At 66.8% G+C, this 49,659-nt stretch carries 44 protein-coding genes and 12 pseudogenes (1 of these 56 running past the window's edge); 36 read left to right on the forward strand and 20 right to left on the reverse strand.

Going from position 1 to position 49,659, the window contains the following annotated elements:
* The 12 genes from IAI58_RS17725 to IAI58_RS17775 all read left to right on the forward strand — a co-directional run.
* On the forward strand, positions 1-311 hold the end of the coding sequence (locus tag IAI58_RS17725) for a fumarate hydratase C-terminal domain-containing protein (RefSeq protein ID WP_207450305.1). Its footprint begins 325 nt before the window's first position; only the last 311 of its 636 coding nucleotides appear in the window; its start codon lies off the left edge, out of view; the stop codon is at positions 309-311.
* Entirely contained in the window at positions 308-1,222 is a 915-nt protein-coding gene (locus IAI58_RS17730) for a 2-hydroxyacid dehydrogenase (protein WP_207450308.1), read from the forward strand. The genes IAI58_RS17725 and IAI58_RS17730 overlap by 4 nt, the downstream gene beginning before the upstream one ends.
* An 83-nt stretch (positions 1,223-1,305) precedes the next feature.
* Entirely contained in the window at positions 1,306-1,938 is a 633-nt protein-coding gene (locus IAI58_RS17735) for a glutathione S-transferase family protein (RefSeq protein WP_207450310.1), read from the forward strand.
* Complete coding sequence (locus tag IAI58_RS17740) at positions 1,931-3,172, forward strand: CaiB/BaiF CoA transferase family protein (RefSeq protein ID WP_207450312.1); 1,242 nt, start codon at positions 1,931-1,933, stop codon at positions 3,170-3,172. The genes IAI58_RS17735 and IAI58_RS17740 overlap by 8 nt, the downstream gene beginning before the upstream one ends.
* A 17-nt stretch (positions 3,173-3,189) precedes the next feature.
* Positions 3,190-3,798, forward strand: a complete 609-nt coding sequence (locus tag IAI58_RS17745; RefSeq protein WP_207450314.1) for a carboxymuconolactone decarboxylase family protein — start codon at positions 3,190-3,192, stop codon at positions 3,796-3,798.
* The gene (locus IAI58_RS23400; protein ID WP_336512707.1) at positions 3,795-4,100 is read left to right on the forward strand and encodes a hypothetical protein; all 306 of its coding nucleotides are present in this window, start codon (positions 3,795-3,797) and stop codon (positions 4,098-4,100) included. Before IAI58_RS17745 ends, IAI58_RS23400 begins: the two co-directional genes overlap by 4 nt.
* Positions 4,034-4,594 (forward strand): enoyl-CoA hydratase-related protein, encoded by a 561-nt coding sequence (locus IAI58_RS17750; protein ID WP_336512710.1) that lies wholly within the window; start codon positions 4,034-4,036, stop codon positions 4,592-4,594. The genes IAI58_RS23400 and IAI58_RS17750 overlap by 67 nt, the downstream gene beginning before the upstream one ends.
* Positions 4,595-4,597: 3 nt before the next feature.
* On the forward strand, positions 4,598-5,761 hold the full coding sequence (locus IAI58_RS17755) for an acyl-CoA dehydrogenase family protein (protein ID WP_207450324.1): 1,164 nt from the start codon (positions 4,598-4,600) through the stop codon (positions 5,759-5,761).
* Entirely contained in the window at positions 5,758-6,957 is a 1,200-nt protein-coding gene (locus IAI58_RS17760; protein ID WP_207450326.1) for a CaiB/BaiF CoA transferase family protein, read from the forward strand. The genes IAI58_RS17755 and IAI58_RS17760 overlap by 4 nt, the downstream gene beginning before the upstream one ends.
* On the forward strand, positions 6,954-9,116 hold the full coding sequence (locus IAI58_RS17765; RefSeq protein ID WP_207450328.1) for an acetate--CoA ligase family protein: 2,163 nt from the start codon (positions 6,954-6,956) through the stop codon (positions 9,114-9,116). Before IAI58_RS17760 ends, IAI58_RS17765 begins: the two co-directional genes overlap by 4 nt.
* A gap of 71 nt (positions 9,117-9,187) precedes the next feature.
* A complete protein-coding gene (locus IAI58_RS17770) occupies positions 9,188-10,171 on the forward strand; it encodes a Bug family tripartite tricarboxylate transporter substrate binding protein (protein WP_207450330.1) in 984 nt (327 codons plus the stop codon).
* A 13-nt stretch (positions 10,172-10,184) separates the two neighbouring features.
* Positions 10,185-11,258 (forward strand): acyl-CoA dehydrogenase family protein, encoded by a 1,074-nt coding sequence (locus tag IAI58_RS17775; RefSeq protein ID WP_207450331.1) that lies wholly within the window; start codon positions 10,185-10,187, stop codon positions 11,256-11,258.
* A gap of 143 nt (positions 11,259-11,401) precedes the next feature.
* Here IAI58_RS17775 and IAI58_RS17780 read toward each other — a convergent pair whose 3' ends face one another.
* Positions 11,402-11,626: a type 2 periplasmic-binding domain-containing protein gene (locus tag IAI58_RS17780; protein WP_207450333.1), complete on the reverse strand. Its 225-nt coding sequence runs from the start codon at positions 11,624-11,626 to the stop codon at positions 11,402-11,404.
* 389 nt (positions 11,627-12,015) lie between these two features.
* Entirely contained in the window at positions 12,016-13,617 is a 1,602-nt protein-coding gene (locus IAI58_RS17785) for an ABC transporter substrate-binding protein (RefSeq protein WP_207450335.1), read from the reverse strand.
* A gap of 409 nt (positions 13,618-14,026) precedes the next feature.
* On the opposite strand from IAI58_RS17785, the pseudogene IAI58_RS17790 reads away from it, so the two are divergent.
* The 4 genes and pseudogenes from IAI58_RS17790 to tnpC form a co-directional block, all read left to right on the forward strand.
* Positions 14,027-15,064 (forward strand): annotated as a pseudogene (locus IAI58_RS17790) (IS701 family transposase); the annotation flags it as partial.
* Between the two features lie 332 nt (positions 15,065-15,396).
* Positions 15,397-15,798, forward strand: a complete 402-nt coding sequence (gene tnpA / locus IAI58_RS17795; RefSeq protein ID WP_207451415.1) for an IS66-like element accessory protein TnpA — start codon at positions 15,397-15,399, stop codon at positions 15,796-15,798.
* Complete coding sequence (gene tnpB / locus IAI58_RS17800) at positions 15,795-16,139, forward strand: IS66 family insertion sequence element accessory protein TnpB (protein WP_207451417.1); 345 nt, start codon at positions 15,795-15,797, stop codon at positions 16,137-16,139. The genes tnpA and tnpB overlap by 4 nt, the downstream gene beginning before the upstream one ends.
* A 46-nt stretch (positions 16,140-16,185) precedes the next feature.
* On the forward strand, positions 16,186-17,718 hold the full coding sequence (gene tnpC / locus IAI58_RS17805; RefSeq protein ID WP_408906225.1) for an IS66 family transposase: 1,533 nt from the start codon (positions 16,186-16,188) through the stop codon (positions 17,716-17,718).
* A 3-nt stretch (positions 17,719-17,721) separates the two neighbouring features.
* On the opposite strand, the gene IAI58_RS17810 is transcribed toward tnpC, so the two are convergent.
* Positions 17,722-17,991: a hypothetical protein gene (locus IAI58_RS17810; protein ID WP_207451419.1), complete on the reverse strand. Its 270-nt coding sequence runs from the start codon at positions 17,989-17,991 to the stop codon at positions 17,722-17,724.
* Between the two features lie 99 nt (positions 17,992-18,090).
* Here IAI58_RS17810 and IAI58_RS17815 point away from each other — a divergent pair, with 99 nt between their 5' ends.
* Entirely contained in the window at positions 18,091-19,311 is a 1,221-nt protein-coding gene (locus tag IAI58_RS17815) for an IS256 family transposase (RefSeq protein WP_207451421.1), read from the forward strand.
* On the opposite strand, the gene IAI58_RS17820 is transcribed toward IAI58_RS17815, so the two are convergent.
* A complete protein-coding gene (locus IAI58_RS17820) occupies positions 19,292-19,489 on the reverse strand; it encodes a hypothetical protein (protein WP_208776009.1) in 198 nt (65 codons plus the stop codon). The two genes, IAI58_RS17815 and IAI58_RS17820, sit on opposite strands and share 20 nt — an antisense overlap.
* Positions 19,490-19,590: 101 nt before the next feature.
* Between IAI58_RS17820 and IAI58_RS23135 the strand changes: the two are divergent.
* Positions 19,591-19,893: pseudogene (locus tag IAI58_RS23135) on the forward strand (IS701 family transposase); the annotation flags it as partial.
* Positions 19,894-19,911: 18 nt separating this feature from the next.
* Here IAI58_RS23135 and IAI58_RS17830 read toward each other — a convergent pair.
* Positions 19,912-20,346 (reverse strand): annotated as a pseudogene (locus IAI58_RS17830) (IS3 family transposase); the annotation flags it as partial.
* 59 nt (positions 20,347-20,405) lie between these two features.
* Between IAI58_RS17830 and IAI58_RS17835 the strand changes: the two are divergent.
* The 6 genes and pseudogenes from IAI58_RS17835 to IAI58_RS17860 form a co-directional block, all read left to right on the forward strand.
* Positions 20,406-20,648, forward strand: a pseudogene (locus IAI58_RS17835) (IS30 family transposase); the annotation flags it as partial.
* 62 nt (positions 20,649-20,710) lie between these two features.
* Complete coding sequence (locus IAI58_RS17840; protein ID WP_208776134.1) at positions 20,711-21,640, forward strand: IS1595 family transposase; 930 nt, start codon at positions 20,711-20,713, stop codon at positions 21,638-21,640.
* On the forward strand, positions 21,637-22,437 hold the full coding sequence (locus IAI58_RS17845) for a hypothetical protein (RefSeq protein ID WP_208776136.1): 801 nt from the start codon (positions 21,637-21,639) through the stop codon (positions 22,435-22,437). The genes IAI58_RS17840 and IAI58_RS17845 overlap by 4 nt, the downstream gene beginning before the upstream one ends.
* Positions 22,438-22,439: 2 nt before the next feature.
* A complete protein-coding gene (locus IAI58_RS17850) occupies positions 22,440-23,015 on the forward strand; it encodes a type II toxin-antitoxin system VapC family toxin (protein ID WP_208776142.1) in 576 nt (191 codons plus the stop codon).
* Positions 23,005-23,190, forward strand: a complete 186-nt coding sequence (locus IAI58_RS17855; protein ID WP_208776144.1) for a hypothetical protein — start codon at positions 23,005-23,007, stop codon at positions 23,188-23,190. The genes IAI58_RS17850 and IAI58_RS17855 overlap by 11 nt, the downstream gene beginning before the upstream one ends.
* Positions 23,191-23,254: 64 nt before the next feature.
* Positions 23,255-24,178 (forward strand): annotated as a pseudogene (locus IAI58_RS17860) (IS30 family transposase); the annotation flags it as partial.
* 9 nt (positions 24,179-24,187) lie between these two features.
* Here IAI58_RS17860 and IAI58_RS23140 read toward each other — a convergent pair.
* Both IAI58_RS23140 and IAI58_RS17865 read right to left on the reverse strand, forming a co-directional pair.
* A pseudogene (locus IAI58_RS23140) lies at positions 24,188-24,492 on the reverse strand (transposase); the annotation flags it as partial.
* Positions 24,493-24,792: 300 nt separating this feature from the next.
* Positions 24,793-25,749, reverse strand: coding sequence for a fumarylacetoacetate hydrolase family protein (locus IAI58_RS17865; protein WP_208776148.1), 957 nt, complete (start codon positions 25,747-25,749; stop codon positions 24,793-24,795).
* Positions 25,750-26,056: 307 nt separating this feature from the next.
* On the opposite strand from IAI58_RS17865, the gene IAI58_RS17870 reads away from it, so the two are divergent.
* The 4 genes and pseudogenes from IAI58_RS17870 to IAI58_RS23620 form a co-directional block, all read left to right on the forward strand.
* Entirely contained in the window at positions 26,057-27,100 is a 1,044-nt protein-coding gene (locus IAI58_RS17870; RefSeq protein WP_208776150.1) for an ABC transporter substrate-binding protein, read from the forward strand.
* Positions 27,097-27,918 carry an ABC transporter ATP-binding protein gene (locus IAI58_RS17875; RefSeq protein WP_208776152.1) on the forward strand — a complete coding sequence of 274 codons (822 nt, stop codon included), beginning with the start codon at positions 27,097-27,099 and terminating at the stop codon, positions 27,916-27,918. Before IAI58_RS17870 ends, IAI58_RS17875 begins: the two co-directional genes overlap by 4 nt.
* Positions 27,906-28,772: an ABC transporter permease gene (locus IAI58_RS17880; protein ID WP_419555860.1), complete on the forward strand. Its 867-nt coding sequence runs from the start codon at positions 27,906-27,908 to the stop codon at positions 28,770-28,772. The genes IAI58_RS17875 and IAI58_RS17880 overlap by 13 nt, the downstream gene beginning before the upstream one ends.
* A gap of 179 nt (positions 28,773-28,951) precedes the next feature.
* Positions 28,952-29,356: pseudogene (locus tag IAI58_RS23620) on the forward strand (transposase family protein); the annotation flags it as partial.
* Between the two features lie 238 nt (positions 29,357-29,594).
* Here the strand turns inward: IAI58_RS23620 and IAI58_RS23405 are convergent.
* Together IAI58_RS23405 and IAI58_RS17890 are read right to left on the reverse strand one after the other, a co-directional pair.
* The gene (locus IAI58_RS23405) at positions 29,595-29,822 is read right to left on the reverse strand and encodes a DUF6726 family protein (RefSeq protein ID WP_336512708.1); all 228 of its coding nucleotides are present in this window, start codon (positions 29,820-29,822) and stop codon (positions 29,595-29,597) included.
* Positions 29,823-29,926: 104 nt separating this feature from the next.
* The gene (locus IAI58_RS17890) at positions 29,927-30,733 is read right to left on the reverse strand and encodes an IS5 family transposase (RefSeq protein ID WP_208775912.1); all 807 of its coding nucleotides are present in this window, start codon (positions 30,731-30,733) and stop codon (positions 29,927-29,929) included.
* 117 nt (positions 30,734-30,850) lie between these two features.
* On the opposite strand from IAI58_RS17890, the pseudogene IAI58_RS17895 reads away from it, so the two are divergent.
* Positions 30,851-32,183: pseudogene (locus IAI58_RS17895) on the forward strand (IS701 family transposase).
* Positions 32,184-32,206: 23 nt separating this feature from the next.
* On the opposite strand, the gene IAI58_RS17900 reads toward IAI58_RS17895, so the two are convergent.
* Positions 32,207-32,981, reverse strand: a protein-coding gene (locus IAI58_RS17900) for an IS5 family transposase (protein WP_408906224.1) whose coding sequence is annotated in 2 segments (ribosomal slippage) — positions 32,207-32,683 and positions 32,685-32,981 — 774 coding nt in all. Because the reading frame shifts where the segments join, the coding sequence is not laid out codon by codon here.
* A gap of 495 nt (positions 32,982-33,476) precedes the next feature.
* Between IAI58_RS17900 and IAI58_RS17905 the strand changes: the two genes are divergently transcribed.
* Both IAI58_RS17905 and IAI58_RS17910 read left to right on the forward strand, forming a co-directional pair.
* Positions 33,477-34,529, forward strand: coding sequence for a catalase family peroxidase (locus IAI58_RS17905; protein ID WP_208776175.1), 1,053 nt, complete (start codon positions 33,477-33,479; stop codon positions 34,527-34,529).
* Positions 34,526-35,113 carry a cytochrome b gene (locus tag IAI58_RS17910; RefSeq protein ID WP_207451379.1) on the forward strand — a complete coding sequence of 196 codons (588 nt, stop codon included), beginning with the start codon at positions 34,526-34,528 and terminating at the stop codon, positions 35,111-35,113. The genes IAI58_RS17905 and IAI58_RS17910 overlap by 4 nt, the downstream gene beginning before the upstream one ends.
* Before the next feature lie 907 nt (positions 35,114-36,020).
* Here IAI58_RS17910 and IAI58_RS17920 read toward each other — a convergent pair.
* The 3 genes and pseudogenes from IAI58_RS17920 to IAI58_RS17930 form a co-directional block, all read right to left on the reverse strand.
* Positions 36,021-36,335 carry a hypothetical protein gene (locus tag IAI58_RS17920; RefSeq protein ID WP_207451377.1) on the reverse strand — a complete coding sequence of 105 codons (315 nt, stop codon included), beginning with the start codon at positions 36,333-36,335 and terminating at the stop codon, positions 36,021-36,023.
* A gap of 134 nt (positions 36,336-36,469) precedes the next feature.
* Positions 36,470-37,198 carry an IS21-like element helper ATPase IstB gene (gene istB, locus IAI58_RS17925; protein WP_207451375.1) on the reverse strand — a complete coding sequence of 243 codons (729 nt, stop codon included), beginning with the start codon at positions 37,196-37,198 and terminating at the stop codon, positions 36,470-36,472.
* Positions 37,198-37,881 (reverse strand): annotated as a pseudogene (locus IAI58_RS17930) (Mu transposase domain-containing protein); the annotation flags it as partial. The gene istB (IAI58_RS17925) and the pseudogene IAI58_RS17930, both read right to left, overlap by 1 nt.
* Here IAI58_RS17930 and istA (IAI58_RS17935) point away from each other — a divergent pair.
* Together istA (IAI58_RS17935) and istB (IAI58_RS17940) are read left to right on the forward strand one after the other, a co-directional pair.
* Positions 37,879-38,910 (forward strand): IS21 family transposase, encoded by a 1,032-nt coding sequence (istA, locus tag IAI58_RS17935; RefSeq protein WP_207451385.1) that lies wholly within the window; start codon positions 37,879-37,881, stop codon positions 38,908-38,910. The pseudogene IAI58_RS17930 and the gene istA (IAI58_RS17935) sit on opposite strands and share 3 nt — an antisense overlap.
* On the forward strand, positions 38,907-39,707 hold the full coding sequence (gene istB / locus IAI58_RS17940) for an IS21-like element helper ATPase IstB (protein ID WP_237182719.1): 801 nt from the start codon (positions 38,907-38,909) through the stop codon (positions 39,705-39,707). Before istA (IAI58_RS17935) ends, istB (IAI58_RS17940) begins: the two co-directional genes overlap by 4 nt.
* Here the strand turns inward: istB (IAI58_RS17940) and IAI58_RS17945 are convergent.
* Both IAI58_RS17945 and istA (IAI58_RS17950) read right to left on the reverse strand, forming a co-directional pair.
* Positions 39,688-40,906: pseudogene (locus tag IAI58_RS17945) on the reverse strand (IS256 family transposase). The gene istB (IAI58_RS17940) and the pseudogene IAI58_RS17945 overlap by 20 nt on opposite strands.
* A 218-nt stretch (positions 40,907-41,124) precedes the next feature.
* Positions 41,125-42,033, reverse strand: a pseudogene (istA, locus tag IAI58_RS17950) (IS21 family transposase); the annotation flags it as partial.
* A 235-nt stretch (positions 42,034-42,268) separates the two neighbouring features.
* Between istA (IAI58_RS17950) and IAI58_RS17955 the strand changes: the two are divergent.
* Entirely contained in the window at positions 42,269-42,931 is a 663-nt protein-coding gene (locus IAI58_RS17955; RefSeq protein WP_207451533.1) for a calcium-binding protein, read from the forward strand.
* A 169-nt stretch (positions 42,932-43,100) separates the two neighbouring features.
* On the opposite strand, the gene IAI58_RS17960 is transcribed toward IAI58_RS17955, so the two are convergent.
* Both IAI58_RS17960 and IAI58_RS17965 read right to left on the reverse strand, forming a co-directional pair.
* Complete coding sequence (locus IAI58_RS17960) at positions 43,101-44,201, reverse strand: IS630 family transposase (RefSeq protein WP_208775999.1); 1,101 nt, start codon at positions 44,199-44,201, stop codon at positions 43,101-43,103.
* A gap of 182 nt (positions 44,202-44,383) precedes the next feature.
* Positions 44,384-44,776, reverse strand: a complete 393-nt coding sequence (locus tag IAI58_RS17965) for a Spy/CpxP family protein refolding chaperone (RefSeq protein ID WP_207451513.1) — start codon at positions 44,774-44,776, stop codon at positions 44,384-44,386.
* A gap of 232 nt (positions 44,777-45,008) precedes the next feature.
* Here IAI58_RS17965 and IAI58_RS17970 point away from each other — a divergent pair, with 232 nt between their 5' ends.
* Together IAI58_RS17970 and IAI58_RS17975 are read left to right on the forward strand one after the other, a co-directional pair.
* Positions 45,009-45,608 carry a Crp/Fnr family transcriptional regulator gene (locus tag IAI58_RS17970; protein ID WP_207451515.1) on the forward strand — a complete coding sequence of 200 codons (600 nt, stop codon included), beginning with the start codon at positions 45,009-45,011 and terminating at the stop codon, positions 45,606-45,608.
* Positions 45,605-46,549 (forward strand): putative sulfate/molybdate transporter, encoded by a 945-nt coding sequence (locus IAI58_RS17975; RefSeq protein WP_207451517.1) that lies wholly within the window; start codon positions 45,605-45,607, stop codon positions 46,547-46,549. Before IAI58_RS17970 ends, IAI58_RS17975 begins: the two co-directional genes overlap by 4 nt.
* Positions 46,550-46,656: 107 nt before the next feature.
* On the opposite strand, the gene IAI58_RS17980 is transcribed toward IAI58_RS17975, so the two are convergent.
* The 3 genes and pseudogenes from IAI58_RS17980 to IAI58_RS17990 form a co-directional block, all read right to left on the reverse strand.
* On the reverse strand, positions 46,657-47,235 hold the full coding sequence (locus tag IAI58_RS17980; protein ID WP_207451519.1) for a DNA-3-methyladenine glycosylase: 579 nt from the start codon (positions 47,233-47,235) through the stop codon (positions 46,657-46,659).
* A 117-nt stretch (positions 47,236-47,352) separates the two neighbouring features.
* Positions 47,353-48,683, reverse strand: a pseudogene (locus IAI58_RS17985) (IS701 family transposase).
* A 335-nt stretch (positions 48,684-49,018) separates the two neighbouring features.
* Positions 49,019-49,387 carry a hypothetical protein gene (locus tag IAI58_RS17990; RefSeq protein ID WP_207451504.1) on the reverse strand — a complete coding sequence of 123 codons (369 nt, stop codon included), beginning with the start codon at positions 49,385-49,387 and terminating at the stop codon, positions 49,019-49,021.
* Between the last annotated feature and the right edge of the window lie 272 nt (positions 49,388-49,659).

The raw sequence follows: 49,659 nt of genomic DNA on the forward strand, positions 1-49,659 counted from the left end.
AGGGTGGCCTGGATGCCGGCTGCGTCGCGGCGATGCAGGAAGCCGGCTGCGTCTATCTTTCCTTCGTCGGCGGCGGCGCGCCGCTGCTCTCGGACGCGATCCGGGAGGTGGTGTCGGTTCACTGGAACGACCTCGTCTCCCACTACCGTCTGGTGACGCTGCGGGTGGAGGCGCTGGGGCCGCTGACCGTGGGCATCGATGCCCATGGCAACAGCCTCTACGGCGACCTCAACGCGGCGGCCACGGCGCGGCTGCCCGCCATCATGGCGGAACTGGCGCGTGAGCGGGACAATTCAGGAGAAGCTGCGTGACACAAGAGACCATCCTCCTCCTGGCCCCCTTACCCAAGGACCTTCAGGATGCGCTGGCGGCCGAATACGCCCTGGTGGAGCGCGATGACGCCGCGGCCAGCGAGGCGCGGATCGCCGTCACCACGGGCATGGCGGGGGCGGATGCCGCGACGATGGACAGCTTTCCGGGCCTGCGGCTGATCGCCTCGCAGGGCGTGGGGCTGGACCGGATCGACCTGGCTGCGGCGGCGCGGCGCGGCATCGCCGTCTGCCACACGCCCGATGAACTGACGGCGGATGTGGCCGATTTCGCCGTCGGGCTGCTCTACGCCACCATGCGCCGCATCGTGGAAGCGGACCGCTTCGTCCGCGCCGGCCGCTGGTCCCGGGAGAGAATGGGACTGGGCACGGGGATACAGGGCAAGCGCGCCGGCATCGTCGGTCTCGGAAAGATCGGCTCGGCCATCGCCTCGCGCGCCGCCGGGATCGGCATGCAGGTGGCCTGGCACGGCCCGCGTCCGAAGCCCGAGGCCCCCTGGCCCTATGTGGAGGACCTGACGGAGCTGGCCCGCGGGTCGGACGTGCTGATCCTCGCGGCGCCGGGCGGCGCTTCCTCTCACCACATGGTGGATGCCGGCGTGCTTGCGGCACTCGGCCCCCGCGGCTTCCTGATCAACATCGCGCGCGGTTCGGTGGTGGATGAGGCGGCACTGCTGCAGGCATTGGAGACGCGCAGCATCGGCGGCGCGGGCCTCGATGTCTTCGCCAGCGAACCCGGGCTCGACCCGCGCTTCCTGCCGCTGGAGAATGTTGTGCTGGCGCCGCACTACGCCTCCCTGACGGGAGAGACGCGGCAGGCCATCATCGGCCGGCTACTGGCCGATATCGGTCATTTCCGCGCCGGCCGTCCCTTCTTGAACGTGGTCGCCTGAAGGCCGCCACATCGGGCCGGTAGCGCGTCCGGCCCAAAAGAACTATACATATGAACTAATGGATATTTGGAGGACCTGGCCTGATGTCAGCCCAACCGCGTCCAACCCTGCACTGGTCCCCACGCTCGCCCTTCGTCCGCAAGGTGATGATCGCGGCGCATGAACTGGGCCTGGTGGAGCAGATCGCACTGGTCCGCACGGTGGTCCGCATGGGCCAGCCCAACCATGACCTGCTGCCCGACAATCCGCTGAGCAAGATTCCAACGCTGGTGCTTCCGGATGGTTCGACGATCTTCGACTCCCTCACCATCTGCGAGTATCTCGACGCCCAGGCCGGCGGTGGCCGCCTGCTGCCGCCCGCCGGGCCGGCGCGCTGGGTGGCGCTGACGCGCCACGCGCTCGGCAATGGCTATCTCGACCTGCTGATCCTCTGGCGCAACGAGCGTGACAAACCGGCCGAGCGGCAGACGCAGGAATGGCTGGACAGTTTTGCCACGAAGTCGCAGGCCACCCTGGCGCGGCTGGAGCGCGACGCGCCGGACCTCGGCGCCACGCCCTTCGATCTGGGCCACATCGCGCTGGGTTGCGCGCTGTCCTATCTGGATTTCCGCTTCGCCGACCTGGACTGGCGCGCCGGGCGCCCGGCCCTGGCGGCCTGGCATGAGGGCTTCGCCGCGCGGCCGTCCGTGCTCGCCACGGGGATCGTCGATGACTGACGGCCTGCCGCCGCGCACCGGCCCGCTCTCGCATGTGAGGGTGCTGGACCTCAGCCGCATCATGGCCGCGCCCTGGGCCACGCAGATCCTGGCCGATCTCGGCGCCGACGTGATCAAGGTCGAACGTCCCGGCGCCGGCGACGACACCCGCTCCTGGGGCCCGCCCTTCCTGAAGAACGCGGAAGGGAATGCGACGCGGGAGGCCGGCTACTTCCTGGCCGTCAACCGCGGCAAGCGCAGCGTCACGGTGGATATGGCGAAGCCCGAGGGGCAGGCCATCATCCGCGAGCTGGCGAAGACCGCCGACATCGTGCTGGAGAACTTCAAGACGGGCGCGCTGGCCAGATACGGGCTGGACGCGGCCTCCCTGCGCGCGGTCAATCCACGGCTCATCTACTGCTCCGTCACCGGCTTCGGCCAGGACGGGCCCCGCGCGGACCAGGCGGCCTATGACTTCGCCATCCAGGCCATGGGCGGGCTGATGAGCGTGACAGGCGAGCGGGACGACATGCCCGGCGGCGGCCCGCAGAAGGTCGGCGTGCCCATCGTGGACCTGATGACCGGCATGTATGCCGCCGTCTCCGTGCTCGCTGCCCTGGCGCGCAGGGGCGAGAGCGGGGAGGGGGAGTTCATCGACCTCGCGATGCTCGACGTACAGTCGGCCTTCCTGGCCAACCAGGCCATGAACTGGCTGGTTTCCGGCCGCACGCCGAAGCGCGGTGGCAACCGCCATCCCAATATCCAGCCGCAGGATGTCTTCGCCTGCGCGGATGGCTATTTCGTCCTGGCGGTCGGTAACGACGGTCAGTTCGCGAAGCTGTGCGAGGCGCTGGGGCGGCCAGAATGGGCCACCGATCCGCGCTTCGTGAAGAACCCGGACCGCGTCAGGAACAACGCCGAACTGACGCCGCTGCTGACCGCGCGCTTCGGCGAGATGCCGCGCGCCGGGCTGATGGCGGCGCTGGATGCCGCCGGCGTGCCCTGCGCGCCGATCAACGACATCCCGCAGGTCTTCGATGATCCGCAGATAAAGCATCGGGAAATGTTGCGCCACCTGCCGCATCCATTGGCCGGCACCGTGCCGCAGGTGGTCAGCCCTATGCGCTTCACCACCAACCCGCTGCGCTTCGACCGCGCCCCGCCGCTGCTGGGACAACATACCGACGAGATCCTGCGCGAGCTGGGCATGGATGATGCCGCGCGCCAGGACCTTGCATCCCGCGGCATCGTCTGAGGCTGAGGAGACACCCCATGCCCCGCATTCCCTTGCCCGCTCCGGCGGATATGTCGCCCGAGCAGAAGCGCGTGCACGACGCCGTGGTGGCCGGCCCGCGCGGCCAGGTCATCGGCCCGCTGCGCGCCGTGATCCATAGCCCGGACCTGGCCGAGCGCTGGTCCCGCCTGGGCGAGTTCCTGCGCTACGGAACCTGCCTGCCGCCACGGCTGAATGAGCTGGCCATCATCGTGACCGGCCGGCGCTGGAGCAGCCAGGTCGAATGGTGGGTGCATGCCCGCGTCGCGGCCGAGGCCGGCCTGCCGGCGGATGTCATCGAGGCGATCCGCACCGGCGAGCCGCCTGTCTTCACCGATGCCGATGATGCCGCCATCTACGAATACACCAGGCAGATGCAGTTGAACGGACAGGTGGATGAAGCGGCCTACCACGCCGTGGAGCGCCGCTGGGGCGCGCGCGGCGTGGTCGAGCTGACCGGGGTCATCGGCTATTACACCATGGTCTCCATGACGCTGAACGCGCATGAGATCCCGCTGCCGGACGGCGTCGCACCACCGGTCGCACCGCCGGCGGAAGGGCTCTTTCCGCTGCCGCCCGCCCGCAGCCACGCGGATGCCGCCGAATGAGCGGCGCGCCCATACCGGGCCTGGAGGGCCTGGAGCGCTTCGTCGTGACGCTGGATAACCACGTCGCCACCGTGACCATGAACGCGCCGCCGGTGAACGCGCAGGACCGCGTCTTCCGCGACGAGCTGCCGCGCATCTTCGATGTGCTGCACGACAGGCCAGAGGTGCGCGCGGTGGTGCTGACCGGGAGGGGCGCGCCTTCTCCGCCGGGGCCGACCTGCGGGAGAGGCCGAACCTGGCCGGGGAGGCCGGCGCCTATCCCGGCCACAACCGCCGGGTGCGCGCGGCCTTCGACGCCGTGATGGAATGCGGCAAGCCCGTCATCGCCGCCGTCAACGGCCCGGCCATCGGCGCGGGCTGCGTGCTGGCGCTGTGCTGCGACATCGTGCTGGTGGCGGAGGAAGCCTTCTTCGCGATGACGGAGGTGGATGTTGGCCTCGCCGGCGGCGTGCGGCACATCCTGCGCTTCTTCTCGCAATCCGATGCTCGGCTGCTGATCTACACCGCCCGCCGCATCCCCGGGCCGGAGCTGCTGCGGATGAACGTCGCCTCCGCCTGCCTGCCGAAGGAGAAGCTGCTGGAGGAGGCCCAGGCCATCGCGAGGCAGATCGCGGCCAAGAGCCCGCTGGCGGTGCAGGCGGCCAAGCGCTCCTTCTTCCTGACGGAGGAGATGCCGCTGCGCGACGGCTACCGCTACGAGCAGACGCAGACCGCCGCGCTCTCCACCGCCGAGGACACCAAGGAAGCCCAGTGCGCCTTCATCGAGAAGCGCCCGGCCGTCTTCAAGGGACGCTGACGCATGGACCAGGATACCCTGCCGCCCGAGGCGCTGGACCAGCTGGACGACAGCGCTTTCCGCCAGCATGTCCGCCAGTGGATCGAGGCCAACTACCCGCCGCAGATGCGCTTCCCCCAGCGGCGCCTGCACTGGCACGAGAACAAGCCCTGGTACATGGCGCTCTCCCGCCAGGGCTGGCTGGCGCCGAACTGGCCGCGCGAATATGGCGGCATGGGGCTCGGCGCCACCAAGCAGCTCATCATGATCGAGGAGCTGGAGCGCCACGGCTGCGCGCGCGTCAGCGATATGGGGCTGATCATGCTCGGTCCGCTGCTGATCAAGCACGGCACGGAGGAGCAGAAGCGGCGCTTCCTGCCGCGCATCCTCTCGGGCGAGGATATCTGGTGCCAGGGCTATTCCGAGCCAAATGCCGGTTCCGACCTCGCGGCGCTGCGGCTGGATGCGGCGGATGCCGGGGACCACTGGGTGCTGAACGGGCAGAAGACCTGGATCACGCTGGCGAACGACGCCAACTGGATCTTCGTCCTCGCCCGCACGGACAAGTCCGGCAAGAAGCAGCAGGGCATTTCCTTCCTGCTGCTGCCGATGGATGCGCCGGGCGTCTCGGTGCGGCCCATCATCAACCTGGACCTGCATGACGAGTTCTGCGAGGTCTTCTTCGACAATGTCCGCGTGCCCAAGGACATGGTGGTGGGAGAGGTCAACCAGGGCTGGACCTATGCCAAGGCGCTGCTGGGCTTCGAGCGCATCGCCATCGGTTCGCCCAAGCTGTCCTCCAACGGACTGGCTCGGCTGAAGGCCCTGGCGGTGGCCATGGGCCGCGACCAGGACCCCGCCTTCCTGGAGCAGTATGCCCGCTTCAGCATGGAGCTGGCGGACCTGAAGGCCCTGTACGAATCCTTCGTGACGAAGTTGAAGCGTGGCGAGACGCTGGGCCCCGATGTCTCCATCCTGAAGATCGTGCAGACCGAGCTGTTCCAGCGGATCACCGACGCCATGCTGGAGATCGCGGGGGAGAATGCCGGCCTGCTGGAACCCATGCCGGGAGAGGGCCTGCATCCCGCCGGGCAGTTCCTGCTGGCGCGGCCCTCCACCATCTTCGGCGGCTCCTCCGAGATCCTGCGCAACATCCTGGCCCGCAACGTGCTGGATCTGCCGGCATGAGCGGCCCCCTGCCGCGCATCCGCGTGCTGGACATGACGCGCATCTTCGCCGGCCCCTGGGCGGCGCAGATCCTGGCCGATTTCGGCGCGGAGGTGGTGAAGGTCGAGCATCCGCGCGGCGGCGACGACGTGCGGCGGATGGGCTTCCCGCAGAAGGACGCGGAAGGCCAGGAGACCGGTGACACCTCCTCCTTCCTCGCCATGAACCGCGGCAAGCGCTCCGTGGCGCTGGATATCGCCACGCCGGAAGGGCAGGCCGCGCTGCGGGCCCTGGCCAGTAAGGCGGATGTCTTCATCGAGAACTTCAAGGCGGGCGGCCTCGCGCGCTACGGGCTGGATTACGCCTCGCTCTCCGCGCTGAACCCGCGCCTGGTTTATTGTTCCATCACCGGCTTCGGGCAGGACGGGCCCTATGCCGCGCTGCCCGGCTACGACCCGATCTTCCAGGCCATGAGCGGCCTGCTCAGCGTCACCGGCAACCCGGATGGCACGCCAGGGGCCGGGCCGGCGCTGGTGGGCTACAGCGTCTCCGACATCAATGCCGGGTTCTATGCCACCATCGCCATCCTGGCGGCGCTGCACCACCGCGATACCATCTCCGGCCAGGGCCAGCATATCGACCTCGCGCTGCTGGACTCGCAGGTGGCGTCGCATTCTCACATCGCCATGAACTACCTGGTCTCCGGCAAGATGCCGGTGCGGGCCGGCACGGCCTCGCAGATCAACACGCCCTGGCAAAGCTTCGACACCGCGGACCGCCCGCTGATGGTGGCGGTGGGCAATGACCGGCAATTCGCGCAGTTCTGCGCCGTGCTGGGCCTGCCGGATGTGCCCGCGGACCCGCGTTTTGCCACCAACCGCCAGCGCATGGCCCACAAGCCGGAACTGCTGCCGCTGCTGCAGGGGGCGCTGCTCCAACGCACCGCCGGGGAATGGGTGGCCCTGCTGAACGAAGCCGGGATTTCCTCCGGCCCGCTCAACGACTTCGGCGCGGCGCTGGAGGATCCGCAGCTGCGTCATCGCGGCATGTGGGGAGAGATGCCGCATCCCCGCGCCGGCACCATGCCATTCGTTGCCAATCCCGTGCGTTTTTCCGGCACGCCGGTCGTCTATGACCGCGCGCCGCCGCAACTGGGCGAGCATACGGAGGAAGTGCTGGCGGAATGGCTGGGCACGGAATCCGCCACGCAGCCATGACCCAACCGTCGCCGCCCCATGCCACGCTCCACCGCCTGCTGCACCCCGCCAGTATCGCGGTGGTCGGCGCCAGTATGCGGGAAGGGGCTTTTGGCGCGCGGGTGCTGGAGAACCTCACAGGTTACGGCGGCTCGATCTGGCCGGTGAACCCGCGCTACGCCGAGCTTGGCGGACGCCGCTGCTACCCCTCGCTGGCGGATCTGCCGGGGGCACCGGATTGCGTGGCCATCGCCACGCCGCGCGAGGGCGTGGCGGCGGTGCTGCGGGATTGCGTCGCGGCCGGGGCGGGCGGTGCCGTGGTCTTCGCCGCCGGCTATTCCGAAACCGGCCTGCCGGACCGCGTGGCGGAACAGGCGGAGCTGGCGGCGTGGGCTGCACGGCTGCCGCTGCTCGGCCCCAATTGCCTGGGCTTCGGCAATTTCCTGCTGGGCGCGGGTGTCACCTTCTCGGCGGGGCCGAAGCCGGTCGTGCCGCAGGGGGCGGCAGTCGGCATCGTCAGCCAGTCCGGCGCGCTGGGCTTCGCGCTGGCGCAGGCGGTGGAGCGGGGCATCGCCATCAGTCATGTGCTGACCTCCGGCAATGCGGCCGGGCTGGATACCGCCGACCTCGCCGCCTTCCTGGCGGAGGAGCCGGGCTGCGCCGCCATCGCCTGCGTGCTGGAAGGGCTGGCGGAGCCGCGCCGGCTGCTGGCCGCAGCAGCGCTGGCCGCGCGGGCGGGCAAGCCGCTGCTGGTGCACAAGATGGCCTCGGGGCAAGAGGGGGCGGCGGCCGCGCTCTCACACACCGGGGCCATCGCAGGCAGCCACGCCGTCTGGCGCGCCGCGCTGGCCGAGGCCGGCGCCGTGCTGGTGGAGGATTTCTCGGCACTGATGGAGATGGCCGCCTTCTTCGCCAAGGCACCGGCCGCGCCTCGCGCGCCGGGCGTGGCGGTGGTTTCCACCTCCGGCGGCGCGGGCATCCTGGCGGCCGATGCGGCGGAGCGGCATGGCGTGCCCCTGCCGCAGCCCGGCGCCGTGGCCGCCGCCGTGCTGGCCGCGCGCATCCCGGAATACGGCTCCGCCCGCAATCCCTGCGACCTGACGGCCCAGGTGCTGAACGATGCCGGGGCGCTGGTGGCCTGCACCGATGCTCTGGCGGCGGACCCCGGCTTTGGCGCGCTGCTCTATCCCAACACCCATGCCTATCCCTTCTCCGCCAACCGCATCCCGGTGATGGCAGAGATCGCGGCGCGGCATGGCGGCTTCCTCTGCGTGCCCTGGCTGGCGGAGGCGCGGGAAGGGGAGGTGGCGCGCATGGCCCAGGCCGTGTCCGGCGCGGCCATCTTCTCCTCCACCGACCGCTGCTTCGCTGCCCTGTCGGCTTGGCAGCGGCGTGCCGCCCGGGCCGCCCGGCCAGCCGAGCAGCCCAGCCGCTTCCTGGACAAGGCCGCGCTGGACCATGCGCGCCGGCTGCTGGATGCGGCCCCCGGGCCGGTGATGACGGAATCCGCCGCCACGGCGGTCCTGGCGGCCTGCGGCCTGTCCGTGGCGGGCGGGCGGCTAGTTCAGGATCTCGACGCCGCGCTCGCCGCTGCGGAGGCCCTGGACTACCCCGTGGTGCTGAAGGCGGAAAGCCCCGACCTGCCGCACAAGACCGAGGCCGGCGCCGTGCGGCTGGACCTGCGCGACGCAGCCGCGCTGCGGCAGGCTCATGCCGCGATGCTCGATGCCCTGGCCGCGCTGCCGTCGCCGCCCAGGCTTTCCGGCCTGCTGGTGCAGCCCATGCTGCCGCGCGGGGTGGAGGTGATGGTCGGCGCGCGGCAGGACCCTGTCTTCGGACCCGTGGTGGCGGTGGGGCTGGGCGGCGTGCTGGTGGAACTGCTGTCCGACATGGCCGTGGCGCCGGCGCCCGTCAGCCTGCCGCAGGCCCGGCGCATGCTGTACGGCCTGCGCGGCTTCCCGCTGCTGACGGGCTTCCGGGGCATGCCGGCGGCGGACCTGGACGAGCTGGCGGAGACGATCTGCCGGGTAGCGGAGCTGGCCGCGGCCCTGCCGGGACGCATCGCCGAGCTGGACATCAACCCGCTGGTCTGCGCGGGCAAGCGGATTGTCGCGGTGGATGCGCTGATCGCGCTGGAACCGGCGGCGAAAGCCATGGACGAGGCCGCCGTCATCTCCTAAAAAGCCAATAACCTAGTTTAATAAATAATTGCGCTCCGGCAGCCGGCCGGGGATGCTGAGGAGGAACGAACATGCTGACCCGACGCCACAGCCTTGCCCTTCTGGCCGCGGGTTGCGCCGCGCCGCTCTGGTCCTCGGCTGCCCGGGCGCAGGGCAGCTTCCCGGACCAGCCGGTGAAAATGATCGTCCCCTTCGCCCCCGGCGGCCCCGCCGACATCATCGCCCGCATCATCGGGCAGGTCATGGGGACCAAGCTGGGCCAGCCCGTGGTGGTGGACAGCCGATCCGGCGCCGGCGGCGCGGTGGGGGTGGAGGCCGCGGCGCGCAGCAGGCCGGACGGCCTGACCACCGTGCTGGCCTCCACCGGCGCGCTGGTGGTACTGCCGCACCTGATGCCGCGCATGGCCTATGACGCGCAGAAGGACCTGGCGCCGATCACCCATGTGCTGTCGGTGCCGCAGATCCTGGTGGTGAAGAAGGGACGCGGCATGGCATCGGTCGCCGATGTGGTGGCGCAGGCCAGGCAGCAGCCGGGCAAGCTGACCTTCGGTTCCGCCGGAAACGGAAGCTCGCTGCATCTGGCAGGAGAGTTGTTCAAGCTGAAGGCCGGCATCGACATCACGCATGTGCCCTATCGCGGCGCCGCGCCGGCGGTGACGGACCTGCTGGCCGGCACCATCGACATGATCCTGGCCGATGTGCCCGTGGTGCTGCCGCATATCCGCAGCGGGGAGGTGCTGGCGCTGGGCGTCACGGCCGAGCAGCGCGCGCCGATCCTGCCGGAAGTGCCGACCATGGCCGAGGCCGGTGCGCCCGGCGTGGTCTCTCAGACCTGGTACGCGCTTTTCGCGCCGGCCGGCACGCCGGCAGACCGCATCGCGAAGCTGCATGATGCTGCTGCGGCGGCGCTGCAGGACAATGACGTGCGCCGCAGTCTCGCGGATCAGGGCGGCCAGGTCGTCGGCAGCGCGCCGGAGCAGCTCGCCGCCTTCATGGTATCCGAGAACAAGAAGTGGGGCGAGCTGGTGAAGCTGGCCAATGTGACGCTGAACTGAGGAGGCTCCGCCCATGTCCGCCAGCCTGACCGACGACCGCGCTGAATCCCTGCGCATGATCCGCGACAGCGCCGCCGCCGTGGTACCGGCGGATGGCGATCTCGGACGGGTGCGGCGCCTGCGCTTCACCATGCCGGGCTTCGATCCATCGGTCTGGGCCGAGATGGGGGAGCTGGGCTGGATCGGCCTGCGGCTGCCGGAGGATGCGGGCGGCATCGGCCTCGGCATGTCCGAGGCCTGTGCATTGTATGAGGAACTTGGCCGCGCGCTGGTACCGGAACCGCTGCTGGCCGGCGCCCTCTCCGCGCGGCTGCTGGCGGCGGTGGGGGAGGCGGAGTGGCTGCCCCTCCTGCTGGCCGGAAAGAAGCTGGTGCTGACGGCCTGGCAGGAAGCCCCCGACACGCTGGATGCGCCGGGCAACCCTGATGCGCCGCGTTGCTTCCTGCCCATGGCCGCCGGGGCCGATGCCTTCCTGCTGCCGTTGCGGCAGGACGGTGGGCTGGCGCTGTACCTGCTCGAGACCGGCTCCGCCGCGCTCGAGACCCTGCAGACCCAGGATGGCGGCCATTACGGGACATTGAGGCCCGGCATCCCCGCGGGACGGCCGCTGGGCGGAGAGGCGGCCGGGGCCCTGGCCCTGGCGCTGGACGAGGCTGCGCTGGGTACCGCCGCCTACCTGCTGGGGGTGATGGAGCGCGCCTTCGCCATGACGCTGGACTATCTCCGCGCCCGCCATCAGTTCGGCAAGCCGCTGGGCAGCTTCCAGGCGTTGCAGCATCGCGCGGCGGATCTGAAGATCCAGCTGGCCCTCACCCGCGCCAGCGTGGAGGATGCCGCCGCGAAACTCGACGACGGCGTCGCGGGCGGCGCACGGCAGGCCGTCGTCTCCCGCGCCAAGGCCCGCACCGCCGAGGCCGCGCTGCGCGTGACGCGGGAAGCGGTGCAGATGCACGGCGCCATCGGCTATACCGACGAATACGATGTCGGCCTGTACCTGCGGAAGGCGATGGTGCTGGCCAACCAATTCGGCTCGGCCGCCTTCCACCGCGCAAGTTTCATGCGACACCAGACGGCGGCTGGGGACTGAACCTCGGCCTTCCCCTCATGGCACGACAGAAGTCGTCGGAAACACCCAGCCTGCCAGGCAAAGGCACGTTCATCCGTCGGGGCGGTCCATTGACGAGGCCGCGAGCCTTTGCCGCCCGCCCGGAGCGATCGGGGGGGCCAAGCCTACTCGATACGCATGCCCGTTTCCTGAACGAAGCGGGCGAAGCGTTCCGTCTCGACCGGCATGTAGCTGGCAAATTCCTGGGGGAGGAGGGTCGCGGCTCCAGCTCGTTGCGGGCGCACCATCCCGCCACGAGGGTCGGCCATCACGGCCCGGAGGTCGGTGTTCAACTGCGCCTGTTCCGCTTTCGGCAGCCCGGCTGGTGCCAGCAGGCCTAGCCAGATCACGAAGACATAGCCTGATCTTCCCCCATCCGGGTGGGCACCTCTGGGGCATGACTGCTATCGGTCGAATCCGGCGCTATCCGCCGATGCATCCGATCGGCGCGCCGTCCCGGCGCGCAAAGGCCTGCAGATGCCCACAGGCGTGACTTCGGCAATGCATTACGGTACGCCAAAGGCGTTCGCTGCGGCTTGGGCGGAGCCGATCATGCGCTGCTCAGCCGAGTCATTGAGAGCCCAGCATGTGCTGGGCGCCGGGATCGCATTCGCCGACCCCGGCGCAGACCGTTCAGAGAGATGAATCCTCCGCACCAAGCAGAAATCCTCCAGACGCGTAAGTTTCTGGAACTCATGCCTGGAGAAGGCACTCTCCCTCCTCGTTCTTCCCGGAGCAGTCAGGCCCGTTCCAGGTTCCACATGATCGCGAAACCTGACACACGCCCCTTCAGGTTCTTGTTGATCGCCGTCATGGATTTGTATGCCCCAACAGGAATGTAGGGCAGTTCATCCATGACGATGCGCTGCATCTCCTCGGTGATCTTCTTCTGCGCGGCGAGGTCCGGGGCCACAAACCATTCGTCACGCAATGTCTCCAGCTGTGGCATGTTCGGCCAGCCGACCCAGGCGTCAGCTCCATTGCCGCGCAGCGGGAAATGCGCGGAGGGATCGACGAAGTCGAAGGACGAGAAGGAGGTCAGCAACATGCTCCAGCCGCCTTTATCCACCGGTTCGCGCGAGGTGCGGCGCTGCACGACCGTGCCCCAGTCGCTGAGCGCGATATCCGCGTTGAACTCCAGCCTGCGGACGAGATCAGCGGCAACCTGCGTCATGGCGGAGGGAGCCAGGATGTCGGTCGGGCCGATCAGGCGCATCAGCTCGTTGTTGTAGCCGGCTTCCTTCAGCAGCGCCTTGGCCTTGTCCACGCTGCGGGGGCCCATCAGCGGCTCCAGCCCCGCCTGCGTCGCCAGCGGCGTGCCAGGGGTGAAGACTCCGACATTGTCCATGTAGATCTCGGGCTCCGGCCCGACGATGGCGCTCATGAAATCTGTCTGATTGATGGCGGGCAGCAGCGCCTGGCGGATCTTCTTGTTGTTGAAGGGTCCGTGCAGGTGGTTGAAGCGCAGCACTCCCACCAGCGGCAGCGGGTCGATTTCCTCGATGGAGATCTGCCGGTTGCGCTTCAGCAGAAGCTGGATCTCGGGTGGCGGCTGTTCGAACCAGTCGATCTCACCCGTCTGCAGAGCGGCGGCGGCGGTGGAAGCATCGGTGATGATATGCCACTCGACACGGTCGAATTTCGGCAGCTTCGGGCCGGCCGTCAGGCTGGGCGTACCGGTCGGCGTGGGACTGTAGGCGTCATTGCGCTCATAGACCACCATGCTGCCGGAGTTGAATTCGTCCTCCTTGAAGCGGAAGGGGCCGCAGCCGGTGGTATCACGGATCTGGGTGAAGGCATCCGTGGTGGCCAGCCGCTCCGGGACGATGAAGGGGGGGCTGTTGCTCACCTGCGCCAAGGCATTCAGCAGCAGCGGGAAGCGGCGCTTCATGCGGAAGCGAAGGCGCCGGTCGTCCACCACCGCCAGCTCATCCACGAACATGGCCAGCTTCTGACCCATCGGGCTGCGCTTCATCCAGCGCTTCAGACTGGCGACGGCGTCCTGGGCGCGCACCTTCTCGCCATCGTGGAAGCGGGGGCCGTTGCGCAGGGTGATGGTGACGGTGCGGCCTTCATCCTCCTCGACCGCGCCTTCCGCCAGCTGCGGACGCGGCATGAAATTCGCGTCCATGCCGTACAGCATGTCGTGGATCATGTAGGCGTGGTTGCGGGTGATGTTCGCCGTGGTCCATACCGGGTCCAGGCTGGTCAGGTTGGCCTGTGGCACCAGCTTCAGGACGCGCTGGCGGGCCGGCTGGGCGATAGCGAAATGGGATGGTGCCGTCATGGCAAGACCAGCGACGGCGCCCGCCCCGGTGAGCAGTGAACGTCTTTGAATCATGAAAGCTTCTCCCGTTTTGCTGCAACATGGAACGGGAGGTTGGGCGAAAGCGCAACCCTTCTGACGGCCTGAACGGGAAGCGCGCAGGCAGGAATCAGCGAACCTGGCAGGGCAATTACGGCGTAGCCGCAGCGTGAGGTCCTGCTCCGAGGTCTGGCCTTCGCCCGTGAACTCAGCCCATGTGGAGTGAGAGACTTGGTATCAGGGCTGTAAGGACGGGAGGTAGAGCAGGCCGGCTCCGATCGCTTCCATCACAGCCCTGACGTCACGACGATGTCGCTGAGCCTCAGTTCCGGCACCGGCACCTAGTTGATGTAGGTCTGGAAGGCAATGAACGCTATCACTACCTGGGCATTTTGTTTGCGTATGATCTGATGGTGTGCGACGCCTCCTGCTGGAGGCGACGATGATGACGAGCATCCTTGGTGGTGGAGCAGATCTGGATCGCTGGCTAGCGCCGTTCCTGGAGGTTCTGGGGCGCAAGACCCGCCGCACCTGGGCACCGCTCTACCTGCGGGGTCTGCTCGGACCCGGCGAGCGCAAGAGCCTGCAGCCGATGGCCGCCCGGCTTGGCTTGGGCGGCCACGACCAGCTGCAGCACTTCATCGCCAGCCCCGCCTGGGATGATGCGCCGCTGTGGTCGGTGCTGGCGCAGCAGGCCGACAAGCTGGTCGGCGGTCCGCAGGCTTGGCTGGTGATCGATGACACGGCGCTGCCTAAGAAAGGCACGATGTCAGTCGGCGTGCTGCCGCAGTACTGCGGCCAACTCGGCAAGAAGGCCAATTGCCAATCGCTGGTGTCGCTCACCCTGGCACAGGGCGAGGTGCCTGTTCCGGTCGGTCTACGGCTGTTCCTGCCGGAGAAGTGGACCGATGACCCTGCACGCTGTGCCCAGGCAGGCGTGCCGGAGGCGGCGATGGCGCCGCGAACCAAGGCCGAAATCGCACTGGACGAACTCGACCGGCTGAGGGCGGCGGGCGTGCGGTTCGGCACTGTGCTGGCCGATGCGGGCTATGGCGCAAGTGCGGCGTTCCGGCAGGGCCTGGATGCTCGGGATCTGCGCTGGGCGGTGGGCATCCCGCGCAACCAGAAGGTCTACAGCGCCGCCGTGCAGCTGGTGCCGCCGCAGGGACGGGCTCGTAAGCCAGTGCCGAACGAAGAGCCAGCAGAGGCGGAGAGGGTGTTGGCCTCGCAAACCTGGCGCCGCATCGCCTGGCGGCAGGGTACCAAGGGCGCATTGGCGGCCCGGTTCGCCGCGGCGCGCATCCGGGTGGGCGACGGCGCGGTTTGGGGCAACAACCGGCATCTGCCGGGTGATGAAGCCTGGCTGGTCGGCGAATGGCGCTCTAGCGGCGAGCGGAAGTACTATCTGAGCAACCTGTCCGCCGACACACCGCTGCGGGCGCTGGCGGCCACCATCAAAGGACGCTGGATCTGCGAACAGGCGTAAGCGTCGTCTGACCCCCATGGTTGAGGTGCACAGCTCTGGGGAGGAGGATTGAGCCTTCTGGAGAGAGGGCAGGCAGTGGACGGGGATCTGGTCGGGAGCACGGAGGCGAGCACTCCTATGAGTGATCGTATGAGTGCCCGTACGGAATTCGTGGAAGTGGTGACCCGCGGTGAACGGCGCCGCCGCTGGAGCCCCGGTAAGCGTCGTCTGACCCCCATGGTTGAGGTGCACAGCTCTGGGGAGGAGGATTGAGCCTTCTGGAGAGAGGGCAGGCAGTGGACGGGGATCTGGTCGGGAGCACGGAGGCGAGCACTCCTATGAGTGATCGTATGAGTGCCCGTACGGAATTCGTGGAAGTGGTGACCCGCGGTGAACGGCGCCGCCGCTGGAGCCCCGAGCAAAAGCTGCGGATCGTCGCCGAGGCGATGGACCCCACAGTCACCGCGGTCGATGTGGCACGGCGCTGGGGGATCGGCACGGGACTGCTTTATACATGGCGACGCGAGCTGCTGATGGCGGTCACCCCGGCGCCGATCACGCCAGGGCTCCCTGCGATCGCAGCGGAGGAAGCCCCCTGCGAGAATGCGCCTGCCGTCATTGCTGAGGCCGCCTCGCTGCCTGGTGACGGACGGATCGAGATCGCGCTTCCAGGTGGTGTCGTCGTCCGTGTTGATGCCGGGGTAGACGAGGCGGCGCTTCGGCGCGTCCTTGCGGCACTGGAGAGGCGATGATCGGTCCCGCGCCGGGCACACGCATCTTCCTCGCCTGCGGGGTGACGGACATGCGGCGTGGCATGGACGGGCTTGCCGCTCTCGTGCAGACCACCTTCGGCGAGGATCCGTTCTCGGGTGCGGTCTATCTCTTCCGTGGGCGCCGGGGCCATCTGGTGAAATGCCTCTGGCATGACGGTCAAGGCCTGTGCCTTTTCCAGAAGCGCTTGGAACGGAGCCGCTTCCAGTGGCCGGTGACGAACACCGGCAGGATTGCGTTGTCGGTGGCGCAGACTTCGATGCTGCTCGAGGGCCTGGACTGGCGCAACCCACAGCGGGTGTGGCGGCCGAGCGCGACGTAGCAGCTTTCGCTTGCACCGACGCGGCGCGGCCTGCGACGATTCCTGCGTGACAGCAGCCGATGACACGAACGGGGCGGACGCGGAGGTGGTTCTCCTGCGCGCTGCGCTGGCTGCCGCCGAGGCGAGGATCGCGGCACTCGAGGGCATGCTCCACGCGCTCAACCGCGCACGCTTCGGCCAGAGTGCCGAGCGCATCGATCCCGGCCAGCTTGTCCTTGCACTTGGCCGCGACGTGCCACCCCCGCCGCCCGCGAACGATGCGCCGGGGGAGGATGGCCCTCGCGGACGCCCATCGGCGCGCCGGAACCGCGGCGCCTTGCCGCCGCACCTCGAGAGAGTGGAGCGCGTGCTGGAACCCGCCAGCCGGACCTGTTCTTGCTGCGGCAGCGACATGCGCGTCATCGGCGAGGACCGGTCAGAGCGGCTCGACGTCGTGCCCGCGAGGCTGCGGGTGCTGGTGACCGTCCGCCCGCGCCTGGCCTGTCGTGGCTGCGTGGGCGGTGTTCATCAGGCGCCTGCCCCGGAGCACGCGGTGACGCGCGGTCTGCCGACCGAGGCGCTGCTGGCGCATGTGCTCGTCTCGAAATACGGCGACGGCCTGCCGCTGTACCGCCAGGTGGCAATCCTCCGCCGCAGCGGGGTGAGGCTCGACCGCTCGACCCTCTGCGACTGGGTCGGGGCAGCTTGTTGGTGGCTCCGGCCTCTCTACGAGCGGGTCCTGGAGCATGTCAGGAAACAGGGACGGGTGTTCGCCGACGACACGCCACTTCCCACCCTGGAGCGCGGTCGCGGGCGAACCCGCAAGGGGGCCCTCTGGGCCTATGCCGTCGACGACCGCCCCTGGCTGGGGCGGGCTCCTCCTGCGGTCGCTTATGCCTACGCGCCGGACCGCAAGGGAGCGCGACCCGCTGCTCATCTCGGCCGGTTCCGAGGCGTGCTGCAGGTCGACGGCTATGACGGGTTCAAGGCCATGCGGCGGGAGCGCCGCGACGGCTCGGTGACGCTGGCCTTCTGTTGGGCGCACCTGCGCCGACGGTTCTTTGAGGTCCATGCGGGCACGAAGTCGCCCATCGCCGCCGAGGCCTTGCTGCGTATCGGGGAGCTCTACCGGATCGAGCGCGAGATCCGGGGCCGCTCGGCGGAGCAGCGCCGCGCCATCCGTCGCGAGAGGAGCGCGCCGCTGGTCGCCGCCCTCGAGATCTGGCTGCGGGCGCAGCTGGATCGCCTCAGCCAGGGCTCCAAGCTCGCCGGGGACATCCGCTACGGCCTGCGCCACTGGGGCGGTCTCGTGCGGTTCCTTGAGGACGGCAGGCTGGAGATGGATACAAACACGGTGGAGCGGCAGATCAGGCCCGTGGCCGTCACCCGCAAGGCGGCGCTGTTCGCAGGCAGTGAGGCAGGCGGCGCGAACTGGGCCATCGCGACGACGCTGATCCGGACGGCCCTGATGAATGACGTTGAGCCCGAGGCCTGGCTGACCGACGTGCTGCAGCGGATGGTCCGCGGCGACGTGCGCTCGAACGGGCTTGATGCCCTTCTCCCCTGGACCTGGGGCCGGGACACCGCCGCAGCGGCGTAGCCATCAGAGCCCCGGCAAGGCGGGGTTTACCTCCTCCGCGTCGCTGGTATCGGCATGGACCGCGTCGTGGATGATGCGCGTGGTCACGCCCTGCAGATGCGCCCGCAGCGCCCGCTCCAGTTCCAGAAACTCGGGCCAGAGGACCGTATCGAGGAAGCCCTTGGGCGCGCGCAGCATTACCGTCGTGCGCTTCTGGCGAGGGTAGCGATAGGGCCTCAGCCCGTAGCGGCGGCAGAGGGCGACGAAGAGCTGCCGGGACCAGCTGTCCGGCATTGAGAACTGCTGCTCCACGGCCGGGTCACGGCGGGCTTGCTCGGGACTGTCAGGAATTTCGTGTGTGGCGGGGCATAGTAGGGAAGAAGGAGACCCCCTATGGCCCGACGGAAAGAGCCGCGGATCCCGGATGCGATCCTGGACCAGTTGCTGGCCGGTGCGGACGCCAGAACGGCCTTCGAGCAGGGCGGCCTGCTGGATGAGCTGAAGAAGGCGTTCACCGAGCGGGCGCTGAACGCCGAGATGGACCACCACTTGGCCGGAGAGGGTGGTGAAGGCAACAGCCGCAACGGCTATGGCCGGAAGTCGGTGGTCACTGACAGTGGCAAGCTGGCGCTGGAGATCCCACGCGACCGGCAGGCGAGCTTCGATCCGCAGCTGATCGCCAAGTACCAGCGGCGCTTCCCTGGCTTCGATGACAAGGTCATCTCGATGTACGCCCGCGGCATGAGCGCGCGGGAGATCGTGGGCCACCTGCGCGAACTCTACGGCATCGAGGTCTCGCCCGACCTGATCAGCGCTGTCACGGATGCCGTGCTCGACGAGATCAGCGCCTGGCAGAACCGGCCGCTGGAGCCCGTCTACCCGGTGGTGTTCTTCGATGCCCTGCGGGTGAAGATCCGGGATGAGGGCCTTGTCCGCAACAAGGCGGTGCACATCGCGCTGGGCGTCCGGGCCGACGGTGGCAAGGAGATCCTGGGCCTGTGGCTGGAGCAGAATGAGGGTGCGAAGTTCTGGCTGCGGGTGATGAACGAGCTGCGCGGCCGCGGTGTCGAGGACCTGCTGCTGGCGGTGGTAGACGGGCTGAAGGGCTTCCCTGAGGCCATCCTGGCAGTGTTCCCGGAGGCCGTGGTGCAGACTTGCATTGTTCACCTCCTGCGCCAGAGCCTGGACTTCGTCGCCTACAAGGACCGCAAGCCCGTGGCCGCGGCGCTGAAGGCGATCTACCAGGCCGTGGATGCCGCCGCCGCCGAAGCGGCCCTGACTGCCTTTGAAGCAGAATTCTGGGGCCAGAAATATCCCGCCATTGGCCAGAGCTGGCGCCGCGCCTGGACCGAGGTCGTGCCGTTCTACGCATTCAGCGTCGAAATCAGACGGTTCCTCTACACCACCAATGCCATTGAGGCGCTGAACGCGAAGCTGCGCCGTGCAGTTCGAAGCCGAGGGCACTTCCCCACGGATGAGGCCGCCCTGAAGCTGCTGTTTCTGGTCTTGCACCGGGCGGAGAAGGAGTGGACCATGCCGCCGCGGGAATGGTCCATGGCTAAGGCGCAGTTCGCCGTTCTGTTCGGCGAGCGCTTCACTCGCGCCATGGCCTGAGCATGTTCAACCGCTCCGCCGCACACGAAATTCCTGACAGTCCCGCTTGCTCGGCCAGGCGTGCCTTGACCCGCTCCAGCGCCGCCCCGGCCGCCTCCCGCTCACCCGCCGTTCCTGCACCCGCAATCAACGCCTCGATCTTGCGGAGCCGCTCCCGGAGATCGTCTTCGCCCGCCATCCCCCTCAACCTCCAACCGGCATGCAGGATAACCGGTACAGACCGCCAGGGCAGCAGGGCACGTCAAGCGCTGAGCTGGATGGGGATCAGACGACGGTTACGAACAGGCGCACCAGCAGCTGAAGCAGGAACTCGGGCTCGGCCACTTCGAGGGACGGTCCTGGACAGGCCTGCACCGACACGCGTTGATGAGCTGCATCGCCTGTGCCTACCTGCAGCACCTCCGCCTCGCCGCGCACCGCCGGACGAGGCGGGGGGAAAATGCGGCCCCCAATGCCGGGCCCGCCACCCTCACCAAGCCTGCCCGCCGTGCGACGCGCCATTCTCGACCGCCTGTTCAGCCATCTCGTCACGCCGATCCGATGTCCGCACTGCCGACGCAGGTTCCTGTCACCTCATCATAAAATGCCCAGGTAGTGCTAGGAGATGTCGGCCAGCCAGACTGTATTGGGCCGGGTGACCGCGAACTGCCGGTTCAGCAGGTTCGGGGCGACCGCGAGGTCAGGGCGGCTGTTGGTGGTGGTTGGACGAAAGCGCCGGCCAGCGATCGCTCGGATCCCGTTGGCCTGCATCAACCTCTCAACCCTGCCACGGCTCACGTGGTGTCCCTTGGCTCGCAAAGCGACCTGTAGGCGCGGGCTGCCGTAGCGGCCGTAGTGGCTGGCGTGCAGGCGTCGAATGTCGGCCAGGATTTGCCGGTTGGCCACGGCTCTGGCGCTCTTGGGACGCGTCCGCCAGGCGTAGTAGCCGGAAGCAGAAACGCCGAGCACACGACAGGCGGTCCGGATCGGCCAGGTACCGGCATGGGCGGCGATGACACGGAACCTCATCTCGGGGTTTCCGAGAAGATGCCGATGGTGGGTTCAACTGGTCAGCGCAACATGATTGATTTCATGATGTTCCGGGAGGATCCACGATGGCGCGAACCGGCCGGCCTGGCTTATCTGCGGAGCAGAAAAGGGAGCTTTGGATCCGATGGAAGGACGGCCAGTCGCTCAGTGACATCGGACGGGCTCTCGGCAAGCCCGCGGGCTCGATCTTTGGTGTGCTGCAAGCCAAAGGCGGTATTGCGCCGCCGCTGCGGCAGCGATCTGCCCGCGCTCTGACGCTGGAGGAGCGCGAGGAGATATCGCGGGGTCTGGTGGCTGGCTTATCTTTAGGGGATTATGTATTTGACAAACACTAACCCTGGCCATAGGATTCTGGTCAAGGAGATCGCCCGTGTCCGTCCTGTCCGCCCCCTACTTCCACGATGCCGACGCCGCCCGGGTGGAGCTTGAGCGCACCCTTTGGGCCAATGGCCCGGTTTGCCCGCGTTGCGGCGGCAAGGAGCGGATCACGGGCGTCAAGGGGGGCCGCGCCGGCCTTCGCCGATGCGGCCCGTGCAAGCGTCAGTTCACGGTCACGGTGGGCACGGTCTTTGAGTCCAGCCATGTTCCGCTGAACCTGTGGCTGCAAGCTGTCTATCTAATGTGCAGCAGCAAGAAGGGTATCAGCGCGCACCAGATCATGCGGGTGCTGGACGTGCAGTACAAGACGGCTTGGTTCATGGCACATCGCATCCGCGAGGCCATGACGGCCGGCAGCCTGCCGCCGATCGGCGGCGACAGCGCGACGGTCGAAGTGGACGAGACTTTCATCGGCACGAAGTATCAGAAGCCGATGAACGCCCGTGGCTACGCGCACAAGAATGCCGTGCTGACGCTGGTTGAGCGCGGCGGCGCTGCGCGCTCCTTCCACGTGGATGGCACCGCCGCAAAGGATCTGCTGCCGATCATCCGCGCGCATGTGAAGCCCGGCACAGCCATCATGACGGATGAAGCCGGCCAGTACGTGACGCTCCGCAGCGACTTCCCGGCCCATGAGGTCGTTAAGCACGGCAAGGGCGAGTACGTGCGCGGTGCCGCGCACACCAACACAGTCGAAGGCTTCTACAGCGTGTTCAAGCGCGGAATGAAGGGCGTCTACCAGCACTGCGCTGAGAAGCATCTTCAACGCTACGTTGCGGAGTTTGATTTTCGGTACAACAATCGCGTCGCGCTTGGTATTGATGATGCCGGTCGGATCAACCGCGCGTTGGGTGGAATTGTAGGGAAGCGGTTGACCTACCGGGACTCGTCCTTGGCCGAAGGCGCCGGGAGGCGGCGGTGATCGAAGAGAAGCAAGCAACTTTGGTGCTACACGGTCTGGAGACAGACAACCGTCTGGTCCGAGCCGACGTGTTCGCCCGGAAGCTTACGGCCTTCCTTCGTGGGCTCGTGGCGGCCGACAAGCTGGCGAACGGAAAGCAGCTTCACCAGTTCGTCATCACCGACTTGGCCATTGGTAGTGCCAAGGTCAAGATTCGCGAGAAGCAGAAGACGCGTGAGAGGCCGACCGCTTCCGGCGTCGCCACTTACGAGCGTGCCTTGGGTGCGATCTACAATGGTGATCGGCATGCCCAAGAGCTGCCCGAAGGGCTCTTGGCGACGGTCACCAGCCTCACGAAGGGGGTAGATTCCGACTTCGCGCACGGCGAAGTCTCCTTCGCTAGCAGCAACGTGGTGCGCGTTGACGATTACCTGCACCGGCAATCCCAGCGGACGCGCGAGTTGATGCGCCATCCCGTTCAGCAACTAAGTCACCGCTACTATCACGGCCTCGCGAGGGGCGCCTTCGACGGCGTCCTGCGCGTCATGGACAGCCGTGGCGAGACGTTGCGGGCCAAGCTGGTGACGACTGCCGGCGGAGTTGAGATCGATTGCGTGGTGAATAAATCTCGCGTGCCCGAAATCCGCGAACTCCTTGAGGAGCGCGTGAGGATAGAAGGTCTCGCGCACTACGATGGGGAACAGCAGATCCCGGTTCGGGTAGACATCAACAAGGTCCACATCGTCAAACAGAAACCGGATCTCATTCGATGGCGCGGCGCGATGCTTCCGGGCGCCACTACCGGCGAGGACTGGTAGTCATGGCTGTGGAGCGCGAATACTTCTGGGACAGCTGCGTTCTTATCGCCTATCTGTGCGACGAAACGCACGCCTACGACATCGATAGCATCAAGGCTCATCTAGAGGACGCAAGAACTGGCCGCATAAAGATCTACGTGTCCAGCATAGCCGCCGCCGAAGTGCTTCCCTCTCGTCTGAAAGTAGCGCCCTCATTCGAAGATTTTATGGACGACTACCTTAGCGCCATCGTTCCTTTCGATCCGTCGCCCAACGTGATGACACTCGCGGCGCGGCTCCGCGACTTGCCCTACATGGATGCAAGAGGGCAGCGGCGGACGCTGAGCACGCCCGATGCCATCATGCTCGCGACGGCGGTTCACTTAGGGGAGGCGTGGTCGGTCAGGCTCGCCGCTATCCACACCTTCGACAAGGGCGGACGCAAGGACGCAGACGGAAGCAAGTCAGTCCCGATCCTCGGTTATGAGAACTGCTGCACCGGCTTCGATCCCGAACAGATGGTACTCGCTGAGCGCGTCATTCGCATCACGCGATGCCCCCCGATCCACCCAAACCCGAAGCTGCCCTATGACCCGTAAGTCAGACGCGGCTTCAGTCCAGAAGCTTCGCTTCATTGAAGCGGCGCGCAAGCTGGGCGCAAACGAGGACGAGGATGACTTCCGCGCCAAACTGGCCGTGATCGCGCGCCAGAAGCCGAAGGGCGCGGCGCCGCCAAATCCGCCGAAGGCGCCCAAGGGGAAGAAGGGCGGCTGATCCAGCGGGGCTAGGGCGACAGTCCTACTCGGCAGCCCGTGTTTGCGAAGTGCATAATCCCCTATCTTTACGCCAGATCGCGGCGCAACTCGGCCGATCGCCGTCGACCATCAGCCGTGAGATCGGCCGCAATGGTGGCCGCATGCAGTATCGTGCTATGGCTGCTGATGGACGAAGCTGGCAGCAAGCGTGCCGCCCCAAGCCGTGCCTGCTGGCCACCCATCGGTCTCTGCAGGCCGTGGTGGCAGAGAAGCTGGCGCAGCAGTGGTCGCCACAGCAGGTATCCGGCTGGCTTGAGGTGGAGTACCCTGACGACGAGGCCATGCGGGTGTCGCACGAGACGATCTACAGGAGCCTGTTCATTCAGGCGCGCGGCGTCCTGAAGAAAGAGCTGCTGGCGACGCTCCGGAGCCGCCGTCTGATGCGGCGCGCCAAGACTTCCACGACGGAAGGACAACCCAGAGGGCAGATCATCGGCGCCGTGTCGATCCGCGAACGCCCCGCCGAGATTGAGGACCGTGCTGTTCCAGGCCACTGGGAAGGCGACCTGCTCTCAGGTGGCAAGAACACGCATGTTGCGACCCTGGTGGAGCGCCGATCCCGCTTTCTGATGCTCGTCCAGGTGGATGGCAAAGATACTGAGAGCGTGGTTGATGCGCTGGTCCGGCAGGTCCAGCAACTTCCGCGGGGGCTGATGTCGTCGCTGACCTGGGACCGCGGAATGGAGCTGGCCCAGCACAAGCGTTTCGCTGTTGCGGCGGATGTTGCGGTATACTTCTGTGATCCCCGCAGCCCCTGGCAGCGGGGCAGCAACGAGAACACCAACGGTCTTTTGCGGCAGTACCTGCCCAGGGGATCGGATCTATCCGTTCACAGCCAGGATGATCTCGACACGATCGCCCTGCGGCTCAACACCCGGCCAAGGAAAACCCTTGGCTACAAAACACCAGCCGCTACCCTTGCCCAGGCCGTTGCGCTGACCAGTTGAACCCACCATGGCTTTTTTTAAAATGTCGCGATCAAGGCGCGCGCGCTCGAGCTCACGACGCAGGCGAGCAATCTCGGCAGCCTGATCCGCCGGCGAAGATGCTGGGCCAGATGGCGAAGCGACAGGCCCCGTGCCTGCCGTAACGGGCTGCGGCCGCGGCACCTCACCAGTCTGCCGTCGCCGCCAGTTGCGCAGCATGGAGGGCTGGATGCCCAACTCGCCCGCGACTTGCGTCAGCGGGCGGCCGCTGGAGCGCAACAGCGCAACCGCCTCCTGCTTGAACTCCGGCGTGAATCGCGCCGTGTCTTGTTCATCGGACACCTTCCTTGCTCCCAGGGAGCTTACTCAGCGGTGTCCACCAATTCGAAGGAGGATCACTTTTCACCCGAGTATCGCTCATGGCTTACGGCACTGAGCTTTCCGCAAGGAAATCTCTGAAAATCCTCTGGCAGCCTCTCTGCAGACCTTAATAGGTTTATCCTACGTGATTCGCAGTTTGTGACCGTTAGGTTTTTAGAGGTTTCCGATTCGCGCCTAGATAGGCGCGTGGCCGCTGGGCCACGCGCTCACACGGCCGCATCTCAAGCGGCGTGGCTATGCCGCCTGGTCGGGTCTCAGGCTGGCGTGTACTTGCCGCTGATCTGCCGCGCCGGCACTCCAGTGGGCAGCGCCTTCTCACCGCGCGCAACCAGCTTCTCGTTCTCCTGAGCCCGTGTCCCAGGGGTCCAACGCCGCTTCAGCTCGTCGCGTACGCGGAAGTGCAGCCGGCCGAGACCTGCCGTCTCCAATTCCACCGTATCGCCATCGTGCAGCGCGCTCAGGCCGCGGTGATTGGTACCTGTTGCCACCACGTCGCCGGGTTCAAGGGTGTGGATGCTGCTCAGCCAACTAATGCAGCGCGGAATGCGGTGCGCCATGTCGGAGGTGTTAAAGCCCTGCCGGAGCTCACCGTTGATCCAGAGGCGGATGTCGAGCGACTGCGGATCGCCCACCTCGTCGGCGGTGACAAGGAAGGGCCCCATGGGCGCAAAGGTGTCACGGGACTTGGCTTGGAAGAACACGTTGTTTGCGGGTGGCATGCCGCGCGCCGAGCCGTCGATGAAGTTCATGTAGCCGAAGACATGGGTCATCGCCTCGGCCTCCGAGACGTTGGTGGCGCGCTTGCCGATTACCAGCGCCATCTCGGCCTCCGCCTCGAACGCGATGGCGGGGATGTCGGGCAGCACCATGGTATCGCCAGGGCCAATCACGGCACCGGGCGACTTGTGGAACGCATTGATCGGCGGCGCCTCGGGCAGCGTGCCGTCTTCCATGTAGTTTACCGCCATGCAGTCGATCTGCCGCACGCGGGGAAGAGGGGCACGCAGTCGCGCCTCGGACAGCTTCTTGCCCGTCTCCTTCGTCAGCTCTGCCTCGATCTTCGTCCTGAATGCGTCGAATTCCGCGATCAGGGCTGGCATCAGGTCCAGCGTGTCGCGGTGGGGCAGCGATGAGAGCAGCGGCGTCAGATCGACGATGGCGTCGCCCTTGACGACACCGAGCCTGTAGTCATCGAAATACGTGAGTCGCAAGATTCTTCCCCCCGGTTCGCGTTCCGTCGCCGGGCGTGCGACGGCGGCATGGAAGCCGCCAAGCACAGAGTCGTGCCACCGCCGGAATGCTGTAGGCAAGCACGGAATCGTGCTTCTGTCGGAATGTTATAGACAAGCACAGCAGCCATCAATGCGTACTGCAGCGCAGGGCTTGCACGTGCCGCCGAGGCTTGGTTTCGCTGCATTGCGAGATATGCAGCGGCGCCTCATGGAGCAGCAATTACTGCTTGTTCATCGGCGCCAAGCAGATAGGCTGGTCGAAAATTATAAATGGGGAAGCGGTTCCATGATTAGCCACGCTGCGTTCGCGTTCGGCCGTCCCGTGTCCCGCCGCACGGCGCTCGGCCTTCTTGCCGCGCCCACGCTGGTTCCCGCCGCGCGCGCGCAGTCGCGGCCCCTGCGGTCCATCGTGTTCGTGCAGCCTAGTCCGTCCGCGATCAATTCCTACGCCGTCCAGGTCGGCATCGGGGAGGGCTATTTCCGTGAGGAGGGCCTGTCTGTCCGCAGTGAGGCCGTGAACGGCTCAGGCCCCGTGCTCCAGGCGCTCGCCTCCGGCCAGGCGCAGTTCGGCCGGCCGGGACCTGCACCGGTGCTGCGGGCGCGGGCGCGGGGCGCGGACGTGGTATTCCTGTACAACGGTCTGCCGCAGTCATCCTTCGGCATCCTGGTGCGGCAGAACTCGGCTTACCGCACGCCGGACCAGCTGCGCGGCAAGGTGATCGGCGTCGGCACGGCGGACGGGGCGGAGGTGGGCTTCGCGCGTGCCATCCTGAACGACCTGGGCATGCAGGAGCCGCGCGACTATCGCTTCATCCCGGTCGGGGACGGCGGCCCGGCGGTGGCTGGATTCCTGCGGGGCGACATCGAAGCCTATGTCGGTGCCACCGCCGATGCCGCGATCCTGAACCACCGCGGCATGGCGGTGCGCGACATTACGCCGGACAAGTACCAGACCTTCTTCGGAAACGGCTTCGCTGCCATGCGCGACTTCATCGATGGCAACCCACAGGTGATAGAAGGCTTCGGCCGATCGCTGGTACGCGCCACGCGCTTTTCCAACGATCCCGCTAACCGCGAGAAGGTGCTGCGTCACCTCGCCGTCGCCAACCCACAGGAGCTGGAGGACCGGGCCTTCGCAAACGCGCTCCTCGACGCGGTTCTGCTGAAGAGTCAGCCTCACGACCCGGCCAAGGGCTGGGGCTATCAGGAACCCGAACACTGGGGGGCCTGGCACCGCAGCATGGTCGAGAGCCGCGAGCTCGACGCCCCGCTGCCCGATCTGTCCGCCGCCTACACCAACCGCTTCGTCGAGGCATGGAACCGGAGATGAGCATGAGCCTTGCGGCCGCTGAACTCCCCGCCACGCCGGCTACCCGCGACGACCGCGCGGTCTTCGCGCTTCGTGGCGTCGGCAAGACATACACGCGGCGCAGCATCGAGGCGCTCGGCCGGATAGACCTGACCCTGGGGGCCAGCACCTTCTCCTCCGTGATTGGGGCGTCGGGCTGCGGCAAATCTACCCTGCTCAAGATCATGGCGGGGCTGGTGCCGCCGAGCTCCGGCAGCGTCATGCTGGCGGGGCGGCCCGTTACCGGCCCGCGCCGCGACATTGGCATGATGTTCCAGCAGGCGACGCTGTTTCCCTGGAAGACCACGTTGGAGAACATCGTCCTGCCAGTCGAGATCCGCGACGGCCGCGCCGCCGCGCGCGCCCACTACGGCAAAGCCCAGGCTCTGCTGGAACTGGTGGGGCTGAAGGGCTTCGAGGGCGTCTACCCGAATGAACTCTCGGGCGGCATGGCGCAGCGCGCGGCGATCTGCCGCATGCTGATCACCGAGCCGGAAGTGCTGTTGCTGGACGAGCCCTTCTCCGCGCTGGATGAGCTGACGCGCGACTTCATGAACATGGAGCTGCAACGCATCTGCCTCCAACGAGGCGCCACCACCTTTCTGGTTACCCACTCCATTCCCGAGGCGGTGATCCTGTCGGATACCGTCTACGTCATGTCTCCTCGTCCCGGCCGCATCGTGGAGACGGTGACGGTTGACCTGCCGCGGCCACGCACGCTGGATATGGTGACGACCCCGCGTTTTGGCGCACTGGTGGACCGTATCCGCAGCCACCTGGACAAAGGATCCTTCCTGTGAGCGAGGTCGCGCTTTCCGCCGCCCTGGAGACCGAGAACACGGTCTGGAGGGAGCAGGATTCCTGGTTTGACCGCATCCCGCGCTCGGTCGCAATGGCCGCGCTGGCCTTCATCGCGATCGGACTGTGGCAGGCGGTTTCCTGGAGCGGCTTGGTCTCCCCCATCATCCTGCCTTCGCCCGGGGACACGCTGCGGCACCTGATTTTTGTGGGAGGCAACCTGTTATCCGGCGGCTACATGCTCCAGTCACTGTGGGTGACGCTGCAGGAACTCGTGCTGTCCTTCGCGCTCGCGGTTGGGATCGGCTTCGCCCTTGGCGTGCTGGTGGGGGAGACCGCCTTCGGCGAGCGCGCCGTGATGCCCTATCTGGTCGCGGTGGACACCATGCCCAAGGTCGCTTTCGCGCCGCTCTTCATTGCGTGGCTGGGCTTCGGAATCGAGAGCAAGGTGGCGCTGGCCACCTTCATCGCGACCTTTCCTATTGTGGTCGGCACGGCGGCAGGGCTGCACGCCTCTGACGAGAATGCCCGCATGCTGTTCAAAACGATGGGGGCAAGCCGCTGGCAGACACTGGTGAAGATGAAGCTGCCAACCGGCATGCCGCAGTTCTTCACCGGGCTGAAGATCGCCTCCGTGGGCGTCATGGCCGGCGTGATCACCGGCGAGTTCCTGGGCGGCGGCCGCGGCTTTGGCGAACTGATCCGGGTAGCGTCCACCAACCTCGATACCGCGCGGGTCTTCGCGCTGATCCTCTACCTCAGCTTGCTCGGACTGCTAAGCTTCGGGCTGGTGGCCTGGACGCAGCGACGGGTGGTGTTCTGGCAGAGCGCGAGCGTGGCGCGGGAGGTAGGATAGCCATTGGCAATGCGCCACGGGGGTGTACCGACCGCGGATGATGAGACACCTGAGTGAAGCCTAAGAGCACCTGCTGTCTGGCCGCGGAACATTGTTGGGATCCGGTCGGGCTGACTATCCTGGACTATCGCCGCCGGTTCGAGTGCCTGCCACGCGCTGTCCTGGGGCGGAGGTGAGTTATGCACCAGATCCACGCGAATGCCCGCACCACTCCGGCCGTCCGTGCCGAGATCGGCCGCTCCTCGGCGCCTACCGGACTGCTGGCCCGGCGCTACGGCGTCAGCACCGAGACCATCCGCAAGTGGCGCCAGCGCGGGCCCGCCGACTGCCTGGACCGCTCCGCCCGCCCCCATAGCTTGCCCTGGAAGGCGACCGCAGGGGAGCGCGCGGTGGTCTGCCTGCTGCGCGAGAGGACCAACTTCGCCCTCGACGACCTGACCTTCGTCGTCCGGCACTTCCTGCCGCACCTCAACCGCGACAGCATCTGGCGCATCCTCAAGGCCGAGGGGCTGAACCGACGTCGTCCCGCAGCCTCGGAGCGTCTCGCCAGGGGCACCGGGAAGTTCCGGGACTGCGATCTCGGCACCACGATCCATTCCCATTGCGACCTCGAGCTGCTGCTGCGCGGGTTCAACGCCGCCCACAACGCCCGACGACAGCAGGTCCTGCAGGGCCGGACGCCGAACCAGGTTGTCGCCGAGCGCCTCGCCGCCCAGCGAAAGCTCCGCGGCACCGAGCCTGTCGGGCAGGCCGGGCGGCAGGACATCGAGAAGGCCCGCATCATCGTCGAGAACGCCAAGGACGTCTCACAACCAGACACCTCTAAGGATCGACGACATCACCAACGGCGTGAATAGGCCCACCAATGGGGTCACCAACTATTGGTACAGCCTTCACGACGTCGCCTGTAACGCGGAAGGGCAGAGCGACCACGCCACAGCCTCCTACGGGCAGGAGCACTACGAGGAATAGGAGCAGCTTTATCTGGCCACCTCTGGTCACAAGGCGGATTCCATAACGCCACCTTGTTCGGCTGCTCATCTTCAGCATGAACCTAGCCTCCGGGATCTAAATATTTTTCTGGTTATGCCCACATTGCTACCCCGGTTGGTGAACTAAGTGGAAATCGCTCTTTCGTGCTAAGCTAGAGGTTGTTATGGACCTGCGGCCAGTTGAGCAGCCTGCTTGAGCATGATGCACGTGAAGGCGACGAGGTGCAGGTCGGCAAGGGTGCTGGCATAGCGCTCATAGTCCTTCACCAAACGGCGGAAGCGAGTAGCCCAAGCAAAGGAGCGTTCCACCACCCAGCGTCGCGGCAGCAGCACAAAGCCGCGCTTGGCCTCCGGCAGCTTGATCACCTCCAACTCGATGCCATGCGCCTTGGCAGCGTCGGCCGCCTTCTGGCCGGTATAGCCCTGGTCGACATAGGCCAGATCGACGCTCTGGCCCGTCGAGGCCTGCACGGCTTGGGCAAGCCGCCCAACCTCAGCGCGGTCGTCGGCACTGGCAGGCGTAACGTGCAGCGCCAGCAGATGCCCCAGCGTGTCCACCGCCAGGTGCAGCTTGGAACCCTTCTTGCGCTTGGCGCCATCGTAGCCCGCCCGCTCGCCGCTCTCTGGCGTGGAGCGCAAGGTCCGGCTGTCCAGGATGGCAGCGGTGGGCTGCGCCTTCCGTCCGGCAGCTAGCCGCAGCACGGTGCGGAGGTCCTCGGCCAGTGCCTCGAAGCAGCCTGCCGTCAGCCAGCGCTGCGTCTGCTGGTACACCGCCGCCCAGGGTGGCAGGTCATTCGGCATCCAGCGCCAGGGCGCGCCGGTCTTCACCACGTAGCGCAAGCCGTTGAACACTTCGCGCAGGGGATGCTCCCGCTGCCCAGCCTGCTCCGGCAAGAGCGTCAGATAGGGCGCGACCAGCGCCCATTCTTCATCAGATACATCGGATGGATACGGCTTGCGGGAACTCATGCCCCGCAACCTGGTCGTTACCAGCCCAGAGGTCCATAACAACCTCTATCACTACCTGGGCATTTTGTTTGCGTATGATCTGATGGTGTGCGACGCCTCCTGCTGGAGGCGACGATGATGACGAGCATCCTTGGTGGTGGAGCAGATCTGGATCGCTGGCTAGCGCCGTTCCTGGAGGTTCTGGGGCGCAAGACCCGCCGCACCTGGGCACCGCTCTACCTGCGGGGTCTGCTCGGACCCGGCGAGCGCAAGAGCCTGCAGCCGATGGCCGCCCGGCTTGGCTTGGGCGGCCACGACCAGCTGCAGCACTTCATCGCCAGCCCCGCCTGGGATGATGCGCCGCTGTGGTCGGTGCTGGCGCAGCAGGCCGACAAGCTGGTCGGCGGTCCGCAGGCTTGGCTGGTGATCGATGACACGGCGCTGCCTAAGAAAGGCACGATGTCAGTCGGCGTGCTGCCGCAGTACTGCGGCCAACTCGGCAAGAAGGCCAATTGCCAATCGCTGGTGTCGCTCACCCTGGCACAGGGCGAGGTGCCTGTTCCGGTCGGTCTACGGCTGTTCCTGCCGGAGAAGTGGACCGATGACCCTGCACGCTGTGCCCAGGCAGGCGTGCCGGAGGCGGCGATGGCGCCGCGAACCAAGGCCGAAATCGCACTGGACGAACTCGACCGGCTGAGGGCGGCGGGCGTGCGGTTCGGCACTGTGCTGGCCGATGCGGGCTATGGCGCAAGTGCGGCGTTCCGGCAGGGCCTGGATGCTCGGGATCTGCGCTGGGCGGTGGGCATCCCGCGCAACCAGAAGGTCTACAGCGCCGCCGTGCAGCTGGTGCCGGCCGCAGGGACGGGCTCGTAAGCCAGTGCCGAACGAAGAGCCAGCAGAGGCGGAGAGGGTGTTGGCCTCGCAAACCTGGCGCCGCATCGCCTGGCGGCAGGGTACCAAGGGCGCATTGGCGGCCCGGTTCGCCGCGGCGCGCATCCGGGTGGGCGACGGCGCGGTTTGGGGCAACAACCGGCATCTGCCGGGTGATGAAGCCTGGCTGGTCGGCGAATGGCGCTCTAGCGGCGAGCGGAAGTACTATCTGAGCAACCTGTCCGCCGACACACCGCTGCGGGCGCTGGCGGCCACCATCAAAGGACGCTGGATCTGCGAACAGGCGCACCAGCAGCTGAAGCAGGAACTCGGGCTCGGCCACTTCGAGGGACGGTCCTGGACAGGCCTGCACCGACACGCGTTGATGAGCTGCATCGCCTGTGCCTACCTGCAGCACCTCCGCCTCGCCGCGCACCGCCGGACGAGGCGGGGGGAAAATGCGGCCCCCAATGCCGGGCCCGCCACCCTCACCAAGCCTGCCCGCCGTGCGACGCGCCATTCTCGACCGCCTGTTCAGCCATCTCGTCACGCCGATCCGATGTCCGCACTGCCGACGCAGGTTCCTGTCACCTCATCATAAAATGCCCAGGTAGTGCTAAGAGCCTATCCCGGTAGGGCGTGACGCCATGTGATGATGCCGCAGGCGAGGTGAAGCGGGGCGAGATAGTTGGCGGGCGTCTTGGTCCATCGGATCAGGATGGAGCGGAAGCGGTTGAGCCAGGAGTGTGTGCGCTCTACCACCCAGCGCCTTGCCTTGGCCTTGGCTTTGGCCTGTCGCCTGGCCCTGATCTCCTCGCCACGTGTGCGCAGGTGCAGGGTGAAGCCGAACTCCTCGGCCAAGGCGCGGGGCTCATCATAGTCGAAGCCCTTGTCGAGGCAGAGGTGCTGGGGATGGCGGCGCGTCGGCTTGGGTCGCCTGATCGGGATCGCCTCAAGCGTGGACCGCATCAGCTTGTGGTCGTTGCGGTTGGCGCCCTCGATCACTGCACCCAGAGGGACGCCGCGTCCGTCGATCAGCACCGATCGCTTGACTCCGCGCTTGCCGCGATCCGTTGGGTTGGGCCCGGTTTTTCCCCCCACCCAACGGCGCCTTGCCCATGGCGCCGTCGAGTGCGAACCAACTCCAGTCGATGCCGCGAAGCCCGTCATAGGCCAGCAATCCCTTGCGCCAGAACGCCTCGAACACTCCGGCCTTCGTCCATTCCTGAAAGCGCCGGTGCGCCGAGGAAGACGAGCAGAGCCTCGTCTCGCGGAGCGCATTCCACTGGCAGCCTGTCCGCAGCACAAAGAAAATGGCGTCCATCGCCGCCCGGTCCGGCACCCGCGGGTTGTGGCAGCCCAGCGGGTGCCTGGGCCGGGGTGGCAGGAGCGGCTCCATCTCAGCCCAGAGCGCGTCCGGCAGCCGCCAGCCATCATTCTGAACGCGCCGTTTCGGCACCCTCCGCACAGATCTCCTGGTCATGAACCATGAGTTAGGAAGCCCAGGATCCAGCGTCTAGTGGGATAGGTTCTTAGGCCTGATGGCCACTCAGGATGGTGTCCATACGAAAGCATTATAGGCCATCAGCAGTTTTTTTGTTCTGTTCTGCATGGAGGAGCATCGCTACCGCACAAAACAGATTGGGCCACGATAGCCTGCTTGGAAGGAGAACGTCCGATCGTACTGTGCCGTATCCTCGCACCATCTGGCAGCGTGCCTGCATGACCCGCTCCTGCAGCTTCCTCAGCGGGTCTCTGGGAAAGCAGGCTGTGGCCACCAGGACGAACGGCATGATCTGCGCCGTGCCATTCATGCTCACCATCGGCAGGAACTCGCCTCCACGGCTTAGTCAGGGCTGATCGTCATATGCAGCAGCATCCAAGGAGGTACATCATGCCGTTATCTCCAGCGCCGCACTCCCGGTTCGGAGCCTACGCTGTCATCGCTGCCGTGCTGTGCGGTGCCACTGCGGCTTTCGCCTATACTGCAGGATGGATCTCGCCTGATCGCCTCACGCGAGAGAGGGTGGTGGACGGTCTGAGCCCTCCGGGAGGGCCTGCGCTGGGCCACCGGCGCAATCACGTGAAGGGCATCTGCTTCACCGGAACCTTTGAGGCCAACGGCGCTGGAACGGCCCTCTCCCGCGCGTCTCTGCTTGCAACCGGTTCCTACCCGGTCATTGGCCGCTTCAATCTCGCCACGGCCGACATCTCGCAGCCCGACGCCAAGTCACGCGTACGGGGCCTGAGCCTGCAGATCCTCGCGCCCGACGGGTCGGAGTGGCGGACCGCCATGATCACCGCGCCCGTTTTTCCGGTCTCAACGCCGGAAGCGTTCTACGCCTTGCAGCAGGCCTCGGCGAGCAAGCAGCCGGACGCCATGCGTGCCTTCGCTGCGGCGCATCCGGAGATCGCCCGCTTTGGCGCCTGGGCCAGCAGCGCACCATGGACGGGGAGCTATGCCGAGGAGCGCTACAACAGCCTCAACGCCTTCACCTTCACCAGCGCTGACGGTCAGGATCATGCCGTGCGTTGGTCCATGCTACCGGAGGCGCAGGCCGTCTCCGTTCCACCAGCCCAGCTTGCCACCCGCGCGCCGGACTTTCTGGAGCAGGACATCAAGACCCGCCTCGCCGCCGGCCCGGTGCGCTGGACCATGGTGGTGACCGTCGCCGAGCCCGGCGACCCTGTGGCGGACCCCAGCCAATCCTGGCCAGAGGACCGCCGCACCGTTGATATCGGCACCCTCATGGTGCGGGCGCTGCAGGAGGAAGCGGACGGCCCCTGCCGCGACGTGAACTACGATCCCACCGTGCTGCCCAGCGGCATGATCACCTCGGCCGATCCCTTTCCGGCCGCACGGTCCTCCGCCTATGCCCTGTCCTACCGCCGCCGTGCGGCGGAGGCCGCCCAGTATCCCCGCACTGCCCCGGGAGCCCGCCCATGACCCCCGCACGCTTCAGCCCACTGCAGCGCCTGTTTCACTGGGTCATGGCAGCCTGCATCCTGGCGATGCTCTTCATCGGCGTGGGCATGGTCTCGACCATCTCGACCCGCTACCTGACGCTGCTCTCCATCCACAAGCCGCTTGGCATCGCAATCCTTGTTCTCGCCTTGCTGCGCCTCGTCCTGCGCCTGCGTCGCGGCGCTCCGTCCCTCCCAGATGACCTGCCGGAGCCGATGAAGCTCGCGGCCCACCTCTCCCACGTTGCCCTCTATGCACTCATGATCGCGATGCCCCTGCTGGGCTGGGCGATGCTCTCGGCCGAAGGCGTCCCCGTGTTGCTCTCCAGCAGCGTGCGCTTGCCGCCCATCGCGCCGCAAGGGCTGGAACTATACGCCCTGTTTCGGAGCGCACATGGTTACCTCGCCTATGCTTTCTTTGCCGTCATCCTGCTACACCTGGGTGCGGCGCTTTATCACGCGATGATACGCCGCGACCGGGTCTTCGGGACGATGGCGCCGGTTCCGATGCGGAACCGCACTGCGGATACACCCGGCCGAACCATAGAATCGGCGCACAACGTCTGATCGGGCGATTGCGGTCGATCTAGGATCAGGATCCATTGATCTGGAAGAGGACGGTGGTCGCGAGGCAGACATTGGACACAAAGGTATAGGCGCAACGGTCATAGCGCATGGCGATACGGCGCCACTCCTTGAGTTTGCTGAACATGTTGCGGCTGGAGGAGGCAATGGTGGCCTACGAGGCCTGCCTGACAGTTGCCGCATACGTGTGGCCGGAGGAATGGGCGCAAGAGATGCGCAACTGTAGTATGATCGCCTGCGAGGAAATCGGTCGGCGCAAAGGCTGATAACGCCGGGTGCAGCGGGTCTGCTTCTGGCGCACCGTCTCGGCATATGGATGCCCGAGACGGTGCGCGGCCGCCGCGCGAGCTGCTGTTGGTCAGCAATATTCCTGACCAAGCGACGCTAAACCGCATTTGCGGCAACGGTCGATCAAGAGCCTGATGAGCACCGCAGTCCGGTGCTTATCGCGCTAAGGCAGGCTCAGGAGCGGCAGAAACTGGCCGGAAGCCGAATGACGTCTTGCGGGACGTTAAGGGTGGAAGCAGACCTCCGCCGCGTTTCGGGCTCCTGCGGTATGGCTGCTGGACGCTTCCAGCACCTCATCTTCGGCCTGCTGGGCCTAAAAAGAGGCGGAAGAAAAGGTGACGGACGAGGACCTGCGCTTCCTGCTCGCCGAGGCCGAACGTCACAGCACCATCGAGACCGCCGAGCGCCGGATGATTTCCGCGTGCTGCGGCTTGGTGACCGCGCCGTGCGGGGTGTCACGACACCGCGCGGCGAGGTGGACTGGATCGATGACGCGGCGGGTGACCAGGCAACCTGGACATGACGCTCCGCCGTCCTGGCGCCGGGCCTGTTCCGCCCATCGTTCAGCCCCCGGTGGCCTGAACCCTGGAATGCCGGTGGGTCATCCCGCCGGAGAGGGCAGGCGTTCCGAACAGCCGGTCAGGCTGATGAAGGGCGCTGTGCCGCCCTCCCGGTCATAGAGAACCCTGACCGTCGCCAGGTTGATGGCGGCGGTCAGGCCCCTGCCAAGCCGCAGGGTCTCGCTCCCATACGGGCCAAGAAAGCCCCGCATGGGATGCTCAAGCGGCAGGCTCACCCCATCCGGCCATGAGCCGACCGTCAGGGTCCAGCCGAGGGTCCGGCTGGTCAGGTTGCGGAGGTGGGCGCGGTATTCATAGGCATTCGCCCTGAGCATCACAGCGTAGACAAAGCCCACCAGAACCCTTCCGGAGCAGGTGGCATCCTTATCCCGTGCCTGGACGGGGAGGGGAGCCTGTCAATCGGCACTGAATTGGGACCCCAGATCGGCACGCAAAAGGGACCCTCTTGTGAGGTGTGTTGAGGAGGCGTTCAGGCGCGGTTCTTGAATCGCCAACTGTCGTTGCCGGTCTCGACGATGTCGCAGTGGTGAGTGAGGCGGTCGAGCAAGGCGGTGGTCATCTTGGCGTCCCCAAAGACGCTGGGCCATTCACCAAAAGCGAGGTTGGTGGTGACGATGACCGAGGTCTGCTCGTAGAGACGGCTGACAAGGTGGAACAGCAACTGCCCGCCGGACTGGGCGAATGGCAGATAGCCAAGCTCGTCGAGGACAACGAAATCCAGGCGGCAGAGATGATCGGCGATGCGCCCTTGTCGTCCGGCCCGGGTCTCGGCCTCGAGGCGGTTCACCAGGTCCACCACGTTGTAGAACCGTCCGCGCGCTCCATCGCGGATGCAGGCTCGGGCAATGGCGATAGCCAAATGGGTTTTGCCCGTGCCGGTGCCACCGACGAGCACCACGTTGCGCTGCTGGGCCAGGAACCCGCCACCCGCGAGATCACGGACCAGAGCCTCGTTAACCGGGGTACCGTCGAACCCGAACTCGTCCAAGTCCTTGGCCAGCGGCAGCTTGGCGGTGGTGATCTGGTACTTGATCGAGCGCGCCTGCTTCTCGGCGATCTCGGCCGAGACAAAGTCGCCGATAACCTGCTGTGGCTCATGCTGGCGTTTGACGGCGGTCGTGATGATGGCGTCAAACGCGGCGCGCATGCCGTAGAGCTTCAGCTCGCCCATGGTGGCGAGGATAGCGGTGCGTTCCATCAGGGTCCTCTCCTCAGGCTGTCGTAGCGGGTGCAGTCGGCCAGTGGCGCATGCCGCAGCCGGAGCGCCTCCGGGGTCAGGATGGTCACCGGCGGCGGTGGCTCGCGCTGGCGGGCGAGGATGTTGAGGATAACGTCGGCCGAGTGGACGCCCTCGCGCAGCGCCTCGCTGCAAGCGGCCTCAACCGCAGCCAGACCGTCGTCCAACACCCTGGTCAGGATCTCCACCATCTGCCGGTCGCCATCGGTGGCTGTGGCCAGCTTGCGGCGGACCCGTTCCAGTGCACTGGGGAGCAGCCAGTCCTTGAACGGTGCCTCGTTGCGCAGCGCTCCAGGTTTGCGCGCCAGCACGGGCACGTAGTGCCAGGGGTCGAACACCGTCTGGTCCCGGCCGAACACGCGCCGGTGCTCGCCCACCACCCGGCCGTCCTGGCGCAGCTCGATCCGCTCGGCATAGGCCCGGATCTCGACCGGCCGCCCCACCGCGCTCGCCATCACCGAGTACTTGTTGTTGTCGAACCGCACCAGGCAGGTCTTGGATACCGCGGCAGGCACGGCATGGAACCCGTCGAACCGCCCAGCGTAAGGCACCAGTGTAGCTGCCGCTGTGAAACTGACCCGGGCGCCGATTGAAAGCTGACCCATGCCTAAGGTGGTCCTGTCGTGGTGACGGGGGCCTGGATGGTAGGGGGAGAGGCGGCCTTGGAGATCAGGGTGTTGGCCAAGCATGGTCTGGGCGTGCGCGAGATCGCGCGGCAGGTCGGGGTGTCGCGCAACACGGTGCGGCGCTACCTGCGGGAGCCAGAGGCAGGTCGCTACCGCAGCCGGGCGCCGCGGCCCGGCAAACTGGCGGCGTTCGAAGGGTATGTCGTGTCGCGGGTCGCCTCGGCTTTGCCGGAGCAGCTGGCGGCGAGCGTGCTGCTGCGAGAGCTGCGCGAGCGCGGCTACGTCGGTGGCTACACCGTCCTCAAGGATTTCGTGCAGCGCCTGCGGCCCGTGGTGATGCCAGAGCCGGTGATGCGGTTCGAGACGGCGCCCGGCGAGCAGATGCAGGTGGATTGGGCCTCGCTGCGACGTGGAGCGGATCGGCTGTCGGTGTTCGTGGCGACGCTGGGCTGGAGCCGAGCGGCCTATGTGGAATTCGTCACCGACGAACGGCTGGAGACCCTGCTGGCCGCCCATGAGCGGGCCTTCCTGGCCTTTGGTGGCGTGCCGCGGGTGGTGCTCTACGACAACATGCGCAGCGTAGTGCTGCAGCGGGTCTGCTACGGCCCTGGCCTGCACCGCTACCACCCGACCTTCCTTGACTTTGCCCGCCATTGTGGCCTGCGGCCGCGGCTGTGCCAGCCTTACCGGCCATGCACGAAAGGCAAGGTGGAGCGCTTTATCCGCTACCTGCGCGGCAGCTTCTGGGTGCCGCTGGCGAGCCGGATGGCGGCAGAGGGCGTGGTGGTGGACCGGGCGGCCGCGAACCTGGCGGCGGGGCGCTGGCTGCGCGAGGTGGCCAATGCCCGCGTGCATGCGACCACCGGCGCGGTGCCTGCGGAGCGGCTGGAGCAGGAACGCGCGGCACTGCAGCCGGTACCACCTCCTTATCGTGGCCTGGTATCACACGCCGCAGCCTTGCGGGCACCTGCCATGCGGCCGATTGTCGGGCTGCAGCATCCGCTGGCGGTCTATGACGCGCTGCTCGCCCCGGCGGGCTTGGCATGAGCAACACCCAGCACGCCCGGATCGTCGAACTCTGTACCGAGTTGCGTCTGACGGCGGTACCCGACCTCTACGGCGCGGCGGCGCAGGCCGCAGCGGCAGGCGATGCCTCGTTCAGCGACTTCCTCGAGGAGACCTTGAAGGGTGAGCGCGAGGTGCGCCGGGGTCGGGCGCGGGAGATGTTCGCCCGCACCGCCGGGTTCCCTGCGGTCAAAACGCTGGATGGCTACGATTTCGGCTTTGCTACCGGCGCGCCGCGCCAGCAAATCCAGGAACTGGCCAGCCTGGCCTTCATCGAGCGGCGGGAGAACGTGGTCCTGCTCGGGCCCTCAGGCGTGGGCAAAACCCACCTGGCGATCGCGCTCGGCTACCTGGCAACACAGCGGGGCTGGAAGGTGCGGTTCACCACCGCGGCCGACCTGGTGATGCTGCTGGAGACTGCGCAGCGGCAGGGGCGCTTGAAGGAGGTGCTGCACCGGGCGGTGAATACCTACCGCCTGCTGGTGATCGACGAGATCGGCTACCTGCCGATGGGTCGCGAGCAGGCGAACCTGTTCTTTCAGGTGGTGACCCGGCGCTACGAGCGCGGCGCCATGGTGCTGACCTCGAACCTCACGTTCGGCAGCTGGGATCAGGCTTTCGCGGGCGAGACGGTGCTGACGGCGGCCATGCTGGACCGGCTGCTGCATCATGCCACCGTGGTGCAGATCAGCGGCGAGAGCTACCGCCTGAAGGAGGGAGTGTCAGAAATTTCGTGTGCGGCGGAGCGGTTAAACACGCTCAGGCCATGGCGCGGGTGAAGCGTTCGCCGAACAGGACGGCGAACTGAGCCTTGGCCATGGACCATTCCCGCGGCGGCATGGTCCACTCCTTCTCCGCCCGGTGCAAGACCAGATACAGAAGCTTCAGGGCAGCCTCATCCGTGGGGAAGTGCCCTCGGCCTCGGACCGCCCGGCGCAGCTTTGAGTTCAGCGCCTCGATGGCATTCGTGGTGTAGAGAAACCGCCGGATCTCGATGCTGAACGCGTAGAACGGCACCACCTCGGTCCAGGCACGGCGCCAGCTCTGGCCAATGGCGGGGTACTTCTGGCCCCAGAAGCCCGCTTCGAAAGCGGCCAGGGCCGCCTCGGCGGCTGTGGCGTCCACTGCCTGGTAGATGGCCTTCAGCGCCGCGGCCACCGCCTTGCGGTCCTTGTAGGCGACGAAGTCCAGGCTCTGCCGCAAGAGGTGGACAATGCAGGTCTGCACCACCGCTTCCGGGAACACCGCCACGATCGCTTCGGGAAAGCCCTTCAGCCCGTCCACCACGGCCAGCAGCAGGTCCTCGACACCCCGGCCGCGCAGCTCGTTCATCACCCGGAGCCAGAACTTCGCGCCCTCATTCTGCTCCAGCCACAGGCCCAGGATCTCCTTGCCGCCGTCGGCCCGGACGCCGAGCGCGATGTGCACGGCCTTGTTGCGTACCAGCCCTTCGTCCCGGATCTTCACCCGCAGCGCATCAAAGAACACCACTGGATAACGGGCTCCAGCGGCCGGTTCTGCCAGGCGGCAATCTCATCAAGCACGGCATCCGTCACAGCGCTGATCAGGTCCGGCGAGACGTCGATGCCGTAGAGTTCGCGCAGGTGACCCACGATCTCCCGCGCGCTCATGCCACGGGCGTACATGGAGATGACTTTGTCATCGAAGCCGGGAAGCGCCGCTGATACTTGGCGATCAGTTGTGGATCGAAGCTCGCCTGCCGGTCCCGCGGGATCTCCAGCGCCAGCTTGCCGCTGTCGGTCACCACCGACTTCTGACCATAGCCGTTGCGGCTGTTGCCCTCGCCACCCTCTCCGGCAAGGTGGTGGTCCATCTCGGCGTTCAACGCCCGCTCGGCGAACGCCTTTTTCAGCTCATCCAGCAGGCCGCCCTGCTCGAAGGCTGATCGGGCATCGGCACCGGCCAACAACTGGTCCAGGATCGCATCCGGAATCCGCGGCTCTTTCCGTCGGGCCATGGGAGGTCTCCTTTGTCCCCACTATGCCCCGCCGCACACGAAATTTCTGACACTCCCCCTGAAGGACAAGCGCCGGGCCGGGGTCATGGCCAAACCGAAGCAGGCGGAATGAGAAACACGACCTGGATGGGGCTCGCCCTCACGCAGGCAACAAACACATGAGTCAGGTTTCAACCGGCACATCAACCCAAAGTGGGTCAGTTTTCAAACGGCATTGACACCAGGCTTGGCCGCTCTGCCTCGAACGCCTCCCAGACGGTCCGCTCCCTCTGCTCCGGATGCCGATTGGCCCGGGCATGGGACACGCACCGCTCCAGCAGGAGGGCGTTCAACTCCTCGTAACTCCTCACCCGCAGCCGCGGCGTAAAGAACCGCTCCCGCACCAGCCCGACCTGGTTCTCGACCTGACCTTTCTCCCAGCCCGAGGCCGGAGTGCAGGCCACCGGCTCGACCAGGTAGTGGCTGCACATGCGCAGGAAACGCCGGTTGTAGGCGCGATCCCGTCCCACCAGGATCGCGTCCACCACCGTGCGCATGTTGTCGTAGATGCCCCGCGTGCAGGTACCGCGAAAGAAGGCAAACGCCCGGTCATGAGCGTCAAACACCATCTCTTGCGTCTCGCGCGGATAAGCGCGGACGAACAGCATCCGGCTGTGGCACAGCCTCACATGCGCGACTTTGACGGTCACTGTCGTGCCGCCGATCAGCACGACCTCGTGGCTCCAATCGAACTGGTATGCCTCGCCCGGCGCGAAGCTCAGCGGCACGAAGGCTGCTGCCACCGCCGTCGCCCGTGACGCCTGCCACCCCCGCGCATGTCGCCGGACCGCGTCGTAGCCGCCCTCGTAACCCAGCTCACGTAGCGTCTCGTAGACCCGCACCAGCGTCAGCCGCTCGCGCCGCGGCCGCGCCTCGTTCGCCTCCAGCAGGCGCTCCAGCTCGGCCTGCCACGGCCCCAGCTTGGGCTGCGGCTGCCGCGCCCGGCTGTAGCGGAATTCCGTCTCCCCGGACCGCAGAACCTTCCGGACCACCTTTCGCGAAATCCCGAGCTCGCGACAGATCGCCTTGATCGACTTGCCCTGCACCCGGTGCAGGCGCCGGATCTTTGCCACTGTCTCCACGACCAGCGTCCCAGCTCTGGCTCCCGATCATCCCGGAAACCACTGTTAACCCCGCCGTCAGTGGGGTCCCGTTTGGACGCCGATCACCCCTCCAACAGGGTTTCTATTCCATGCCGATCCACACGCTGCCGTCCGACGGGTTAGATCCTGCGCCGTCTGTGGCAGGTGATCGCGAAGGCGCCAACTCGTCGGCCGCTAGCCATGCGAAAGGCCATGTCCGGTGGAGTAAGCCTCTGATACGATGCTGCAGCAAAACCATCAGTTGAATGAGAAGACGTCCATGACCCTCACGCCGCTCAGCCTCGATGACTTGGACCAGGTGGTGGGGGGCGTCTTCCGGCAAGGCACAGCCGGCCATGACACCGTTGAGGGGAGCAGCGAGGCCGACGTGATCTTTGGTGGGGCTGGCAACGACATGATCTCCACAGGCGCTGGCAACGACCAGGCCTATGGCGAAGCGGGGAATGACTTCATCCACACCGGCGCTGGCAACGATCTCGCTTTCGGGGGCGACGGCAACGACACCCTGAACGGCGGGGCTGGCGCGGATCAGCTGCATGGCGAGGCTGGGAACGACTTCCTGGACGGCGGCGCCGGCGATCGCGCAGCCGACCTGGCCTTTGGCGGCGCGGGCAATGACACCTACATTTGGGCGCCCGGCGACGGCAACGACATGTTCCATGGTGGCGCAGGGCACGACACGCTGAACGTGCTGGGCATGAGCCGGCAGGACCTGGAGCGCGCCTTGACGCTGGATGGCCAGACCGCGCTGCAGATGCAGGTGAACGACAACGTGGTGACCTTTACGGATGCCCACGGGCAGCCGGCCACCTTCGGTGGTGTCATCAACTACGGCGGCGAAACGTTGCGCTTCACGGAGGTCGAGCAGATCCGCCTCGGCTGACCGGCACCAGGCCAGGCCAGCCCGTGGTGACGTCCGCCGGGCCGCCGCCTGTCGGGCAGCCCGTCAGCACCAGAGGAGCGGCGGCGGCCTTCCTGGCGGGATGGCCGCCGCTTGCACCCGCGCAGGCGCAGCCCTGGCCGCTCATTCAGCCACGGGTAGGAAGTCGCTCCTAGTGTCCTGATTCTGTAGTTCCTCCGATCTTCTGGGTGCGCTGGCAGAAGCGCTGTATGGCACCGAGGATGTCGTCGGCGGACTTGGTCCAGCGGAACGGTCTGGGATCGACGTTATGGGCTTCGATGAAGGCACGGATGTCGCGCTCGAGCGCCTGGGTGGAACGATGGATGCCGCGCCGGATCTGCTTGTCGGTGATGAGGGCGAAGAAGCGTTCGACCTGGTTGATCCAGGAGGCGCCGGTGGGCGTGAAATGGACATGCCAGCGCGGGCGCTTGAGCAGCCAGTCGCGGATCGGCTTGGTCTTGTGGGTGGCGTAGTTGTCCATCACGAGATGGACGTCGAGATCCTGGGGCACGGCTTTCTCCACCTGATCCAGGAACTTCCGGAACTCGGTGGAGCGGTGCTTAGGGTAGCAGTGGCCGATCACTGTCCCGGTCGCGATGTCGAGCGCTGCGAACAGCGAGGTAGTGCCGTGGCGGGTATAGTCGTGCGTGCGCCGCTCCGCCTGGCCGGGACGCATCGGCAGCAGGGGCTGGGTGCGGTCGAGCGCCTGGATCTGGGACTTCTCATCCACGCACAGCACCAGCGCGCGGTCCGGCGGTGCCAGGTAGAGCCCGACGATGTCGCGCACCTTCTCGACAAAGAGCGGGTCATTGGAGAGCTTGAAGGTCTCGCTCCGGTGCGGCTGCAGCCCGAAGGCCCGCCAGATGCGGTGGATGGTCGATGGCGCATACCCGACGGTCCGGGCCATGGAGCGCAGCGACCAATGCGTCGCACCTGGCGGCGTTGTTTCCAGCGTCAGCCGGATGGTATCGGCGATCGCGTCATCGCCGATCGTGCGCGGCGTGCCTGGTCTGGGCTCATCGAGCAACCCGTCCAGGCGATGCACGGCGAAGCGCCGACGCCACTTTGAAACCGTGTTGGCGTCCGCGCCGACCTCAGCGCTGATCGCCTTGTTCTCCAGACCCGCGGCGGCGGCCAACACAATGCGGGCCCGGCGCGCCATCGCCTGTCCGGTCTTGTGAGCCCGAGCCAGGAATTCCAGTTCCCGACGTTCGGCCTCACTCAGCCTAATCGTCACCGCCGGTTTGCCCATCGCGGCTCTCCCTACGATTACCTGCATGATCGTAGGAATTTCGCGATCAGGATACTAGGTTGAAAGTGGCGCTAAAACTGATTGCGGCAACGGGCGACCAGTAACCCGGCAGGCGCGCCAGCCTGGGCTTATCAGCCTGGGGCAGGCTCAAGCCGATGCTACAGATGGGTGCCGGGACGACCTCAGCGCACTCCGGAATAGCCCCGCAGCCGCGCGTAGGCTGCCCGCTGCTCCGGCTCGAGCGCGTCACGCATGGCGATGTGCGTCACGAGATGCACCTCGCGGAGCCTGCCGTTCAGGGCACCAATGGAGGTGGTCAGCGCCGCCAGTTTTCCTGTCTCAGCTGCCCCGCTCGCGAACAACTGGTCCAATTCACCTTCGAGTGCGACGATCCGGGCACCGAGGATGCGTGCCTCCCCGGCCATGCGGTCGCGGAGAGCTTCCGCCGTCCTGCGTTGCTCGGGCGTCAGGCTCAGGGCATCAGCATGCTCCAGCACGTGCATGGGCCCCGGGTAGCCGTTCAGTTCGGCCGCGAGGCCAAAGCCCATGCCGCGCCCGGCCAGCAGGGCCGCCACGCTCTCCTCGGAGAGGGCTTTGACGCGTCGCCCCTCTAATGCGGCGTAGGGCTGGGGCAAAGCACCGCCTCGCGCGGCACCATGGTGCGGATGTCCCCCTTGCGCCCCTGTGTGCTGGGCCAAGACGGGCAAAGCGAGGGCCATGCCCAAGGCGACGATTGGAAGGGCAGCAGAGAGGGTCATTGGGGACGGGTAGCGCGGAGGAGGCCCCACCTGCTATGACCGCAGTCATATGGATACCGATCTTCTCCGAGCGCTTCCTCCCGGCCGCGACCGCCACCTGGCGCGTGGTGAGGTGTTGTTCCGGGCAGGCGACGTAGCCCTCGGCCTCGTTCTCGTGCAGGAGGGCGTGCTGGAGCTGGCTCGCATCTCGCCTGAAGGGCGCCGCCTTGTCTTGCACCGCGCCGGAGCGGGCAGCACCTTCGCCGAAGCGAGCCTCTTCGAGAGCCACCATCACTGCGACGCCCTCGCCGCCGTCCCGAGCCTCGTGACGATCCATTCAGCCGCCGAGATGAGGCGTGCCGCCGAGGCCGACCCGAGCCTGGGTTGGCGTGTCGCCGCCCATCTCGCCGCCACGCTTATCGCCGAGCGGGCACGGGCCGAGCGCCTTGCGCTGCCACATGCTGCCGATCGGCTGCTTGACGTGCTGCACGCGCTGCCGCCCGAGCCAGACGGCACCCGCCGCCTTGGGCGCTCCTGGAAATCGCTCGCCGCCGAACTCGGCCTCTCCCACGAGGCAACCTACCGCGCTCTCGCCCGTCTCGAGCGGGCTGGCCTGCTGCAGCGCGAGAGTGGCGACCGCCTGCGGCTTCCCGCAGCGGCCGCGGCATGACGCCGGCTCGCCCGACCGCCGCGGGTGAGGTCTGCGGCGCCTTCGGTGATCTCGGCACCCTGCTGCCGATCCTGCTCACGCTCACCCTCACAGGGGCGGTGGCCTGGGCGGCGCGTGCCGTGCCCCGCTCGGCGATCTTCGGCCTCCAGATCGGGGTTGGCGCCACAATGGCCTGGATCGGGGTCGGGTTGGCGTGGAGCGGCCCGCTCGCCGCAGGCATGGCGCTGGGTGTCTTGCTGGGCATTCCACGCTTCGCTCCGAGGCTGCCTGCTGTACCGCTGGCCCTTCTATGCGCCTTCGCCGCCGATCTCCTCGCGGGCGCTGCGCTCCCGCCGCTGCCCATGCCTGCCCTCACACTGCCCCATGTCGTGCTGCCGGGAAGCCTGGAGGAAGCCTGGCGGGGGTTGGTCGTCGGCGCGCTGCCGCAACTCCCGCTCACCCTCGCCAATGCCGTGCTGCTGCCTGCCTTGCTGGTGCGGGAGATGTTTCCCGCCAAAGCGGCCGTGCGCGCCTCAGAGCGGCGGCTCGGCATCGTGACCGGCGTGGCGAACACGGTGCTCGCCCCGCTTGGAGCGCTGCCGATGTGCCACGGCGCGGGCGGCCTGATGGCACAATATCGCTTCGGTGCGCGTACCGGGTGGGCACCGGCGCTGCTGGGTGCGACCCTGCTCGCTCTCGGTCTCCTCTTCGCGGACGATGCCGCTCACCTGCTCGGCGCCGTTCCTACAGGTGCCCTCGGGATGCTGCTGATCGTCGCAGGCTCGGATCTGGCGTTATCACGGCGGCTGCGAGAGGTGCGCGTCGATTGCCGCCCCACGATTGCCGCCGCAGCGGTCGCCACCTTTGTCCTCAACCCGGCCTTCGGGCTTGCCGCGGGATGGCTCATAGAGGGGGCGAGGTCCATGCTGCGCCTGGAACCCCGCAGCGTCGACGAGAGGTGAGCGACTCTCTGTCCCACAGTTGCATCAATGCTTCTGCTCGTAACCGGAGCTGTCGAGGGCGCTGCTGGGATCAGACTGCCAGAGGCCACGGCCTGCTGAGCATGAGGTCACGGCAGATCAGCAAAGCGGCGGCTCAGGAAGCTGGAGCCGGACAGGCCAAAGCGCCACAGTGTCTCGGTCCCCCGGGTGATCCCGATGCGCGGTCCGCAGGTGACCGGCATCTCCCGGTCGGCCGCGAGGATCGAGAAGGGGGCTTCATCCAAAGGCTGACCGTCCAAAGCGCCGGTGATGCCGAGAGCCTGGCTCAGGCGGCCCGGGCCACTGCAGAGCAGCTTCAACGCTGCAACTCCGCGTCGCCGCTGCATGGTCTCGAGGCCGGCCGTCGGCTCCAGAGCCCTGATGAGCACCGCGCTGCCGAGCGGCTCGGCGCCACAGACGAAGTTGAGGCACCAGTGCAGCCCGTAGGACCGGTAGACATACGCATGGCCCGGCGGGCCGAACATCGACGCATTCCGCGGGGTCCGCCCGGCATAGCTGTGAGAGGCCGGGTCCTCATGATCGTAGGCCTCCGTCTCGACGATCAAGCCCCCGGTCCCATGGACCAGCAAGGTGGCTCCGATCAGATCCTGCGCTACCTCGGCTGCAGGACGGGCAAAGAAGGCACAGGAAACGGGCCCCAAGCTCAGTTTACCTCTTTGTCCGCGCGAAGAAGGTTCCTACTGCACGGTGGATCTGACCTGACCCTGAGATGTCTATCAAGTGGAGGTAGAGTCCCCACCACTGCCTATCACTACCTGGGCATTTTATGATGAGGTGACAGGAACCTGCGTCGGCAGTGCGGACATCGGATCGGCGTGACGAGATGGCTGAACAGGCGGTCGAGAATGGCGCGTCGCACGGCGGGCAGGCTTGGTGAGGGTGGCGGGCCCGGCATTGGGGGCCGCATTTTCCCCCCGCCTCGTCCGGCGGTGCGCGGCGAGGCGGAGGTGCTGCAGGTAGGCACAGGCGATGCAGCTCATCAACGCGTGTCGGTGCAGGCCTGTCCAGGACCGTCCCTCGAAGTGGCCGAGCCCGAGTTCCTGCTTCAGCTGCTGGTGCGCCTGTTCGCAGATCCAGCGTCCTTTGATGGTGGCCGCCAGCGCCCGCAGCGGTGTGTCGGCGGACAGGTTGCTCAGATAGTACTTCCGCTCGCCGCTAGAGCGCCATTCGCCGACCAGCCAGGCTTCATCACCCGGCAGATGCCGGTTGTTGCCCCAAACCGCGCCGTCGCCCACCGGATGCGCGCCGCGGCGAACCGGGCCGCCAATGCGCCCTTGGTACCCTGCCGCCAGGCGATGCGGCGCCAGGTTTGCGAGGCCAACACCCTCTCCGCCTCTGCTGGCTCTTCGTTCGGCACTGGCTTACGAGCCCGTCCCTGCGGCGGCACCAGCTGCACGGCGGCGCTGTAGACCTTCTGGTTGCGCGGGATGCCCACCGCCCAGCGCAGATCCCGAGCATCCAGGCCCTGCCGGAACGCCGCACTTGCGCCATAGCCCGCATCGGCCAGCACAGTGCCGAACCGCACGCCCGCCGCCCTCAGCCGGTCGAGTTCGTCCAGTGCGATTTCGGCCTTGGTTCGCGGCGCCATCGCCGCCTCCGGCACGCCTGCCTGGGCACAGCGTGCAGGGTCATCGGTCCACTTCTCCGGCAGGAACAGCCGTAGACCGACCGGAACAGGCACCTCGCCCTGTGCCAGGGTGAGCGACACCAGCGATTGGCAATTGGCCTTCTTGCCGAGTTGGCCGCAGTACTGCGGCAGCACGCCGACTGACATCGTGCCTTTCTTAGGCAGCGCCGTGTCATCGATCACCAGCCAAGCCTGCGGACCGCCGACCAGCTTGTCGGCCTGCTGCGCCAGCACCGACCACAGCGGCGCATCATCCCAGGCGGGGCTGGCGATGAAGTGCTGCAGCTGGTCGTGGCCGCCCAAGCCAAGCCGGGCGGCCATCGGCTGCAGGCTCTTGCGCTCGCCGGGTCCGAGCAGACCCCGCAGGTAGAGCGGTGCCCAGGTGCGGCGGGTCTTGCGCCCCAGAACCTCCAGGAACGGCGCTAGCCAGCGATCCAGATCTGCTCCACCACCAAGGATGCTCGTCATCATCGTCGCCTCCAGCAGGAGGCGTCGCACACCATCAGATCATACGCAAACAAAATGCCCAGGTAGTGATAGGATCGGATTCCGTCACGCTGGACACAGACAGCACGACCTGAAGGCATCTTGTACAAGATGCCTTCAGGCCGTTTCCTCGCTTCCGGGACTACGTCCGAATATCGAGGCCCCAGCGGACTCCTCGCGGCAAGGGGATCCAGGCCGGCTCATCCGCGTGATACGGACCCGCAATCCGTCAAAATTCAGGTCATACTGGATCAGGTTCTCGATCAGGGAGAACGCGGTCTCGTCCCAGGTCCGCCAAGTGGCGCTCGTGTTCCTGATTACCAGCACACCGCGCTCGCGAGATCGTGAATGACCTCACGAGTGAAGATATCGCGGGTGACCGTCTCCTCCCCGGCATCCGCAAGGCGCTCAGCGGTCCACCGCATGAACTGCAGAATCTGATTCGGCGCGGAGTCGCCCTCGGTCAGGCGATGCTTCACCTCGACTTCCAGCCTCTGGCGCGCCCGCAGGACCGCCATCTCGAAGTCGCTTCGGTGCCCCTGCCCGCTGCTTTGCTCGATGCCAACCGCCTCGGCAAGCACCGCTGCGCAGCGATTGTACGTCCTTGACGACGCACCAATCGCATTGAGCGAGGGCTTGTCATTTCGGGCGGATCCGGCGGCATGCCCTTGGCCTGGAGACGCCACTCCGTGCCTCACTGGCGTGCGGACCCGTCCGCGTCAGGCTGCACGGGAGAGCACGCCGGAGAGCGGTCTGTCCGTCGTCTCTTCAAGAGCACAGTGACATCACCGGAACATGATCGTTTCTGTGCCCGTCGCTTCGGCGGCGAGTACAGGCCGCATCTTGTCCTTGTCCCCTTTTGTCCAAGACGTCTCGAAGGTCGGAGCCTGTCGACCACTCATAAGCTAAAGGCATCATTGCTTAGAAGCTTTTTGGCTTAAAGGCGATATAACTATCT

The organism is Roseomonas marmotae, assembly GCF_017654485.1.
Lineage (GTDB): Bacteria > Pseudomonadota > Alphaproteobacteria > Acetobacterales > Acetobacteraceae > Pseudoroseomonas > Pseudoroseomonas marmotae.

Bases quoted from the DNA above. Each gene is read 5' to 3' on its own strand.
- IAI58_RS17815 (WP_207451421.1), top strand. From the start codon at position 18,091: ATGGCCCGACGGAAAGAGCCGCGGATCCCGGATGCGATCCTGGACCAG.
- IAI58_RS17975 (WP_207451517.1), top strand. From the start codon at position 45,605: ATGACGCCGGCTCGCCCGACCGCCGCGGGTGAGGTCTGCGGCGCCTTC.
- tnpA (WP_207451415.1), top strand. From the start codon at position 15,397: ATGAGTGCCCGTACGGAATTCGTGGAAGTGGTGACCCGCGGTGAACGG.
- IAI58_RS17870 (WP_208776150.1), top strand. From the start codon at position 26,057: ATGATTAGCCACGCTGCGTTCGCGTTCGGCCGTCCCGTGTCCCGCCGC.
- IAI58_RS17970 (WP_207451515.1), top strand. From the start codon at position 45,009: ATGGATACCGATCTTCTCCGAGCGCTTCCTCCCGGCCGCGACCGCCAC.
- IAI58_RS17910 (WP_207451379.1), top strand. From the start codon at position 34,526: ATGACCCCCGCACGCTTCAGCCCACTGCAGCGCCTGTTTCACTGGGTC.
- IAI58_RS17785 (WP_207450335.1), bottom strand. From the start codon at position 13,617: ATGATTCAAAGACGTTCACTGCTCACCGGGGCGGGCGCCGTCGCTGGT.
- tnpB (WP_207451417.1), top strand. From the start codon at position 15,795: ATGATCGGTCCCGCGCCGGGCACACGCATCTTCCTCGCCTGCGGGGTG.
- istB (WP_207451375.1), bottom strand. From the start codon at position 37,198: ATGGAACGCACCGCTATCCTCGCCACCATGGGCGAGCTGAAGCTCTAC.
- istA (WP_207451385.1), top strand. From the start codon at position 37,879: ATGGTAGGGGGAGAGGCGGCCTTGGAGATCAGGGTGTTGGCCAAGCAT.
- IAI58_RS17745 (WP_207450314.1), top strand. From the start codon at position 3,190: ATGCCCCGCATTCCCTTGCCCGCTCCGGCGGATATGTCGCCCGAGCAG.
- IAI58_RS17755 (WP_207450324.1), top strand. From the start codon at position 4,598: ATGGACCAGGATACCCTGCCGCCCGAGGCGCTGGACCAGCTGGACGAC.
- IAI58_RS23400 (WP_336512707.1), top strand. From the start codon at position 3,795: ATGAGCGGCGCGCCCATACCGGGCCTGGAGGGCCTGGAGCGCTTCGTC.
- IAI58_RS17905 (WP_208776175.1), top strand. From the start codon at position 33,477: ATGCCGTTATCTCCAGCGCCGCACTCCCGGTTCGGAGCCTACGCTGTC.
- IAI58_RS17810 (WP_207451419.1), bottom strand. From the start codon at position 17,991: ATGCCGGACAGCTGGTCCCGGCAGCTCTTCGTCGCCCTCTGCCGCCGC.
- IAI58_RS17850 (WP_208776142.1), top strand. From the start codon at position 22,440: ATGGCTGTGGAGCGCGAATACTTCTGGGACAGCTGCGTTCTTATCGCC.
- IAI58_RS17960 (WP_208775999.1), bottom strand. From the start codon at position 44,201: ATGGGCAAACCGGCGGTGACGATTAGGCTGAGTGAGGCCGAACGTCGG.
- IAI58_RS17890 (WP_208775912.1), bottom strand. From the start codon at position 30,733: ATGAGTTCCCGCAAGCCGTATCCATCCGATGTATCTGATGAAGAATGG.
- IAI58_RS17740 (WP_207450312.1), top strand. From the start codon at position 1,931: ATGACTGACGGCCTGCCGCCGCGCACCGGCCCGCTCTCGCATGTGAGG.
- IAI58_RS17820 (WP_208776009.1), bottom strand. From the start codon at position 19,489: ATGGCGGGCGAAGACGATCTCCGGGAGCGGCTCCGCAAGATCGAGGCG.
- IAI58_RS17765 (WP_207450328.1), top strand. From the start codon at position 6,954: ATGACCCAACCGTCGCCGCCCCATGCCACGCTCCACCGCCTGCTGCAC.
- IAI58_RS17760 (WP_207450326.1), top strand. From the start codon at position 5,758: ATGAGCGGCCCCCTGCCGCGCATCCGCGTGCTGGACATGACGCGCATC.
- istB (WP_237182719.1), top strand. From the start codon at position 38,907: ATGAGCAACACCCAGCACGCCCGGATCGTCGAACTCTGTACCGAGTTG.
- IAI58_RS17735 (WP_207450310.1), top strand. From the start codon at position 1,306: ATGTCAGCCCAACCGCGTCCAACCCTGCACTGGTCCCCACGCTCGCCC.
- IAI58_RS17775 (WP_207450331.1), top strand. From the start codon at position 10,185: ATGTCCGCCAGCCTGACCGACGACCGCGCTGAATCCCTGCGCATGATC.
- IAI58_RS17955 (WP_207451533.1), top strand. From the start codon at position 42,269: ATGCTGCAGCAAAACCATCAGTTGAATGAGAAGACGTCCATGACCCTC.
- IAI58_RS17875 (WP_208776152.1), top strand. From the start codon at position 27,097: ATGAGCATGAGCCTTGCGGCCGCTGAACTCCCCGCCACGCCGGCTACC.
- IAI58_RS23405 (WP_336512708.1), bottom strand. From the start codon at position 29,822: ATGCTGAAGATGAGCAGCCGAACAAGGTGGCGTTATGGAATCCGCCTT.
- IAI58_RS17770 (WP_207450330.1), top strand. From the start codon at position 9,188: ATGCTGACCCGACGCCACAGCCTTGCCCTTCTGGCCGCGGGTTGCGCC.
- IAI58_RS17855 (WP_208776144.1), top strand. From the start codon at position 23,005: ATGACCCGTAAGTCAGACGCGGCTTCAGTCCAGAAGCTTCGCTTCATT.